48 protein-coding genes and 4 pseudogenes are annotated in these 43019 nt (G+C 69.1%); 29 read left to right on the top strand and 23 right to left on the bottom strand.

Translation table 11 applies throughout. The features are described from left to right. Window positions 1–122: 122 nt before the first annotated feature. Together ACWDLG_RS44025 and ACWDLG_RS44020 are read right to left on the bottom strand one after the other, a co-directional pair. Window positions 123–290: a hypothetical protein gene (locus ACWDLG_RS44025; protein ID WP_449931459.1), complete on the bottom strand. Its 168-nt coding sequence runs from the start codon at window positions 288–290 to the stop codon at window positions 123–125. A gap of 201 nt (window positions 291–491) precedes the next feature. Continuing rightward, window positions 492–1448, bottom strand: coding sequence for a helix-turn-helix transcriptional regulator (locus tag ACWDLG_RS44020; RefSeq protein WP_449931457.1), 957 nt, complete (start codon window positions 1446–1448; stop codon window positions 492–494). A gap of 89 nt (window positions 1449–1537) precedes the next feature. Here ACWDLG_RS44020 and ACWDLG_RS44015 point away from each other — a divergent pair, with 89 nt between their 5' ends. The 5 genes from ACWDLG_RS44015 (at window position 1538) to ACWDLG_RS43995 (ending at window position 5428) form a co-directional block, all read left to right on the top strand. Beyond that, window positions 1538–2398 (top strand): NmrA family NAD(P)-binding protein, encoded by an 861-nt coding sequence (locus tag ACWDLG_RS44015; protein ID WP_449931455.1) that lies wholly within the window; start codon window positions 1538–1540, stop codon window positions 2396–2398. Window positions 2399–2461: 63 nt separating this feature from the next. Beyond that, window positions 2462–3934 carry an MFS transporter gene (locus ACWDLG_RS44010; RefSeq protein ID WP_449931453.1) on the top strand — a complete coding sequence of 491 codons (1473 nt, stop codon included), beginning with the start codon at window positions 2462–2464 and terminating at the stop codon, window positions 3932–3934. Next, window positions 3931–4197, top strand: coding sequence for an ATP-dependent DNA ligase (locus ACWDLG_RS44005; protein WP_449931451.1), 267 nt, complete (start codon window positions 3931–3933; stop codon window positions 4195–4197). The genes ACWDLG_RS44010 and ACWDLG_RS44005 overlap by 4 nt, the downstream gene beginning before the upstream one ends. After that, on the top strand, window positions 4194–4784 hold the full coding sequence (locus ACWDLG_RS44000) for an ATP dependent DNA ligase (RefSeq protein ID WP_449931449.1): 591 nt from the start codon (window positions 4194–4196) through the stop codon (window positions 4782–4784). Before ACWDLG_RS44005 ends, ACWDLG_RS44000 begins: the two co-directional genes overlap by 4 nt. Window positions 4785–4954: 170 nt before the next feature. Further along, a complete protein-coding gene (locus ACWDLG_RS43995; RefSeq protein ID WP_449931465.1) occupies window positions 4955–5428 on the top strand; it encodes a tyrosine-type recombinase/integrase in 474 nt (157 codons plus the stop codon). Window positions 5429–5487: 59 nt separating this feature from the next. Here ACWDLG_RS43995 and ACWDLG_RS43990 read toward each other — a convergent pair whose 3' ends face one another. After that, window positions 5488–5847 carry an ArsR/SmtB family transcription factor gene (locus ACWDLG_RS43990; RefSeq protein WP_449931447.1) on the bottom strand — a complete coding sequence of 120 codons (360 nt, stop codon included), beginning with the start codon at window positions 5845–5847 and terminating at the stop codon, window positions 5488–5490. A 272-nt stretch (window positions 5848–6119) separates the two neighbouring features. Between ACWDLG_RS43990 and ACWDLG_RS43985 the strand changes: the two genes are divergently transcribed. After that, window positions 6120–6263, top strand: a complete 144-nt coding sequence (locus tag ACWDLG_RS43985) for a hypothetical protein (protein WP_449931445.1) — start codon at window positions 6120–6122, stop codon at window positions 6261–6263. 185 nt (window positions 6264–6448) lie between these two features. Continuing rightward, a complete protein-coding gene (locus ACWDLG_RS43980; RefSeq protein WP_449931443.1) occupies window positions 6449–7846 on the top strand; it encodes a hypothetical protein in 1398 nt (465 codons plus the stop codon). A 186-nt stretch (window positions 7847–8032) separates the two neighbouring features. Here ACWDLG_RS43980 and ACWDLG_RS43975 read toward each other — a convergent pair. Further along, window positions 8033–8273 (bottom strand): annotated as a pseudogene (locus ACWDLG_RS43975) (dihydrofolate reductase family protein); the annotation flags it as partial. A gap of 458 nt (window positions 8274–8731) precedes the next feature. On the opposite strand from ACWDLG_RS43975, the gene ACWDLG_RS43970 reads away from it, so the two are divergent. Continuing rightward, the gene (locus ACWDLG_RS43970) at window positions 8732–10084 is read left to right on the top strand and encodes a serine/threonine-protein kinase (RefSeq protein ID WP_449931441.1); all 1353 of its coding nucleotides are present in this window, start codon (window positions 8732–8734) and stop codon (window positions 10082–10084) included. On the opposite strand, the gene ACWDLG_RS43965 is transcribed toward ACWDLG_RS43970, so the two are convergent. The 4 genes from ACWDLG_RS43965 to ACWDLG_RS43950 all read right to left on the bottom strand — a co-directional run bounded on the left by ACWDLG_RS43965 (window position 10068) and on the right by ACWDLG_RS43950 (window position 12210). After that, window positions 10068–10433 carry a recombinase family protein gene (locus tag ACWDLG_RS43965; protein ID WP_449931439.1) on the bottom strand — a complete coding sequence of 122 codons (366 nt, stop codon included), beginning with the start codon at window positions 10431–10433 and terminating at the stop codon, window positions 10068–10070. The genes ACWDLG_RS43970 and ACWDLG_RS43965 overlap by 17 nt on opposite strands. A gap of 405 nt (window positions 10434–10838) precedes the next feature. Next, window positions 10839–11177, bottom strand: a complete 339-nt coding sequence (locus tag ACWDLG_RS43960; protein ID WP_449931437.1) for a hypothetical protein — start codon at window positions 11175–11177, stop codon at window positions 10839–10841. After that, window positions 11174–11599, bottom strand: coding sequence for a hypothetical protein (locus tag ACWDLG_RS43955; RefSeq protein WP_449931435.1), 426 nt, complete (start codon window positions 11597–11599; stop codon window positions 11174–11176). Before ACWDLG_RS43955 ends, ACWDLG_RS43960 begins: the two co-directional genes overlap by 4 nt. 155 nt (window positions 11600–11754) lie before the next feature. Next, a complete protein-coding gene (locus tag ACWDLG_RS43950) occupies window positions 11755–12210 on the bottom strand; it encodes a DUF6283 family protein (RefSeq protein WP_449931463.1) in 456 nt (151 codons plus the stop codon). Between the two features lie 603 nt (window positions 12211–12813). On the opposite strand from ACWDLG_RS43950, the gene ACWDLG_RS43945 reads away from it, so the two are divergent. The 4 genes and pseudogenes from ACWDLG_RS43945 (at window position 12814) to ACWDLG_RS43930 (ending at window position 15990) form a co-directional block, all read left to right on the top strand. Beyond that, on the top strand, window positions 12814–13512 hold the full coding sequence (locus ACWDLG_RS43945) for an arsenate reductase/protein-tyrosine-phosphatase family protein (RefSeq protein WP_449931433.1): 699 nt from the start codon (window positions 12814–12816) through the stop codon (window positions 13510–13512). Further along, window positions 13487–13648 (top strand): annotated as a pseudogene (locus ACWDLG_RS43940) (three-helix bundle dimerization domain-containing protein); the annotation flags it as partial. The gene ACWDLG_RS43945 and the pseudogene ACWDLG_RS43940, both read left to right, overlap by 26 nt. 135 nt (window positions 13649–13783) lie before the next feature. Next, a pseudogene (locus ACWDLG_RS43935) lies at window positions 13784–14130 on the top strand (arsenate reductase/protein-tyrosine-phosphatase family protein). Between the two features lie 96 nt (window positions 14131–14226). Continuing rightward, window positions 14227–15990, top strand: a complete 1764-nt coding sequence (locus ACWDLG_RS43930; RefSeq protein ID WP_449931431.1) for a hypothetical protein — start codon at window positions 14227–14229, stop codon at window positions 15988–15990. Between the two features lie 164 nt (window positions 15991–16154). Here ACWDLG_RS43930 and ACWDLG_RS43925 read toward each other — a convergent pair. From ACWDLG_RS43925 to ACWDLG_RS43910, 4 genes and pseudogenes are all read right to left on the bottom strand, one after another. After that, window positions 16155–16352, bottom strand: a pseudogene (locus ACWDLG_RS43925) (M28 family peptidase); the annotation flags it as partial. After that, window positions 16349–16909 carry a hypothetical protein gene (locus ACWDLG_RS43920; protein WP_449931467.1) on the bottom strand — a complete coding sequence of 187 codons (561 nt, stop codon included), beginning with the start codon at window positions 16907–16909 and terminating at the stop codon, window positions 16349–16351. The pseudogene ACWDLG_RS43925 and the gene ACWDLG_RS43920, both read right to left, overlap by 4 nt. A gap of 63 nt (window positions 16910–16972) precedes the next feature. Then, window positions 16973–17125: a hypothetical protein gene (locus ACWDLG_RS43915; RefSeq protein ID WP_449931429.1), complete on the bottom strand. Its 153-nt coding sequence runs from the start codon at window positions 17123–17125 to the stop codon at window positions 16973–16975. A gap of 418 nt (window positions 17126–17543) precedes the next feature. After that, window positions 17544–18494, bottom strand: coding sequence for a GlxA family transcriptional regulator (locus ACWDLG_RS43910; RefSeq protein WP_449931427.1), 951 nt, complete (start codon window positions 18492–18494; stop codon window positions 17544–17546). 191 nt (window positions 18495–18685) lie between these two features. On the opposite strand from ACWDLG_RS43910, the gene ACWDLG_RS43905 reads away from it, so the two are divergent. The 5 genes from ACWDLG_RS43905 (at window position 18686) to ACWDLG_RS43885 (ending at window position 21526) form a co-directional block, all read left to right on the top strand. Beyond that, on the top strand, window positions 18686–19348 hold the full coding sequence (locus tag ACWDLG_RS43905) for a DJ-1/PfpI family protein (protein WP_449931425.1): 663 nt from the start codon (window positions 18686–18688) through the stop codon (window positions 19346–19348). 135 nt (window positions 19349–19483) lie between these two features. Beyond that, on the top strand, window positions 19484–19945 hold the full coding sequence (locus ACWDLG_RS43900; RefSeq protein ID WP_449931423.1) for a hypothetical protein: 462 nt from the start codon (window positions 19484–19486) through the stop codon (window positions 19943–19945). A gap of 2 nt (window positions 19946–19947) precedes the next feature. Next, the gene (locus ACWDLG_RS43895; RefSeq protein WP_449931421.1) at window positions 19948–20232 is read left to right on the top strand and encodes a hypothetical protein; all 285 of its coding nucleotides are present in this window, start codon (window positions 19948–19950) and stop codon (window positions 20230–20232) included. A gap of 33 nt (window positions 20233–20265) precedes the next feature. After that, on the top strand, window positions 20266–20694 hold the full coding sequence (locus tag ACWDLG_RS43890; protein WP_449931419.1) for a DUF6010 family protein: 429 nt from the start codon (window positions 20266–20268) through the stop codon (window positions 20692–20694). Between the two features lie 574 nt (window positions 20695–21268). Then, window positions 21269–21526: a hypothetical protein gene (locus tag ACWDLG_RS43885; RefSeq protein WP_449931417.1), complete on the top strand. Its 258-nt coding sequence runs from the start codon at window positions 21269–21271 to the stop codon at window positions 21524–21526. Window positions 21527–21541: 15 nt separating this feature from the next. Here ACWDLG_RS43885 and ACWDLG_RS43880 read toward each other — a convergent pair whose 3' ends face one another. Then, complete coding sequence (locus ACWDLG_RS43880) at window positions 21542–22333, bottom strand: DUF5677 domain-containing protein (RefSeq protein WP_449931415.1); 792 nt, start codon at window positions 22331–22333, stop codon at window positions 21542–21544. Window positions 22334–23371: 1038 nt separating this feature from the next. On the opposite strand from ACWDLG_RS43880, the gene ACWDLG_RS43875 reads away from it, so the two are divergent. Both ACWDLG_RS43875 and ACWDLG_RS43870 read left to right on the top strand, forming a co-directional pair. Continuing rightward, window positions 23372–24670: a hypothetical protein gene (locus ACWDLG_RS43875; RefSeq protein ID WP_449931413.1), complete on the top strand. Its 1299-nt coding sequence runs from the start codon at window positions 23372–23374 to the stop codon at window positions 24668–24670. A 13-nt stretch (window positions 24671–24683) separates the two neighbouring features. After that, a complete protein-coding gene (locus ACWDLG_RS43870; RefSeq protein WP_449931411.1) occupies window positions 24684–25094 on the top strand; it encodes a hypothetical protein in 411 nt (136 codons plus the stop codon). Window positions 25095–25183: 89 nt separating this feature from the next. On the opposite strand, the gene ACWDLG_RS43865 is transcribed toward ACWDLG_RS43870, so the two are convergent. From ACWDLG_RS43865 to ACWDLG_RS43845, 5 genes are all read right to left on the bottom strand, one after another. Then, on the bottom strand, window positions 25184–26266 hold the full coding sequence (locus ACWDLG_RS43865) for a hypothetical protein (protein WP_449931409.1): 1083 nt from the start codon (window positions 26264–26266) through the stop codon (window positions 25184–25186). Next, complete coding sequence (locus ACWDLG_RS43860) at window positions 26267–26812, bottom strand: hypothetical protein (protein WP_449931407.1); 546 nt, start codon at window positions 26810–26812, stop codon at window positions 26267–26269. Beyond that, entirely contained in the window at window positions 26809–27027 is a 219-nt protein-coding gene (locus ACWDLG_RS43855) for a hypothetical protein (protein WP_449931405.1), read from the bottom strand. The genes ACWDLG_RS43860 and ACWDLG_RS43855 overlap by 4 nt, the downstream gene beginning before the upstream one ends. A 12-nt stretch (window positions 27028–27039) precedes the next feature. Further along, window positions 27040–28203, bottom strand: a complete 1164-nt coding sequence (locus tag ACWDLG_RS43850; RefSeq protein ID WP_449931403.1) for a dsDNA nuclease domain-containing protein — start codon at window positions 28201–28203, stop codon at window positions 27040–27042. Between the two features lie 618 nt (window positions 28204–28821). Further along, window positions 28822–29139, bottom strand: coding sequence for a hypothetical protein (locus ACWDLG_RS43845; protein ID WP_449931401.1), 318 nt, complete (start codon window positions 29137–29139; stop codon window positions 28822–28824). Between the two features lie 904 nt (window positions 29140–30043). On the opposite strand from ACWDLG_RS43845, the gene ACWDLG_RS43840 reads away from it, so the two are divergent. The 7 genes from ACWDLG_RS43840 to ACWDLG_RS43810 all read left to right on the top strand — a co-directional run bounded on the left by ACWDLG_RS43840 (window position 30044) and on the right by ACWDLG_RS43810 (window position 37009). Next, window positions 30044–30928 (top strand): DUF3800 domain-containing protein, encoded by an 885-nt coding sequence (locus ACWDLG_RS43840; RefSeq protein ID WP_449931400.1) that lies wholly within the window; start codon window positions 30044–30046, stop codon window positions 30926–30928. Between the two features lie 46 nt (window positions 30929–30974). Continuing rightward, on the top strand, window positions 30975–31169 hold the full coding sequence (locus tag ACWDLG_RS43835; RefSeq protein ID WP_449931399.1) for a hypothetical protein: 195 nt from the start codon (window positions 30975–30977) through the stop codon (window positions 31167–31169). Then, window positions 31169–31387, top strand: a complete 219-nt coding sequence (locus ACWDLG_RS43830; protein ID WP_449931397.1) for a hypothetical protein — start codon at window positions 31169–31171, stop codon at window positions 31385–31387. The genes ACWDLG_RS43835 and ACWDLG_RS43830 overlap by 1 nt, the downstream gene beginning before the upstream one ends. 46 nt (window positions 31388–31433) lie before the next feature. Beyond that, window positions 31434–31868: a hypothetical protein gene (locus tag ACWDLG_RS43825; RefSeq protein ID WP_449931395.1), complete on the top strand. Its 435-nt coding sequence runs from the start codon at window positions 31434–31436 to the stop codon at window positions 31866–31868. Window positions 31869–31947: 79 nt separating this feature from the next. Next, complete coding sequence (locus ACWDLG_RS43820) at window positions 31948–32955, top strand: hypothetical protein (protein ID WP_449931393.1); 1008 nt, start codon at window positions 31948–31950, stop codon at window positions 32953–32955. A 76-nt stretch (window positions 32956–33031) separates the two neighbouring features. Continuing rightward, window positions 33032–33433, top strand: a complete 402-nt coding sequence (locus tag ACWDLG_RS43815) for a DUF7674 family protein (protein WP_449931391.1) — start codon at window positions 33032–33034, stop codon at window positions 33431–33433. A 636-nt stretch (window positions 33434–34069) separates the two neighbouring features. Then, window positions 34070–37009 carry a WD40 repeat domain-containing protein gene (locus ACWDLG_RS43810; protein ID WP_449931389.1) on the top strand — a complete coding sequence of 980 codons (2940 nt, stop codon included), beginning with the start codon at window positions 34070–34072 and terminating at the stop codon, window positions 37007–37009. Between the two features lie 369 nt (window positions 37010–37378). On the opposite strand, the gene ACWDLG_RS43805 is transcribed toward ACWDLG_RS43810, so the two are convergent. The 3 genes from ACWDLG_RS43805 to ACWDLG_RS43795 all read right to left on the bottom strand — a co-directional run bounded on the left by ACWDLG_RS43805 (window position 37379) and on the right by ACWDLG_RS43795 (window position 39412). Further along, window positions 37379–37951, bottom strand: coding sequence for a hypothetical protein (locus ACWDLG_RS43805; protein ID WP_449931387.1), 573 nt, complete (start codon window positions 37949–37951; stop codon window positions 37379–37381). Further along, on the bottom strand, window positions 37918–38313 hold the full coding sequence (locus ACWDLG_RS43800; protein ID WP_449931385.1) for a hypothetical protein: 396 nt from the start codon (window positions 38311–38313) through the stop codon (window positions 37918–37920). The genes ACWDLG_RS43805 and ACWDLG_RS43800 overlap by 34 nt, the downstream gene beginning before the upstream one ends. 157 nt (window positions 38314–38470) lie before the next feature. After that, window positions 38471–39412 carry a hypothetical protein gene (locus ACWDLG_RS43795; RefSeq protein ID WP_449931383.1) on the bottom strand — a complete coding sequence of 314 codons (942 nt, stop codon included), beginning with the start codon at window positions 39410–39412 and terminating at the stop codon, window positions 38471–38473. A gap of 72 nt (window positions 39413–39484) precedes the next feature. Here ACWDLG_RS43795 and ACWDLG_RS43790 point away from each other — a divergent pair, with 72 nt between their 5' ends. After that, complete coding sequence (locus ACWDLG_RS43790) at window positions 39485–39793, top strand: helix-turn-helix domain-containing protein (RefSeq protein WP_449931461.1); 309 nt, start codon at window positions 39485–39487, stop codon at window positions 39791–39793. Window positions 39794–40045: 252 nt separating this feature from the next. Here ACWDLG_RS43790 and ACWDLG_RS43785 read toward each other — a convergent pair whose 3' ends face one another. Next, the gene (locus ACWDLG_RS43785) at window positions 40046–40570 is read right to left on the bottom strand and encodes a hypothetical protein (RefSeq protein WP_449931381.1); all 525 of its coding nucleotides are present in this window, start codon (window positions 40568–40570) and stop codon (window positions 40046–40048) included. Between the two features lie 221 nt (window positions 40571–40791). Here ACWDLG_RS43785 and ACWDLG_RS43780 point away from each other — a divergent pair, with 221 nt between their 5' ends. Then, window positions 40792–41469: a DUF6461 domain-containing protein gene (locus ACWDLG_RS43780; RefSeq protein ID WP_449931379.1), complete on the top strand. Its 678-nt coding sequence runs from the start codon at window positions 40792–40794 to the stop codon at window positions 41467–41469. Between the two features lie 159 nt (window positions 41470–41628). Then, complete coding sequence (locus tag ACWDLG_RS43775) at window positions 41629–42249, top strand: DUF6461 domain-containing protein (RefSeq protein WP_449931377.1); 621 nt, start codon at window positions 41629–41631, stop codon at window positions 42247–42249. 72 nt (window positions 42250–42321) lie between these two features. Here the strand turns inward: ACWDLG_RS43775 and ACWDLG_RS43770 are convergent, their stop codons facing one another. Further along, window positions 42322–42552, bottom strand: coding sequence for a hypothetical protein (locus ACWDLG_RS43770; RefSeq protein WP_449931375.1), 231 nt, complete (start codon window positions 42550–42552; stop codon window positions 42322–42324). Window positions 42553–43019: the final 467 nt, after the last annotated feature.

The following is a 43019-nucleotide window of genomic DNA, read 5'->3' as shown; positions in this document are numbered from 1 at the left end:
CCGCCACGACCCGACGGCACGCAAGCCCTTGGATCCGCACACCTCGCCGTATGTCACGGATCAGGGCGTCATCGCGGTCCCGTTGTTTCCCTTCCACGCCCTGCACTACCTCCATCGGGGCTTCAGTCCGCCGAGACGCTGCTGCTGCTCGCCGGCACCGCCGTGACCGAATTCGCCGTGCACGAGTAGCTGAAGACCTTCCAGCGCACGCCCGGCGTGCCCGTCTGGGACCCGCACGCCTCCTCCCATCCCCTCACGGTCACCATCACCTGGACGAAGCCGAAGACCACTACCACAGGCTGGCCAGTTTCTGCCCGTCGACGAGTAGGCGCTCCAGGTCCCGGTTCCTCGGCACACCGCTCACTCATCATCACCGGGTTGAGCAACCTGCGGACAGCCCGTTGGGCCGATAGTGATCTTGACGACAGGTCACCGTTCTCGCGGGATGGGGCGGCCAGAGTCAGCAGCCGTACACGCCCGTGATCCTGCTACTAGGCGGTGCCGCCGCGCAGGAAGAGCCAGCCGACGTGGCGCAGGTAGTGGCGGAATTCGGGCGGATCGATGACGTCGAATTCCGCGCCTACGGCGGCCAGAACGAGCACCGGCCAGTCGAAGGCGTCCACCTGCAGGCGCAGGCGGCAGGAGTCGTCGTCAACGGCCTCGACCCACCCACCGGTGACGGCGACGACCGGCTCCACCGCGCCGGCCGGCGCGTGGAGGAGGACGGTGACCTCGTACCGGGTGGGACGGGAGCCGAGCCGTTCGGCGACGAACGCGGCGGCGTCCTCGGCGGGCAGGTCGCGCGGGCGGAAGCGGGCTCCGGTGGCGGCCGGGCCGGTGAGGCGGTCGAGGCGGAAGATGCGCCAGTCGGCGCGGTCGAGGTCCCAGGCGACCAGGTACCAGCGGCGCTTGAGCGAGACGAGCCGGTGCGGCTCGACCAGCCGGGTGGCCGGCTCCCCGGATGGGGTGGCATAGGTGAAGGTGAGCCGTTCGTCATCCCGGCACGCCTGGGCGATCGCGGTGAGCGTGGTGGCGTCGATGTGAGGACCGCCCGCCGGGGCGGTGACCGTATAGGTGCGCAGCGCGTCCACGCGGCGGCGCAATCGGGGAGGCATGACCTGGACGACCTTGGTCAGGGCGCGCAGCGAGGTCTCCTCGACGCCTTCGACGGTGCCGCCGGCGGCCGTGCGCAGGCCGACGGCGATGGCGACGGCCTCCTCGTCGTCGAGCAGCAGGGGCGGCATCGCGGCGCCGGACCTGAGCTGGTAGCCGCCGGCGGTGCCGCGGCCGGAGTGGACGGGGTAACCGAGCTCGCGCAGCCGGTCGATGTCGCGGCGCAGGGTGCGCTCGCTGACGGCGAGCCGGTCGGCCAGTTCCAGGCCGGGCCAGTGGCGGTGGGTCTGCAGCAGGGACAGCAGTCGCAGCATGCGCGCGCTCGTGTTCGCCATGTTTACAGGTTCTCTCACCTTCCGGTCAGGAAGTGACCGGAAGCCGCTCTAGCGTTGCCTTCGTGAACGACACAGCGGGAGGAACGCAGATGAAAATCCTGGTGACCGGGGCGACGGGGATCGTCGGCCGCCACGTGGTGGACCAGCTCGTGAGGGCGGGCGCGGAGGTGCGGGCGCTGACCCGCAACCCCGCTGCGGCCAAGCTGCCGCCTCAGGTGGAGGTCGCCCAGGGCGACCTCACCGAGCCCGCGAGCGTGGCCGCCGCGCTGGACGGCGTGGAGCGCATGTACCTGTTCCCCGTGGAGGAGCGCGCCCGGGAGGTCGTCGCGCTGGCCCGTCAGGCGGGCGTACGGCGCGTCGTGGTGTTGTCGGCGGCATCGGTGACCGCCGGCCTGCACACCAGCGGGGTGGAGCAGGCGGTGGAGGAGTCCGGGCTGGAATGGACGCATGTGCGGCCGTGCGCCTTCATGACGAACATGCTGCAGATCTGGGCGCCGTCCATCAGGGCCGAGCGGGTGGTGCGCTACCCCTTCGCGGACGAGCCGATGAACCTGATCCACGAGGCCGACATCGCCGCCGTCGCCGTCGCCGCGCTGCTGCAGGACGGCCATCACGGTAAGGCGTACACCTTGACCGGGCCCGGCTTGGTCACCGTGCGCGAGCAGGTCGCGGCGATCGGCGACGCGCTCGGCGAACCCGTCCGCTACGAGGAGGTCACCCGCGAGCGCGCCCGCGAGCTGATGAAGGCACAAGGCGGGTTCGCCGCCGAGTCGGCCGACCTCATGCTGGGCTTCGTCGAGTACGGCGGCGACGACCCCGACGGCGGCGGCTACGCCGACCAGGACTGGTCGGCGCTGATGCGGGTCTGGCCGGACGTGGAACAGGTCACCGGACGCCCCCCGCGCGGCTATGCCGAATGGGCCCGCGACCATGTCGCGGACTTCCGCTGACCGGCACCGGCCTGCCTGGGCGTCCTCTCCCACCTCGAACGGGACGCCCCACCTCCGCGCAGAATGAGGAACCCACCAATGACCGACGCCCTGATACCGCCGACAACACCCGCGGCGACACCATCAGCGCCACCACCCCCGGCCGCATCTACGTCCTACCGGTTGCGGTGGCCGGCTCTGGCGGTGATCCTCACCGGCTCGGTGATGGAAATGCTGGACTCCACCGTCACCAGCATCGCCGGCCCGGCCATCCGCGCCGACCTCGGCGGCGGCACCTCCCTGATTCAATGGCTCGGGGTGGCCTACACCCTGGCCATGAGCGCCGGCCTGCTGGTCGGCGGCAGGCTCGGCGACATCGCCGGCCGCAAGCGCATGTTCCTCATCGGTGCCGGCGGTTTCGTGGCCGGCTCCCTGCTGTGCGCGATCGCGACCGGGCCGGAGATGATGATCATCGCTCGTGCGATACAGGGCCTGTTCGGCGCCTGCATGATCCCCCAAGGGCTCGGCATGCTGAAGGAGATGTTCCCGCCGCGGGAACTGCAGGCGGCCTTCGGCGCGATGGGCCCGGTCATGGGATTGTCGGCGGTGGGCGGCCCCACTCTGGCGGGGTGGCTGGTCGGCACCGACTTCCTCGGCATCGGCTGGCGCATGATCTTCTTGATCAATCTGCCCATCGGGCTGGCTGTCCTGGTCGCCGCGATCACGTTCCTGCCCACGGGCCAGCCGGTTTCAGAAGTTCGGCTCGACCTGCCCGGCGCGGTCCTCGCCTCTTGCGGAGCACTGCTGTTGCTCTTCCCGCTGGTGCAAGGCCGTGAGTATGGCTGGCCGGCCTGGACCTTCGCGATGATGGCGGCCTCCGTCGCGGTGTTCGCCGCCTTCGGATGGCATGAGATCCGCAAGAGTCGCAGCGGCGGCGATCCGCTGATCCTGCCCAGTTTGTTCCGCAAGCGGGCGTTCCTCGGCGGTATGGCCACCGGGACGATCTACTTCGCCGCCTTCTCGGGGTTCGGCCTGATCTTCAACCTGCACCTTCAGCTGGGCCTCGGCTACAGCCCGCTGCGGGCCGCGGTGGCGGGCATTCCCTTGTCCATCGGCATGGTGGTCGGCATGGGCGTGGTCCAGGTGGTCATGCGTCATGGCCGCAAGGTCCTGTACGTCGGGGCCGTGACGATGACGGCCGGTGTCCTGGCCCTGGTGCCGATGCTCGGCTCGGAGGCCGGATTCTGGCGGCTCGCTCCTGCTCTGCTCATCACCGGGATGGGATCCGGGCTGATCATGGGGCCCTACTTCGACATCGTGCTGGCCGGTGTCGAGCCGCACGAGACCGGCTCGGCTTCCGGCACGCTCACCACGCTGCAGCAGGTCGGCGGCGCTCTGGGGACAGCCGTGCTCGGGACGGTGTTCTTCAGCGGGCTGAACCAAGGGCCTGCCGCGGCCGCCCACGCCTTCTGGACGGTGGCCGGGATGATCGTGCTGACCTTCCTGGCCGCCTTCCTGCTGCCCAGAAAGGCCCGCGAGGCAGAACCCGCCCTGTGACTCGAGCCTGGGGCGCGATGGTGCGCCTGCCGTACGCGGAGCGGCGGGGTCTGCTGGAGCAGATCGTGCGGCCGGGCGCCCGCTGGCAGGTGCCCGTCTACTTCACCGGCCACGCGCAGGCGGCGCTGGAATCGAGCCTGCAGCTGGGTCTAGAGGGCATCGTCTGCAAGCGGGTCGACTCGCCGTACCGGCCGGGCCGCCGCTCGGGCGACTGGGTGAAGGTCAAGCACCACCAGACCGCGGAGGTGGTGATCGGCGGATGACAGGCCGGCCTGGCGGGCTCGCTGCTGCTCGGCGTGCCCGACAGGCGCGGGCGCTGGAAGGCAGGGGTTCACCGACCGGGTGCGCGCCGACCTGGCCGCTCGGCTGGTCGCGCTGGCGCGGGAGGCCAGCCCGTTCGTGGGGACCGGTCCCGGTCGAGCACGCACGGATCGCCCACTGGGTGCGGCCGGCCCTGGTGGGCGAGGTGCGTTTCGCCGAACGGACCGGCGACGGCCTGCTACGGCATCCTTCCTGGAGGGGTCTGCGCACGGACATGTCACCGGCCGACGTTCCGCCCATCGGGCGGCGCGCGTCAGCTGAGATGCGGCGCAGCACGGCCCACCTCCACACGCTGTCCGATTTGTACGATTTCGACATGTCGTACTTTCGCGGGCCGGACGGGATTGAAGTCGTCCCGATCGTCCTGGACGGGCATCCGCGGTTCCGCATCGACCGCTGGCGCGGCAGCAAGCGCCGGCTGGTAGCCGACTGCCGAGACAGTGCCGAAGTGGCCCAGCTGGTGGATCTCGCGGGCCTCGCCGAGATCTTCGAGTTTCCCACGAATGCCGCAGGACGGGCCAGGACGTGATGGTCCCGCTCCTTACTCAAGGGAGGAGCAGACCATCCTGTCCGCCGCTGCTGGCTGCCCTCGGGCCGGTCAGCAGCCCGCTCAGCGGGCGGCGTGGTTGTTCAGGAGCGCGGTGAGGGTGTCACCGCCACCGCAGCACGGCGGCCCGATCGCACGCCCATGCCCGTCCGCTGCGCGACCGGGCCATCGTCTACCTGCTGTTCGGCACCGGGCTGCGCCGCGCCGAAGTGGTCGGCCTGAACAGCCGCACCGTCTTCCTTGCCCGCGACGCTCGCCAGGCCCTGGCCGACTACCTCAACCAGGAGCGCCCGGCGACGCTGCCGCCAGTACCACCCCCAGCCGCCCTGTTCCTGTCGGCCGCCTCCATCGCCGCCCGCCGCCCCGACGGCCGACTGTCGCCGCGCTCGATCAACGACATCGTCGGCGAGGTCGGCCGCCTGCACGACGCCCAGATGTCTGACCCCGAGCGCAGGCTCGGTGTGCTGCTGCCGCACGACGCCCGGCATACCTTCGCCTTCCAGCTTTCGCAGGCCTCCGGGCACAACCGGGCCGAGCGCCGCCTGGGCCACGCCAACGACCGCTACCTGCGCCTGTACACCAACCCGCCCGACGACATCGCGGCCGGCTACATCGAGGACCTGTGACCCGGCGCTGATTCCCAGCGGACCACGCCCTGGGGCGAGCCAACCGCGGCCGGTGCAGGCTACCGGGGAGGATCGGGTGCCAGGCTCCCGTCGGGGGCGATGTGATCGAAGATCTGCCGAATCAGCGTGATCACGTGCGGGTCCTCCACCGCGTACAGGGTCCGGCGGCCGTTGCGGCGTGCGCTGATCAGGCCGGCCAGGCGGAGCTTGGCCAGGTGCTGGGAGACCGTGGCGATGCTGATGCCCGCGTGTGTGGCCAGCGTGCTGACGTCGTAGGAGGCGTGGGTGATCAGCCACATCAGGTGCAGCCGTACCGGGCTGGCCAGCAGGGCGAAGGTCTCGGCCGCCGCCCTCAGTTGCACGGGGGTCGGCGGTGGGTGCTCGGCGCCGGGTGAACCCGGAGCTGGAGAGGTCGACATCGTCTGTCCATTGTCTCGCGCCGATGGCCTGCCAATCACCCTATGTTTCGATAGTTGCGCGATTTCCGAAACATGTGGAAGATGGAGGGCACTCCGAAGGGGAGTAGTCCGCAACGCCCGCACGTCGACACGCTGAGAACCTCGCGTTCTCCGGCGGCGGGGACCGGTCACCGGCCGGTGGACGAGACCTTCGGCCACGCAGTCATGCCTGGCCGAGTCCTCCCCGTGGGTGCCCGGCCGGGTTGTCCACCGCCCGGGAAGGACTTCTCCACGTGGTTGCCACCAAGCTGCTACGCCCGCTGCTGACCTGCGCGCTGCTCACCCTGCCCGCGCTCAGTGCCCGCATGGCGGGCGCCCATCTGCCGCCACCGGTGCCAGGTGCCCACCCTCGCCGCGCCGTTCCGCCCGGCCACTGAGCGCAGCGCCGGCTCAACCCGCGCCCGGTAGGCGCCCGGGGCACCGACACCGTGACTCCTGCCGGGCCTTGCCTGCGCCAGGCCACGCCTGCTGGGCCTTGTCTGTCGCGCCACGCCCGGCCCCATGATCACCACCGCCCAGCGGCGCCGCGGCGCCGCCGACCATGAAGGGACACCACAGCACCATGAACACCTCGACGTTGCGGCTGCTGGCCGACGCCCGCTCCGCCAAGGCGGGCGGCGAGCAGGCGATGGCCGCCCGGCAGCGGGCTCGCCTGACCGAGCTCGTGGCCTGGGCGCGCACCCGCTCCCCCTACTACCAGCACCTGTACCGGGACCTGCCGGCCGGAGTGGCCGACCTGGCCATGCTGCCGCCCACCAGCAAGCCCGAGCTGATGGCCGCCTTCGACGACTGGGTCACTGATCCCGCCGTCACCTTCGCCGAGGCCAGGGCGTTCGCCGACGACCCGGCGCGCATCGCGCAGCCGTTCGCCGGCCGCTACACGCTGTCCACCACCTCGGGCACCACCGGCACGCACGGCATCTTCCTACAAGACGCCCGCGCGACGGCGGTGACCTCCGCGATGATGGCGCGGATGCTGGCCGGCTGGCTGAGCGTGCGGGACGTGGCTCGCATCGCGCGCGGCGGCGCCCGGATGGCGCTGGTGATACCCGAGGGCGGGCATTTCGCTTCCACCGTGGCCGCCGCAAGGCTGCGCGGCCGATCCCGCGTCGCCGCCTTCAGCGTGCACCAGCCGCTGCAGGACCTGGTGGCCGAGCTCAACGCCTTCCGCCCGGCGGTGCTGGCCCCCTACGCCAGCATCGGCGCGCTGCTGGCCGGCGAGGCCGAAGCCGGACGGCTGCACATCAACCCCGCCCTGGTGATGCTCACCGCCGAAGGCCTGCCCGTCGGCGAGTACGCGCGCATCGCGGCCGCGCTGGGGGCGAAGGTGCGCACCAGCTACGCCTGCAACGAGTGCCCGTTCCTGTCCTACGGCTGTTCGGAGAGCTGGATGCACCTCAACGCCGACTGGGCCGTCCTCGAACCCGTCGACGAGCAGTACCGGCCGGTGGCACCGGACGAGCCCTCGCACACCGTGTTGCTGACCAACCTGGCCAACCAGGTGCAGCCGATCCTGCGCTACGACCTCGGCGACAGCGTTCTGCTGCGACCCGATCCGTGCCCGTGCGGCAGCCCGGGCCCGGCCGTCCGCGTCCAGGGCCGCGCCGCCGACCTGCTCACCTTCCCCGGCCCGGCGGGGGAACAGGCGCCGGTCACCCTTGCCCCGCTGCCGCTGGCCACGCTGCTGGAAGCGGTGCCCGGCCTGGAGCTGTTCCAGATCGTCCAGACCGCGCCGGCCACGCTCCGCATCCGGCTGCACCCCGCTCCAGGTAGCGACCCCGCAACCCTCTGGCATCGGGTCGAGACCCGGATGCGCGACCTGCTGTCCCGCCACGGCCTCGGCCATGTGCGCCTCGAACGCGGCCGCGAACCGATCCAGCACAGCGCGGGCGGCAAGGTACGCGCCGTCATCCCGCTGCCCGCCACCGGCAGGGACCCGGCCGGTTCCGCACGCCCCTGACCACCTCACACCATCCCACCGGGGCCGTGGCTGTCCACCACTGTCGTTCCCCCATGGCTCGCATCGAAGGGCGGGCCGATCGCCCCCGCCCTTCCCCACCCGCCTCCCCTTCAGCCGAACGGAGACGTCTTCGTGCTGTCCGACCTCCTGGCCTACAGGGTCCGGATCCTGCCTGGCTGCTGCTGGCCGCCAGCGGCGGGCGAACTCGATCTCCGCCGGTGTGGCGCCAGGCTGCTGGTCGGCGGTCGGCCAGTAGGAGCTCATCGTCTCCCCCAATTGCGCCCGTACAGCGCCAGGCCGGTCACCCCACCCGGTCGGACCACCACTGGAACAGCTCGTCGCTCGGTACGCTCCAGCCGAGGTCGTCGCCGGGCGCGGCGACGTAGCCGTCCAGGCTCAGGTTCATACCGAAGGTCAGTTTCCGCATGGCGTCAGCCTCCTGTGAGTCGGTACTCGGCGTACAGACCAGCACGGCGCGGAAAAATCATCGGTCAGGCCATACCGAGGGCCGGTTCACCACCACGCCACTCCGCCGCGAGAACACCAGCCGGTGCCTGCCTGACGGGCCCAGGCCATGAACACCCGGAACCCGGCTCGGGCCGCCGTGGTTATCTTGGGTTGTTGTCCTCTTTCCGCAGGCCAACGTTCGATGTTCTTGTCTGGCACGTCAGGCACGTTCAAGAGGTGACAAGGTCGTGACGTGCGTCATGTCGCGGGCATGCTCGGTCGGGTGAAGCGGATCAGCCGGGGTCACCACCTGTAGATAGCGCGCGATGACCGCCGCGTTCGTATTGCGCGCCAGGTGAGGCGAAAGGGCATGCACGATGATGGTGGCTTGTACCCTGATCAACTGTTCGTGCCAAGCGCGATGGCGGGAGACGGGGCATGACTTCGAGGCTGGCCGGTGACGTGGTCGGCGGGCGCTACCGGCTGGCCGCCGAGCTGGGGTCCGGTGGTTTCGGGCGGGTCTGGCGGGCCCGCGACCAGACCCTCGACGTGGACGTTGCGATCAAGGAACTGCAGCTGCCGCCGTGGATGCCGGAATCCGAACGAGCCGAGCGGCTGGCTCGGGCCACGCGCGAGGCCCGCAATGCCGCCCGGTTACGCAAGCACGACGGCATCGTCGCGATCCACGACGTCGTCGTCGACGACGGCCTTCCCTGGATCGTCATGGAACTGGTCGACGGCTGCTCGCTGGACGAGCACGTCAAGCAGCACGGACCTCTTCCGGCGGGCAGGGCCACCGCAGTCGCCGTGGCACTGCTGACGGCGATCGGCGCAGCACACCGGGAAGGTGTCGTGCACCGCGACATCAAACCGGCCAACGTCATGCTCGCCGAGAACGGGAAGGTCCTGCTCACCGACTTCGGGACCGCGATCCACTCCACCGACACCGCACTGACCGCCACCGGGATGCTCATCGGCTCGGCCGAGTACACGGCGCCCGAGCGGCTGCGCGGCACCGACGGCCTTCCCGCCGGGGATCTGTTCTCCCTCGGCGTGACCCTTTACCAGGCCGTCGAGGGCGTCTCACCGTTCCGCCGCGACACCCAGGAAGCGACGTTGGCCGCAGTGCTGCTGGAGGAGGCCCCGGCGCCGCGACGAACCGGGCCTCTCACGCAGCTCATCACCCGGCTACTGGACAAGGACCCGGGCCGCAGGCCGACGGTCGACGAAGCACTGGCCATGGCAGGCGATATCGCCGGTGAGCAGCCCGCAACCACAGTCCACATGCGGCGCGACACCAAGATCCTGCCGACCCGGCCGAAGAAGCGGCAGCCGCCCGTTGGTGTTGCCGCGCCGATGGTGGCCATGTTGGCGATTGCGGTCCTGACGGCGCTCGGCGTCGCCGGACTCCCCGATGCCGGCGGAACGTGGGAGCACTTCGAGAAGTACGGGGACAATGACGTGCTCGGCGTCGCCGTAATGATCGCCGCCGTTGCCGATGTCGTTCTCGTCGGCTTGGTGTGCGCCAGTTTCGCGCGGTTCCTGCCGGCGAACGTCGGCAAGACCGTCACCGCTGTCGTCGGTGTCGCCGGGCTCGTCTTCGGCTGTGGCGCGACCGCTTTCGCCTTCCACGGCGCCGGCGAGATCCTCCGGAACGCGATGGAGCTCCCCGGGCGGGAGTCCGCGACGGTGTCGCTGGCCTTGATCAGCATCGTCGTCCTCGTCGCTGTCGGGTCGGCCTTGAGCTCGCGACTCCTCGTTCGACGCGAAACGATCAAAGGTCGAACATGATCACGACCGCCCGCACGATCCGATCAGCGTCGGATGCCGGGCTGGTCGGGGCGAGAGACCCCGGCATCTCCTCGACCGGCCCGCGCACCTGAGCCTCGACGAAGACCAGCAGCTCCTTCATCGATCGGGCCACCCGATCCGGTTGGTAGATCACCAACGTGTCGCCGGGCTGCAGCCGGTCCAGGGCGGCGCGCAGCCTCGACTGCTCGCCGCGGGTGCTCGCCGTCTCCACCACCACCTCGCGGCAGTGCGCTCCGGCAAGGGCGTCGAGCTGGGGCTGGTGGTCTTGGCCGCGGGTGGATACCCGGGTGTCACTTTCTGAAGTCGCGTGCACGGACGGCCTCGGCATTCGCGACTCCATGCAGAGGACTGAGAAGCACCGGATTGTCAGCAGTCCTCTGCGCTACGGTGCCCTGCCGTACCAGGGGACCGGTACGGCAGGGCCGCTGTACAGACCGGGGACCGGCCCGGCCTGCGGCGGGGCAGCGCAGGAGCGGCGCGCCGGGTCCCGAGCCCAACGCCGTCGCGTCCATATCGCGCTGCCGACCCGCAGATATCCCAAGGACGACCACGGCCAGGTCGTCGCTGTTAGCCCGGGGCAGGAACTCGGCTTCCTCCACTTGGCACCATCTCTCGACGTGGCCCGCTGCCGGTTGCCGCCCTATTTGATGGGGACCCGTACAGGTTTGAGCACGAACATGAACCCGGTCGCGGCCTGGCTCAGCTCGTCGGCGGCCACGAGGGCCGTGGCTGCTCACAGGGCAGAGCCCTGGACGAGCGCGGTGAGGGCTTGCTCCCGTTCCCGGTCGCGCTGCTGCTGGGCGGCATCGGGGGTGCGTGGCGGCAGGCGGGTGCAGGCCACCCGGATACGGTTGCCCGTGTCGGGCTTGAGCCGCCAGTTGGCGATGGCGGGGGTGTCCAGGATGACCTCCCAGCCGGGTACGGGTTCGGCCAGATAGGCGGCGATGGACGTGGCCACGATGTCGGCGGTCGTCGGGTCGGTCAGGTCGTCGAAGTACGCCGCAAGGATCTGCACCACCTGACGGGCGTAGCTGGCGTGGGCGGTGGCGCGCGGGTCGGATCGGCGGGTCATGGACGGTTCCCCTCTGGCACGTAACCGGACGACAATGCCGGTGCCGCGGCCGGCGGGTAACGATGCGACTCCAGCAGATGGGCGGCGGCCGGCGTCCCCACGCGCGCGGCGGCCGCGCGCACCCGCGACGCGAGCTGCCACCGCTGCCGACCCGTTGAAGGCTGTTCGGCCAGCGGATGGCCCTTGTAGCGCAGGTCGGCGCGGGTCACCGCGGCCAGCAGCAGGCGCGGTGACAGCCCTTCGCAGACCGTCAGCGACAGCAGAGCGCAGCGCGGGTGCATGCCGGCGTCGGTGACGAGCTCGCCGTCGGCGTCGGCCAGCACCAGTACCTGCGGCGGCAGAGCGAGCCCGCATACCTGACACAGCCATTGCTGCTGGCAGCGCAGCAACCGGCCACCGTGGATCTGGGTCCAGTACGCCACGCCGTCCAGTATGGGGGTGATCCACGGCAGCGGTAAGTCGTCCAGCCGCGGCCGCGGCCACCCGGCGGGGCAGACGTTGACGCCGGTGGCCCGTTCGACTGCGTCCTGGCGCCGCCACACCTCGCTGGGCGGCGGCGCCGGCACCGCGGCGGCGGTCATCGCCCGGCCCGGCCGGCGTCGCGGGCGGCCAGTTGCTCCTGGCGGCGGGCCAGCAGCTCGGCCAGCGACGCGTGCAGGGTGGGCCAGTCGCGGGTGTCGGGATCGACGGCCTCGGCGGGCAGGCTGCCGTCGATGATGCTGAGTCGCACGCCGATGTGGTCGGGGCCGACTGCGGCCAGCCAGCCCGCGCACAGCCGCATCGGATGGGCGGTGTCGGGCTGATCCTTGTGGCAGGCCATCCGCGGGGCGCGGGTCAGCCGGGCGACGTCGTCCTCGCTGGTGTCGGTGCGGCGCATCACGCCTTGCTGAGCGCGCTGCAGCCGCAGCATGTCCTCCTCGGAGAACGCGGTCAGGTCCGCATCGGCCCGCCATGGACACACCCGTTCGCCAGCACACGGCCGCGCGCGGTACTCGTCCCCGCTCGGTGGCCGGTCCCCCGGCGGCTCCGCGATGTCGCCGTGGTGGTGCTTCCTGGACGCCGCAGCGCGTCAGTCATGGAGAGTCTCTCCTGAGGCGAGCGTGCTGGTTCTGATCTCATTGTGACTGCTCGCCCTCGCCAATACCGGTTCAACCGCCGGCCGCGACCGCGAGCAGGGCCGCGCCGAGCCGGTCACCTGGGCCGGGTAGTGGCGGGCGTCGCCAAGCGGAATCGGCTAGCCGCGGCGGGACACCTTCACCACTCCGTTCTCCATGGTGACTCAAACGGGCCTGAGCCGGCACGGCATGACCTTCCATGGAGACCACCGCGGCGGCCTGCTGGCAGGCTTGCGTGACTGGTCGCGCAGCCGCTCGAGCTCGTCTTCGCCGTGGCGGCGTTCGGCGGCGAGTTCCTGGCGCGTACCCCGAGCGTCGGCGTGGGCCTCGGCCGCAGCGGCCGGCCGCCAGCTTCGTCTCGGCCTCGCGGAGCCGGGCCTGGGCCTTGGCCAGCGTCACGGCCTCATGCACGCGGACGGCGTGGCAGCTGGCTGTAGGCGTTGAAGAGGCTGCCGCCGGCCAACTTGTGGTGGGCCAGTTGCTCCGCTACAGCCTGCGGATCTTTCCAGCGAGCATGGCCGGTGGCGCGAGCACGGGTACACGCCGCTCTCGGCGACCCGGGCCGGCTTGCCATCGTCGACCGGCTCCTGCTAGGCGACGCCTCCCCGGGCGATCTGGGCCAGCAACTCGGCCTGCCCACCAATCTGCTGGCTCATCACGTGAAACTGCTGCAGGAAGCAGGCGTGGTCGAACGCCAGCGATCCGAAGGCGATCGGCGCCGCACCTATCTGCGCCTGGTTCCGCAGTCGCTGTCCGGGCTGCTGCCAGTCCGAGCCTTGCCTGCCCCGCGCGTGGTGTTCGTCTGCACGCACAACTCCGCCCGCTCTCAGCTGGCCGCCGCCCTGTGGCGCAGGACCAGCGCCGTACCCACCACCTCGGCGGGGACGCACCCGGCCGCCCATGTCCACCCGCGGGCGGTCGCCCTGGCCGACCTTCACGGCCTCGACCTGCGACAAGCCGCAACCCGCCACGTCGAGCAGACCCTGCGGCCCGACGACCTGGTCGTGGCCGTCTGCGATGCCGCCCACGAACAGCTCACCCAGCTCACCCAGCCGACCCGCATCGATCGGCTGCATTGGTCCATCCCTGACCCAGTCCGCGCCGGAAACGACGACGACTTCGAGCGGGCTTACACCGACATCGCCGACCGCGTCCAACGGCTGGCGCGCCGTACACCCCCCGCAGGAGTGAGCCATGTCCCAGACCTACCGCCACCCTGACCTGTCCATCGACCAGCAGCACGCCCTGCTCACCGCCGCGCGCCGCCTGGCGGAAGAATTCACCGGCACCTTCGGCACCGAGACCATCGAACGGTTCCTGCACACCAGCTACGACCAGTTCGCCATCCACGGCAAGATCCCCAACTACCTGCCACTGCTGGCCGAACGCTTCGCCCGCCAGCGCCTGCACGCCCTGGTCCGCGTGGAAGGCCACAGCGACGGACGGCCTGTCGTGCTGTTCCTCTGCGTCCACAACGCCGGACGCTCCCAGATGGCACTGGGCTTCTTCCAGCACCTGGCCGCCGACCGAGCGCTGGCCTGGTCCGGCGGCTCGGAGTTCGCCAGCGAGATCAACCCCGCGGCCGTGGCATCGATGGCCGAGCGCGGCATCGACATCACCGCGAGTTCCCCAAACCCTGGACCGAGGAGATCGTCCGCGCCGCCGACGTCGTCATCACCATGGGCTGCGGCGACGCCTGCCCGATCTTCCCCGGCAAGCGCTACGAGGACTGGAAGCTCGACGACCCGGCCGGGCAGGACATCGAAGCCGTCCGGCCGATCCGCGACGACATCCGCCGCCGTATCGAGAAGCTGCTGGCGGAACTCGTGTCGGCCTGATCCTCCGCCGCAGGCCCCCACCGTGATCAGAGGGCGAAGCCTGCGTCACCTCCGGGCCCGAGATGACTGTCGGTGCTGGGTGGTTTGCTGTGCTGTATGACGCTGGTGAATTGGGAACGTTTACCGGGCGAGACGGTGGAGGAGTTCGTCGCGGCGATGCTGCTGCTCCGATATCCACACGGTAACCGGATCACTCCCTCGCGCGGGGACCGCGGCGTCGACATTCGGGTCGCCAACCCGGATGGCTACGACATTTACCAGGTCAAACGCTTCTGCCGACCGCTGACCTCCCGGCAAGTCACCGACGTGGAGAACTCCTGGCAGCGCTTCGTCGATGAGACGCTGCCGGCGCTGCCGGTCCGCTCATGGACGCTGGTCACGCCGTGGAATCCCACCCATGAGCGGCTGGCGTGGCTGGAGCGGCTGACCGCGGGCAGCGGGCTGCGCATCAGCTGGATGGACCGCGACCATCTCGACGGCATGGCGGCCGACCACCCGGCGCTGATCGCGTACTACTTCGGCGACGGCGGCGAGCGGATCCAGCACCTGATGGCGCAGGCGCTACAGGGCGGGCGAGACATGCCCGACCCCAGCCATGTTCCGGCCGAGAACCTGCTGACAGCCGCGATCGAACGCTATGAGGGCCTGGCCGCGGCCATGACCGACCTCGATCCGTTCTACCGCTACGAGTTCGACGTACGCGAGGGGCCGGTGAGCGAGCAGCCCTGGGACGGGGACGTGCTCCGCGACGACCTGACCGCCTTCGTGCGCTACCTGCAGCTCAACGAGCGGCACTACCTGGTGATGCGCCTGGTGGCGCGAGCGGTGGAGTCGTTCAGCCTGCGTCCGATCACCGGCTCGTTGGAGCTGCAGGTGCCGGTCGACTCGGCCGAGCGGCAGGCGGTGGAGGAGTTCCTCCACTACGGCGCACCCTTCGCCGACATCGACGGCACGATCACCCACAGCTCGGGACCGCCCGGCCTGCCGGATGAGTCGGGCCCCGGTCGGCTGAGCTTCATGGTCGCCGCCGGTGCGGCCGGTGATCGGCCTGATCTGGAGCTCCGACTGATCGCCGCAGACGGCACCGTGCTGCATGCGCTGGATCTGGTGCAGGTGCGCACCTCACGCGGCTTGGACGGCCCCGGCATCTGGCTGGCCGGCCAGGACTCCGGCGGCCTGCTGCACCTGCAATTCCTGGTTAACGCCGGTGACCGCGACACCTTCCGCCTGCAGGTGGATCTGGACGATCTGGTCGGCAAGACCCCGGCCGAGGTGTTGCCGGCGATGCGCCTGCTCGCGGCCCTGGCGCCGGACACCGCCCTCCTGCTGGCCGTGCGCGGCGGCCCCGCGTACTCGCCCCGATGGCAGCCGGAGGCGTCCTCCCTGGCGCTTCATGCCCGCCGGCAGCTCCGCGTCCTGGAGGCGTTGCAGGTGATCCAGTCCCACAGTTACCAGCGCATCGTGATTCCCGCGGCCAGCCGCACCTCCAACGAAGAACTTGCCGAGATCATCCAGCTGGCCCACCTGCTGCAGGGCGCTCAGGTCGAAGCGACGTGGCCGTATGTGGACTTCCCGATTCCCGCCGACGCCGGCCCGCCACCTGAGGGCGAGTTCTCCGTCGCCATCTTGCACGAGTTGAACGCGCAGGTGGGCGGCCGCCAGATCCCTCTGGGCATATACCAGTGCGTCACCTACCTGGCGGCGCGGATCGCTGGTCCGGCAGAGGCGGCAGCGGCCCAGGCTGGCGACAGCATCCGTCTGCTTCCTGGCTCCACCGACCGAGCATTGATCACCGCTGTATCGGCCGCCGAGGCCCTCGCCGCTTTCGCCGCGCGCGACGGCGCGCCGCCGACCGGATAGCGCCTGCGGCACGCTGGCCGTCGTCCGTCATTATCCGGTGCACTGGCCAGCTCTCCGGCCTGCCATCGAACTGGCGTCGGCCAGCTTGATGGCCCAGCGGCGGCCTCGTGCAGCTGGGCGGCACCGTCGAGGTTGATCACGAGCGTGTCCGGTGGCAGGGTGGCGGCGTGGTGGGCCGAGCCCCAGGCGCCCGCCTCCTCCGCGTCCAGGAAGGCCACTGTCAGCTCCAGCGCCCCGGGTGGCGCAGCGGCCGCCAGCACGCGGGCGGCCTCCAGGGCCGCGGCCGCGCCGGAGGCGTTGTCGGCGGCCGCAGGTAGGCGCCGGTCGGGATCGTCGCCGACGCCGTCGTAGTGCGCGGTCAGCAGTACCCGCAGCCCGGCCTGCGCGCCGCCGTGACCGGTGCCGCTTCGGTGGCTGCCGGCCTCAGCGTTGGCCTCGGTGCTGACCTCGGTACTAGGAGGCGCGGGAAGCGGGCGTAGACGTTGCGGGCTCGGGTGGTGATCTGTCGCAACGGCATCGAGCCGGTCACCTGAACCGGGCCACCGTCCAGCGCTTCGGCCAGATGCCAGTGGACCTCGGGGTGCACGGCGATGATGGGCACCGCGCGGGCGGGCGGCCCGGCGATCATCTTGGGCATCCAGCCGTCGGTGTCGGTGCCGCGTACGGTCAGCACTCCGGCTGCGCTCTGTGCCTCGGCCAGCTCGCACGCTCGCCCCCAGGTGGTGGCGTCGGCCAGCACCCATCGGCCGCGCAGGCCGGTCTCGGAGTCTGTCTCGGGGACCTTGGTCAGGAGGGCGGTGCGCGGGTGTGGCAGTTCGGTAGAGGCCAGGTGCTCGACGAAGTCGCGGCGGTGTTCCAGGCACCGCGTCTGCCCGGCGCCGCTCCATTTGAGCATGGGCGTCGCGTACAACTCGCGCACCCCTGCCACCTCGAACTCCGACAGCTGCACCTGGGCGCCCAGCTCGCCGAGTCGCTCGGCGAGCTAGAAGGCGGCGGCGCGGCCGCCGGGCGAGCCCACGCGCCGCCCGGCATACCGGTCACCCGCCAGCTCGCGCACCGTGGCGTGCATGCGGCCTTGGCCGCGAGCGGCGCCGCGCCAGCACGCGGGGCCCCGCTCGGAGCTGGTCCCACTCATCGACGCCACCACTCAGGCCAGCAGCTGACGCGCCAGTTCCAGACCTTTCTGCACGGCCGGGCGTGGACGCACGCCGAAGGGCCGGTGGCGTTGTTCGAGCAGTCGGTGGCGTGGTTGCGGCGGCATCGGTGCCGAGCCCCGAGCACATCTGCCCCCACACCGGCCGGCTCGCCTCGGCTACGACCGCGTCCGCGTCCTCCTGGAGCACTACACCGGCCTGGACCTCACCAACTCCGCCACTCAGCCGCCACCCACTCGGCGAAGCCAAAGTGCCTTGGCCACCTCGTCGCGGACCTCGTCGAGGTCGGTGCTGGCGAAGATCGGTCGGTTGCTGAGAAGCACAGCCGATGGTCCCCGGTCCCCGCGCCGGCGTTCCAGGTAAAACGACGCACACGGGCCGGGCTGGTTGCCGCGACTCTCAGGAGGCGTTCGCCCGGAAGGAGGAACGGTAGGACTGCGGCGTGACGCCGACGACGCGTTTGAACCGCTCCCGGAAGGCGGTGGCCGAGCCGAAACCGGCCTGCGTGGCGATGCGTTCGACGCCGTGGTCGGTGGTCTCCAGCAGGAACTGCGCCCGCCGTACGCGTGCCCGCAGCAGCCACTGCAGCGGGGTGGTGCCGGTCTGCTCGCGGAAGCGCCGGCTGAAGGTCCTCGCGCTCATTCCGCTGCGCACGGCCATCTCCGCCAACGTCACCTCCTGGGCGAGGTTGTCCTCGATCCACGACAGCACCGGCTCCAGCAGCGAGCCCTGGGGGACCGGCGGCTGGGGGTGGAGGATGAACTGTGCCTGCCCGCCCTCCCGTTCGAGGGGCATCACCGACAGCCGGGCCGAGTCCGCGGCGACCGCCGAGCCGAAGTCGCGCCGGACGATGTGCAGGCACAGATCCAGGCCGGCGGCGGCCCCGGCCGAGGTCAGGATCTGGCCGTTGTCCACGTACAGGACGTCAGGCCGTACGTCCACTCGTGGGAACAGCTGGGCCAGCCGGGGAGCCGCCATCCAATGCGTGGTCGCGCTCAGCCCGTTCAGCAGCCCGGCCACGGCAAGGGTGAACGCTCCCACGCAGATGGAGGCGATCCGGGTGCCGGCGGTCGCGGCCGCGCCCAGGGCGTCGAGCACCTCCGGGGTGGGCGCGGTGGCCTGCTCGGAGCATCCCGGCACGACGATCGTGTCCGCCTCCCGCAGCGCCTCCAGACCGTGCGGGGCGATGAGCGTGAAGGCGTCGCTGGTCACCTGCGGCGTCGCGGCGCAGACCAGCACCCGGTACGGCCGGCGCCCGTCGGCCAGCCGGGCACGCCCGAACACCTCGATCGGCGTCGCCATGTCCGCCGCCACCACATGGTCCAGAGCCAGGATCGCCACCGTGTGCACCAGGACACGGTAGACGAGAACCCGCCAGCCACAAATCCACAGGTGAGGCCGCTGACCCGGTCGTCTGCGCAGATGGACTGCGATGGCGAGAATCCGTTGGAAATTGTCGATTCAGCCCATGGGGCGCCCCCGGACGGCCTGTCTAGCCTTGCGCTGCGAGATCCCGAACGAGTGAAGAAGGAGCAACGCTGATGCACGCGCAGGTCGTCCTGTTCGACGGTTTCGACCCCTTGGACGTCATCGCCCCCTACGAGGTGTTGCAAGCTGCGGGGATGTACGCCGGCGGAGCAGTGACCGTCGAACTGGTGACGGCCGAGGGCGCTCGCGAGGTTGTCAGCGGTACGCCGCCCGTGGCGCTGCTTGCCAGCGGTGTGCTCGATCCGGCCGCCGCCGACGTGGTCATCCTGCCCGGCGCGGCCGGTGGGCTGCCCACCGAGAGGGAGGTCAGCGAGGAGGAACGGCAGCGCTCCATCCCCGCGATCCTCGGCCGCGCGCTGGGGACGGGGCTGCCCGCTCTGGCCAAGGAGGCCCTCGAACGGGAGGACACGCTGGTCGCCACCGTCTGCGGCGGCTCCTTGATCCTTGCCATGGCCGGGCTGATCGAGGGCCGCCATGCCACCTCCCACCATCAGGGACTGGATGTCCTCGGCGCCGGCGGCGTCCTGCCGGTGGCGGCCCGGATCGTCGACGACGACCTCGTCACCGGCGGCGGTGTCACGTCCGGCCTCGACCTTGCCCTCTACCTCCTGGAACGCGAGGTCGGCCCGCAGATCGCGCATGCGGTCGAGACTCTCTTCGCCCACGAGCGCCGCGGCGTCGTGTGGTCCAGCCGGGGCCACGCCCCCGCACTCTGACCGCCGCCATCCACCACAGCCAACCGAAGGAAGTACACCGCTCACCATGTCCGCCACCGAACGCGGCCGGAACCGCTCGATCACCGACAACTCCAGGGGCACGGTCGGCGCCCCGATGGAGCGGAAGGCAAGCCGGTGACCAAGTTCCTCCTCTCCGTCCACGTCCTGGCCGCCATCATCGCCGTAGGCCCGGTGACCGTGGCAGCCAGCATGTTCCCCGCCGCGGTGCGCCGCGCCCACGCAGTCGGACCTGACGCTCCCTCACTCGCCACCGTCCGGCTTCTGCATCGCATCTGCCGCGTCTACTCCCTCGTCGGCTTGGTCGTACCGGTCTTCGGCTTCGCCACTGCCAGCAGTCTCCGCGTCCTCGGCGACGCGTGGCTGATTGTCTCGATCGCACTCACCGCTGCCGCGGCCGGCGTCCTGGCGCTGCTCGTCCTGCCGGGGCAGGAGCGCCTGCTCGCCGCGCTCGAGGGGGCCTCGACCGGAGGGGGGTCCACGGCGCGCCTGGGCATGCTGACCGGCGTCTTCAACCTGCTGTGGGCCGTCGTGACGATTCTCATGATCGTCCGGCCCGGCTCCACCACGGGAGTGTGAGCGTGAGCCGTACCAGGAAGCCCTTGCGCATCGCCGCCGCGGTCGAACTCGTCTCGCTCATCGTCCTGCTGGGCAACCTCGCCACCGTGCACCTGCCCGCCATCTCGTCGCTGGCAGGCCCCGTCCACGGCTGCGCGTACCTGTTCAGCGTCGTCGCTGCCGCTCGCGACCGGCAGCGCACCCTCACGGCCGTCGCTCTGGCCTGGCTGCCCGGGATCGGCGGGCTGCTGGCCCTGCGGCTCCTCGACAGGACGGCGGAGCGGGCCGAGCAGGCCCGCCTCGACTGAAGCACCCCTTGCTCAGAACGGACCACCACACCCATGTCCATCGTCATGCCGATCATCATCGGGCTGATCTGCGTCACCCTCATCTCTCTGATCCCCGAGCCGCATCGACGCCAGGTCAACGCCGTGCTGGTCGCCGGTGCGGGCGCCGCCTACCTCAGCGGCGGCGGCCTCGGCTACGGGGAGTTCCTCCTGCCGGTGGTGATGACCTATGTCGCCTACCGGGGGCTCGGCAGCTGGACCTGGATCGGCATCGGCTGGCTGCTCCACACCGCCTGGGACGTCGTGCACCACCTCAAGGGGAGCCCGATCCTGCCCTTCGCCGAGCACTCCTCCTTCGGGTGCGCCGTCTGCGACCCGGTGATCGCGCTGTGGTGCTTCGCGGGCGGGCCGCCGATCTTCGACTGGGTACGTGCCCGCCTGGTCCGCAGGTCCGCGACGCCGATCAGCCCTGCCAGTGAGTGACCCACGTAGTTCCGCACGGTCATGGCAGGCGACTATCCGCCCCGTCCGTCACACGCCAAGGCCGATTACAGTTGCCACACGTGATGATGAAAGGGGCGGCGAGAGGCTGATGCCGGATTTCGTCGTCGGCGTACGCGTGGCTCTACCCCGGGGTGGACACGCCCCGCCCGGACGGCAGCGAGGTGTGGCCGGATGAGGTCGACCAGGCGCTGAAGGAGCTACGCGAGGCGACCCGGCCGCTGCTGGCCCATTGCGCGAAACCTTCGCCGAGGCCGGACGTCTGGGGTAGCCCACTGGTCGCCCACAGGAACAAGGCCGCGGCCGCCTACGACGCCGCGGTAGCGCGGGCCGCGTCACGTTAACGGTCGGTGCTCGAGGATCAGGCGGCCGAGCTGACCGAGCTGTACCGGCGGGCGTGTGTCGGTCCGCTACGTGGCCGCCGCCGCGGCGGCGGTCGACGCCGTGGTGGCCGGCACCGACACGGGCCAGGCTGTGCGAGAGCTGAGCCCCGTCGAGGGGACGGTGTGGCCGTGGGCGCCTGAGCCGCCGCCGGCGATCGGAGTGCAGGAAGTCGATGCGAGCCTGGCCGAAGCCCACCCATGCGGCCAGGCCGCCGGCGGGAAAGGCGAAGAACCGGCGGCGCACCAAGAGCGCCAATCCCAGCGGCCAGACGGAGCCGCCGCTGGAACCCGAGGCGGCACGGTTGATGCGGTACGGCGCGAAACTGGCCGAGCTGGTGGCCGGCGGGCTCGAACCAAGGAAGTGGTGTCCTCGCTCGTTATCCAGCTCGACCCAGCGCGCCGGATCTGGATTCTCGCGGTTCGAGAACTGATCGCCTTGCCTGCCGCTACCGTGCGGCCGGCGGACGGACAGGGTATACCGCCTCGGGCTTGCCGATGCCCAGGTCGTTGGCCGCTTTGTTCAGCAGCTTCCGCAACGGATCGCCCTCGATCATGCGGCTGATCGCGTGGCCTGCCTGGATCAGCATCACGGCCGTCCAGATCTCGTCTGCCGATCCCTTTCCGTTGGCATTCCGCGTGAGGAGGAACTTCCCGCTCTCCTCGTTGAACCTGGTGTAGGAATCAGCCGAGTTGAGGTTGGCGTGCGAGTACCCCGACAGGTACTTGAACACGACGTACATGTCGGGCTGATCAAACGCCTTGGTCCGCTCGAGGAAGTTGTCGAACTCGTGGGCCATACGCCCGATCTTCTGCGCGTCAGGGTCGGTTTCCGGCACTGGAGAGGGCTTCTGATCGGTACCAGGAGGGACCGCCCAGTTGGCGGTCTGGGCGTGCTTGACCAGATTGAGGTGGGACCGGTGCGCGGCCAACTCCAGGGCCCTCAGTCCCTCCTCGCCAGCGTCGGCCAGCCACACCATGGCCAGAGTGTGATCGAAAATGTTTCGAACGGTCGGGGCGAGTTCGACGGTGTAGCCGCGGCTGATCCCGTCCCAGAAGTTGGCGACGCTGCGGTTCACCAGCCGCCACCAGCCGTACATGGTCGGAAACACGGGCCGGTGGTCGTACAAGACGGAGACGTTGCCTGCGTCGATGAGCGCGTCGGACGCCTTCATCAGCTCGGCGGCGAAGTACTCGGCGCGCTTCAGCGTGGCGCGGCTGTTGGAGAACTTGTAGGTCAAGTAGGACCTCTACTTTGGGGCGGCGGCGTACGGCCGGAGGCTCCGGGGGTGGGCGGGCCTCACGATCAACGCTAGAGGCAGCGGCCCTCTCGTTTGTAACGCCGGATCGCCGCCCCCGCCTACAGCCGCGCTCAGGTGCCCGAGCCGGGCAAGAGCTACCGCGCCTCGATCTGACCGATGATCAGCGCGACCCACCCATCGACCACAGGGACCAGCGCCGCGAGAGTACGCCGGGCGATCTCGCCCGTGTTGTCGTACGGCCCGGCTGGCGCCGTGGGCAACCCGTCGACGGGCACCAGGAACCTGGGCGCGTCGGAGCTGCGCGGTGGAGGCCTCGGCAGCCTGCTCCCACTCGGCCTGCGCCAGGCCATGGGTCACCGATGGGAGATGCTGCGCAGTCGAAACAGTTGGAATCCCTGCCGATCACAAGTGTGGTCGCCACGGTGCGCCAGAACTGCCCGCTGATGGAGCCAGTGATGACGCGCGGCCCCTGGCTGGCTGATGGTTGGCTTCGCGCGTGGCGTTCAACAGGCGCAAGCCCTCCCCTCCAGCGGTGGCTTCCCCAGAAGCGCTGTTTTCCGCGCTGCCAGCTGATCCGTCAGCGCCGCAGGACCTGTGGGTGCGACAGGCCGAAGTGCTGCGGGCCGATTACCAGGCGACCCGTTTGATCCCGACATACGTCCCAGTCCGTTCACACACAACAACAGCCGTCTCTGCAGGACCATCGGGTCGATGGACGATGCGCGAGGCCAGAGGGCTCCTGTGAGCTGGCTAAGAAGAAGTGTCGTAGCCCGACGACATGCTGAGGTGTCCCCTTGGCCGTCTGGACGAAGGTAGGGATCAGTGACTCGGCTACGTGATCGGATCATGGCGGCAAGCGCATCGGCGCCCAGCTATTACGACCTAGCGATGGCAACGAGCCGAATTCTCGGTGGGGAAGGGGGCCTTGAGCCCTTCCATGATCTTCTAGGCAGGCCCGGGGGTGAGCGTGCTGCTCGCAGCATCCGGCCAAAAACCGGCAAGGGTCTCCGTACGGACATGGTCGGCAAGGCCAAGGTTATCGCGGCTGAGAACGTCGCCCGCTACCTCACTGAGACCTACTCCTCCCCTCACGACCTCTACACGATGCTGTCGACGGTGAAGGTCGTGCCGCCGCACGAGTTCACGTTCGTGGAGGCGCAGGGCATCGACAACTGGATGGGCTATCACTCCTTCGGCTGGGGGGTGTACCGCCAGCCTCGTGCCGAGGGCGGCTGGGTGATGGATGCGACGCTGTTCATTGAATGGGACAAGGGAAAGCCTTTCGTCCTTGCCCTGATGACGTGGCTTCTGGAAGAAGATGGCCGTTATATCCCAGAGGCTGGACTGCCCGCCCCCGGCCCGTACACCAGGATGTCCTATCCCATGGATCCCGATCACCCGGGAATCGTCGAAAACCTCTGCGAGTCTCTGTTCATGCGTTACGGCATCGCCCCAGCCACCCTGGCCATGACGTTCGGGCTGATGCATAGCAAGAACGTCGACGTCGAACTGCAGGTCCCGGCCGAGAAACAGTCGCGAGCGCATCTCAGGCGTCGAGGTGTCTCCCTGACCCGGTACTCCGTCTTGGACATCCATCCGGTGACCCGGGCGCTGGAGCGCGACGGGAAGGCCAGCACCGACGGATTGGGCACCGCACTTCACATCTGCCGTGGCCACTTCAAGACCTATCGGCACGAGGCGCCCCTGTTCGGCAAGCTGTCAGGCCAGTACTGGTGGAACGAGCACCAGCGCGGCAAGGCAGAGCAGGGCGAAGTTCATTCCAGCTACCGTGTCCACCCCGCCGCTGACGACGCTCGCGTGGGGCGAGTCTACGAACCGGTCGACGAGCACGCCGAACTCGCAGCAACCACCTGGGAAGGAAGCGGGCGCGATCCTGATCTGTCCGGACGGGGACTGCGCGCCCACAACCGCGTCCAGAACCAGCTCGCCGAGGCATTGCTGGCGGCCGGTCTGACCCCACTGCGCCCCGCCCCGCACGAGAATCAGTACGACCTCGGCTGGCTCTTGGGCGCCAACGACCTCTACGTCACCGAAGTCAAGAGCCTTACCGACGCCAACGAGATCCAGCAGGTGCGACTGGCCATCGGCCAGGTGCTTCACTACGCGACGGGACTCGCCACTCCAGGGCGGCGAGTCCATCCCGTCATCGCCTGCGAACGTGAACCAGCCGACGGCAACCTCGTCCGGACATGTCATGACCACGGCATCGCAATCCTGTGGCCTGACCGGTTCGCTGACTGGATCAACGACCAGAAAGAGAAGGAGGAGATGAGCGGTGGAGCGTCTGCGAGGTGACCGAGACCGATACATGCCGAGTCTGCATGAGCACCTTCAGCTCACCGGCGGCGAGGATCGGCCGTTCTCCTTCGAGGAGGTCATCGCCGTCCGTAGCCGCCTGACTGGCGATGCCATGACCGATGTCCTGGAACGGGCGGGCCTTGTGAGGGTGATCGACTGGTCGAAGGTCGCGGTCTACACCGCTGCCCTCGCCCGACAGGGTTTGCGGCACGGCGACCTAGGCCCGGCCTTCAAGGTCGCGCTCACTTCGGTGGGCGGCTCGGTACCCGCCGCCTGCGAGCGCATGATCGCATTGTTCGGTCGGGCACCGTCGCGGTCGTACGCGGCCAAGATCTACAGGACCTGGCAGGAACAGTCCAAGCAACGGCGGGCCGAAGCGATCCGCCAACTCCACGCACGTGGCCTTCTCCATCCCAGCTGAGCAGGTGAATCGCCCCGGGTTCATGACAGCGGGCGACAGCGCCACCCTGGCCTGCCCGCAGTGCGCATTCAATTACCTGCACCTCGACGTCATCCACGTCGCCGGCACGGTGAAGGGCGGTTACACGCCGGGGACAGGCGGCAGTCCGTCTCGGCGACCTCGCGGCCGTCGAGGTCCTGCATGCAGCGCGGACAGGTGACGAATTCGAAGGGCGCGAGCAGCCCGATCGCGGTACTGCGCCGTTCGGCTTTGGCCAGGTCTAGGCGCAGCTGGGCGAGGGCGGCCTCGCGGCCGCGAACGGTGACCGCGAGCAGGTCGGCTTCTTCGTGCCGCTTCTTCGATGTGGTCAGGGCCTCGGATAGTTCGGCGCGGCGGTCTTCTTCCGCGCTGGTCAGCGCGGCGACTTCGTCACGGGTCGCTCGCAGCTTGTCCTCCTCCGCCGCGAGTTGCTGCACCAGATACAGGCGGCGGGCCCGCAGCTCGTCGACATCGGCGATGCCGGCGTCGCGGATGAACCGATCGATTGCGGCGGCGTCCTTGTCCAGTTGTTTGGCGAGGTCGCGGGCGATTCCTCGCTGGCGTTTCAACTCGACAAGTTCCGGGTCGATGAGGCCGAACATCAACTCGAACGCGGCGATGCGTTTCGGGTTGATGCTCGTGGTTTCGAGGTGCCCCACGACCGACCGGTCGATCTCCTTGGCCTGCAAAAAGCAGTACCGGAAGACGTCGTTGAAGGTCAGGGCGACAGTGCGGGAATTGACACCAGCCCGGGACGTCGGCACCCGTTCGACCGGGATCCCCAACGCCTCGAGCAGGAACCGCGAGATGGACGGCCCGTCGGCGGGCTTGGGACTGACGGCCCAGGTGTGTTGCACCAGATGCGAGCCCGGTTCGATGATCTCCACCACGCCGGAGTCGGCGCCAATTCTGCGGCGCAGGACCAGCGACGACTCCCCCGCCTGGATGGCGAGATCGACATAGGTGACGTGCTGGACCACCGCAGGGGTTAGGGCTGCGTTCCCGCCGAACGCATGCTTGATCAGCATCAGCAGCGTCGACTTGCCCATCGTCGTCGTGCCGGTGACGAACGTCAGCGGGGAGGTGAAGTCGAACGTGTGCGACGCACGGTTGGTCGACACGGTCAGGGACCGGATACGCAGGTGGGTGGCCATCTAAATCTCGCTTCTGAGCGGGAGCGCGACGACGTCCGGCAACTGTTCGTAGATGAGGTCTTTCAGATCCCGGCCGGGCAGGTCGAAGTGTGAGCGGAGGAATCGGGCCCGTTCGGCCACGACCGCCCACGGGCTGGTGCTCTCCAAGGCCGTGCCGAGGTCACGTCCGGCATCGGTCAGGGTGATCTCGGTGGAGCCGTCGACCCGGGCGAACGTCGCGAGGCGTTTACCGACCAACGCGCCGAGGATGGGGTAGTAGCGGTCGTCCCACGGCCCGTACTTGTAGCGGATCATGCGGCTCTCCACCGCCTGTCGCTCGTCGTCGGTCGGGGCGATCCCCGGCCCGGCGGCGCCGGCCGGCAGGAGGCGTTCGGCCATGACCGGATACCGGAGCAGGAAATCGATCTTCGCCAATTTGGTCAGGCCGCGGAATGGTTCGCCCGGCTGAGTGAACTGGCAGACGAGGATGAGGACCCGGGCCTCGTGATAGAGACTCTCCTGGCGGATCGCCAGGACAGCGGCAGCAGGCAGCGGAGCGGCCATCATCCGCTCCCCGGTCGCGAGAACCCGAACTTGCACATGTCGCTCAACTCGTAGGCGTACCCGAGGATGTGGAAGTCGTCGAGTGGCACGCTGATCTTCTTGCTGAGCTCCGCCCGGCGCAGTTCAGCATGCAGCAGCGCCTGGAACTGGATGCCGTGGTGACCGCTCTTGCCGATCAGCTGGGCACGGATCCGGCGGACGATGTCGAGGATCTCCATCTCCAACCGGAACTACGTCTCGATGTCCTCCGGAAACCCGGTCCTGGCCTGCGGCCAGATGTGCAGCCACAGGTCTCGCAGGCCTAAGGCGTTGTCCCGTTCGTCATCGCCCATCAGGGCATCGCGCATCTTTTCGATGAGGCGATGACCGCCGGGGGCGCGTGGCGGCGTCTGCCCGGACCGCAGCAGCGACACCGGGTCGCCGACGGCGCGCCGCGTGCCGAGCCGGATCGCGTCCAGGACCGCGTCACGGGAGACGGTCCGCCGCTGGACCGTCTGCGCGATCTCCGACCGCGGGTCGTAGGCGACGGGGCTGGTCAGATATTGGGCCAGGTCGACGGGCCGGCCGCTGTCGTCCCGGCTCGCTTCCGCGACGAGATCGACAACCGCTTTGTAGACGTCAGCGGCTGCCGATGGCGCGAAGCCAAGCGTGCCGGCCGCTGGTTCCACAATCTGCCGGATGTTGACGTCCCGGATGTCACGCTTGGCTGGCCGCTCGCAGTCGAACTGGCAGCTGCGCACGAACCGCAGGAGCATCTCGAACAGCCCTGCCGGCAGACCGGCCGGGTCGTGCCGTTTCGGTTTGGGCGGCACTGGTGCGGCGGGTTTGGGGATGTTGTCCAGGGCGGTGGACTTCGCCGCCATTTCCATCATGGCCCATGCCAGGTGCGCGATCAGCGCGGTTCCCCGCGGCGTGTCCAGCTCACCGGACCGGCACACGTCCAGCAGTGCACGCGGCGTGTAGTCACCCGGTCTGCCGCCCAATTGCGTGTTGCTGGCCAGCCGTACGACCGGCCGGCTGGTGTAGCCGAGCCACCGGTCGAACAGGTGCGCGATCCCGCCGTGGTCACACAGCGACTTCATCGTGGTGTACAGCGTCCGGTCGTGGTGCTTGACCGACACCAGCTCCAGCAGGGGCGGCCTGTCCCGCACGATAATGAAGTCTTCCTGCCACTCACAGATGATCTTCACGATCGACGTGTCGGTGTGCAGGCTCAGACAGTACGAGGCGATGATCTCGGTCTGGTAGTGGTAGTTGCCCTGGGTCGGCGCGCCCGCGTCCTCGGCCGGCCGCCGAAAGAGGTCCAGCTCGAGCTGACCGCTCAGGTCGACGACCCTGTGCTTCCGCCCGGCTCTTGAAACAGCGTCACCCGCCACGACGAGCGTCCATTCCACCTTCCTTGCAACAGGTAAGCGCAAACTCACGATCAGCGAACCCGATCACGGAGCGGTGCGCAATAGCCCGGGCGAAGGCTTCCTGCAGCGTGCGTAGCGCCAGTGGCCGCGCTTCAGCCCAGCCCTGGCGCAGGAAGTCCGGCACTGGGGCACCCGCAGCCAGACCGTCACCGGCTACCGCCGCAGCACGGGCTCGATGCACGGCGGCCCCGGAAGTAGGCGTAGGCCTCGCAATCGGTCTCGCATAGGGGGGCTGCCTGCCGGGATGGCCCGCGTGGTCACCGCACCTGTCCGGGCTGATCCATCTCCACACGGTGCGTTCGGCGACGCCCAGCCCATGGGGGCCAGCCGGACATGCTCACTCGTCACATTCCCGGTCGAGCGCAGTTGCTCCAACCAGGCTACGGTGGCCCGTCGCTTGTCAGGATCGACTCGCGCTGACATGGCGGCCTCCCCGCATCGGGCTCAACGACCTGCCCTGGCAGACGGTGATGCCAACACGCCCGCCATATCGGAAGGTGACAGGAAGGTCACATATTGTAGGAGTGTTTGTCGGATTGCGCCTCGATGGGCCTCACCAAGGGCATGCGCGTGAGGTCTCCGCTCGCCCCATGCCTTTCACGATGCGCTACCCGCCGCTGCCTGGCCTTCAACGAGCGCTTGCTGAAGGTCCCGTTCCACTTCCTGGAGTGACCTCGCCGCCAAGCTCACCGTTTCCGTGTATCCGGCATATGGCATGTCCTCGGGGCGCACGCCGTAGGGCAGCGCAAGTGACGACCACAGCTTCAAGACCTGCCCTTCGACGAACCTGGCCCGGGCACCTTTCATCGAGACCGAAGTGCCCAACGTCCACCCCGTGCTTCGGTGAAGTTCGATCCGCCGGCTGCCGACCTTGGCTATCCCGATCTTCGCGGCATCGAGCTGCTGGTGCAGCATGAGGTACACCAGGGCATCATCGTCGGCCTTGATGCCGTAATCGCCGCAATAGACACAGGCCCCGGTTCCGGCGTGCTTGATGCTGTCGAAGTGGGCTTGATCTCTCTGCGGCAGTCCGGATTAAGGCACCGCGACAGCCATCGCGTCTTCACGCCAGGGAACGGGACAAGTGGTTCTCCGCCGGCCAGCCGGAGCATGTCTTCCGCCTGCTCGGGCCTGATGGGCCCGTTTCGCCGGCACAGGTCGCAGCACTTCGGCTGGCCCTGTTTGATCGCTTTCTTCACGCTGGACAACGTGGGAGACGTCGTCCCCTTACAGTTCCCGCACACCGACTCCCAGGGCGTCCGGTTGTCCACGTAGGGGACGGTCGGCGCGAGGCCTCGAAGCGCCATCACCGCACGCGCCTCCGCCTCCGTCTTCTTCTCCGAACCACTGCAGGAACGGCACGGCCCCTGCGTTGAGCTTGGTGAGCACACGTTGCTGTATCGCGGAGATCTCGGCTGCCCGCACGTTGCGCAGTAGCCCGGCCAGGGCTTGTCCGCGCCGGGAAAGGGAACGGTCGGAATCCACCCTTTGGCTAGCATGAGGGCCTCGGCGACGTGGGGGTCGAGGGGGGCTGGCACAGGTGCCTCCAGGAGCACGGGATTGCCGATGCCTGGCAGGTTCGCAGACGCCGCCGACAATTTGGTCCGCTGCTGCCAGGTCGGGGATGGCGCAGTGGCCGCCTAGGGACGAAGGACAGGCGTCTTGCCGCAGTAAATGTCGGATTTACTGGGGCACCCCCGATACGATCATCAACACGCGCCTCATTCAGCCTGGAGCGTCCCCCAACACGTGACCCTCCGTCCGCGAGTCGAGGTGTACGCATTTACTGCGTCAACGATCGTGGAGCGTCATCGTGTACATGATCTACATCGACGACAGCGGGCAGAAAGAGGTCCGCCGCCGGCACATGGGCGAGCTTGTCTCGGTCGGCGGCGTGATCGTCCCCGAACCCGCAGTCGCCGGATTCGCGACCGCGCTCGACGGCATCCGCGTGGAGTTCGAGATCCCCGAGGGGGAGGAACTCAAATGGAAGCCACCCAAGAACACCTTCCAGGCGAAGGCGACCGGCCCGCTGATCACCGAACTGCGCCAGCGGATGCTTCAGGCCGCCATCGATAACGGCATCAAGTCGGCCGTCGTGGTGTGGGACCGCGGTCATGTGCCGTGGGAGAAGGCCCGCGTAGAACCCGAGATCCTCAAGTACCTCTATGAGCGGATCACGTCGTACCTGCGCGAGCGGGACGAAGTCGGCATCATCATCGCCGACCAGCCGGGCGGCGGCCGCAAGGACGAAGTGAAATGGCTGGCCGACACCCTCGGCCTGACCCGGGAAGGCACTCGCTTCGCCACACCCGATCGTGTCGTCTCGCCGATCCTGACCGCACCGTCCCATCACGTCCCGCACCTGCAGCTGGCAGACCTCGTCACCGCGGCCACCACCGCGGCGGTCGCCGGGCAGCCGGCCGGGACGAAGCTGGCGAAGTGGCTGAAGGAACTTGCCCGCACCAACGCGCATGGTCTCGTCGGCGGCGCGGGCGTGGCGCTGTGGCCGCCCGACTTGGTGGATCTGCACTACTGGATCTTTCAAGAGACCCACTACGCCAAGGGCTCCACCGGACATCCGATCGGTCCATCCGGCAACCCTTTCAGCGATCCTGGGCGGACCTACCAGCGCGACGACGGGCTCTCTGGCCCTGACGGCCCCACCAATGGGTCCCCTCTCACGACGGGGAGCAACTCGTGACCGTTCACGCCTTCGATCGCGGCATCCCCGCGACTACAGCACCGCCGTGGAGACATACATACCTTCGCTCGGCTGGAATCGCCGCCGGTACCTGGCGCTCGACGAGGCCCGCAACTTCTACGGACCCACGCTGGACCACACCGGCGTGCACGTGCTGAGTACCCACGTGGTGTCGGACCCGGACGCGGAGAGGCACGGCTCCTATCGGGCGACGATCGTCTTCCGGCAGGTGACCGACTGATGGGCGGCAACACGGCCGAGCGTTTCGCCGCCCTCATGCAGTGCCCGTGCCTCACCTGGTGCGCCCGCCGGGAGCTGGTGCGCCTAGCGGTCGATCGGAACGTCCGCACCATCATGGCCGCGTTCGACGAGCTGGGCGTCGCCTACGACCGGCAAGACCGGTGGCGGATCGCACTCTCGCCGACCTGGATGCAGGTTGTGCATTGGTCACCGACGTGATGCGTAAAGCGTGCGAGGTGGGACGAGCCGCGGCGGGTGAGGGCCGGTGAACGGAGCGCCCCCGCCGAACCTCGCCGAGTGCGCCAGCAAGCTCGCTGGCTTCTTCACCGGCCCTGCAGGCGACTTCCATATCGTGCTCGCCCAGCTCGTCCACCGAGGCGAGGTCCCCGGCCAGCTCGGCGGCCTGGGCCGCGACGCACTCGGCCTGCTCGGCGAGCTGGCGGCGCAGGCTGCGCAGCTCGTCGGCCTGGCGGTCGCGGACCAGCCCGGCGGCGTCCTTGGCAGCTTCCGCAGCCCCGCGGGCCCGCTCGGCGCGGGCGATGCGGTCTTCGACCTTCCGGCTGATCCGCTCGAGGTCGATGCGCGCGGTCAGCTCCCGTTCCTCGGCCAGCTTCGGGCCGCGCAGGCGCAGGCTGTCCGGGGCAAGGGCGGTGACCAGGATGGCGGGGCCGACGAGCGGGGTCACCACGGCCTGCCATGACATGACCTTGGGAGTTCGGCTCATTGTCGGCGCCGACGGATAACCTCGCCCCATGCGGCCCCCCGTCAAAGCTGACAGCGTGCGCAGAGCGATCGCCAGCTCGCTCGCCGAAATCAGCGCTTACCACTTGCCAGCAGCCTGCGAAGCTCTCGGCCTTGCACCTGGAACGGAGGAGGAGTCCTTTCGCAGCAAGTTCAATTACGTCATGACTCGCCTGCGCCCGTTGGGGATGCCTGAGTTGATCAGCATCGCGCGCGAGCATATCGATGAGCACGACGACCCTGCCCTGGAGTCGATCTTGGCCACGCTCGGCGCCAGTGGGGTCGACGGCGAATTTAAGAACCTGATCTTCGCGTCCATCGGTCCTAAGCCTGAATTCGTGCTGCGCAACGCCATCATCAACGACCTGGAGATCACCAAGAACGCAGAGCACTGCCTCATCTACTCACGTCCCCTCGGGACCGCGGGCCTCACCTGGCGTGATCTCACCGATTGGTGGAAGGCGACCGTCCCTGAACTGCGGGACGCTGACGAGATTCAGGTCTCGCGTCGCCTTTATGCACGGCTGAAAGCTTCTCTTGAATCGCCCCCCGAGCAGCTTCTCTTCAGCATCTATGCCGAGTTCCATACACGACCTGGCGGCGCTGACCTGCCTACCTTGATTCCTCAGGTTTATCTCCACTACGACCCTTACCTGCGGCGCGCGGCCTCAACTCCGGGCCCTCTCCCTCGTCAGCGCATGGACTTCCTTCTGTTGCTGCCCAACCGCAACTGGGTGGTCATCGAGATCGACGGAGTTCAGCACTACTCCAGGCTGGCCTCAGATGCGCCGCCTCCAGACTCGCCTGGCTATTTCGAGATGGACCCTGAGATTCGACGTCCCGACACACGCAAATACTCCGAGATGGTCACCGAAGACCGACGCCGTCGCTTGGAAGGCTACGAGGTCTATCGCTTCGGCGGCCAGGAGTTGACGGGTTCCAAGGGAACGCACATCACCAGAGAATTCTTCGCACGTCTACTCGCGCGCCATGAGATCGCCCTGCCTGAACCCGCGCAGCCGAGGAGCGAGCCCAGGCAGGGCTGAGGGTTCCGGGCGACGAGGGCCTGCGGGCCACAGATGATCAGATTAAGGCCACGCGTTAAGGGAAGGGAGGTATTCAATGGCAGAGAGCGAGTATGCTAAGGGTGAGCGAAAATTTCAAGATCTCCCTCTGAAGACGAGGGGTATCCTGTGGGAGCAGATTCCTGATTGTCGCCCCGCACTGCTGGCCCTAGAGGAAGACGCTCGGGCCGATGACGCCACGGTAGGGCCGTACCAGTACATACTCGAGGTGTCGTCTACTATCCTGGAGAGAGCACTAATCTCACATAACGAAGAGGAACTCAAGCGCTTCTTTGATGCTTGTGAGGCGCTTCTCGCTCACGGCAATGATTATCTTGCAGAGATAGTAGAAGACCTTGTCGCTAAAGATGTGATCAGGCGCTGGCGACAAGAGATTAAATATGTAGGGCCGCTGCTGCGTCAGATCATCCTGGATCGCCAGCAGCCGTCTGGAGAGTAAGCTCTTCACGGATGCCAGTCTCTCGCTAGCAGCCGTAAAGTAGGTGCCTCCGGCACATGCTTATCCGCCGACGCCGCCTTGCTCACCATGGCTATGCGCCACATGCGGCGGCAGGTATCGAGGATGGGGGAAACCCGTCACGATCACGGCCCCGCCCAAGCACCTCATCACCGACGACTGGTGATCAACGACCTGCAGAACACCACGCTCAACGTCAACACCAAAGTTCTGCACGGTTGCCGCGGAAATCAACGAATCCGCCGCGCGTCCGATCTCGTCTCGCAGCTTCGCTCTCACTACCGCTCGTACAACACCTCTCGCAGCAGGTCGTGCGCTAGGCATCGTCCCCCGTACTCTCGACTGGCCGCCGGGCCAGCTCCTGTCTGACGGCCGCGACTTCGGCCCGGGCGGCTTCTGCCTCGCGTCGGGCGGCGTCACGTTCGGCCTCGGTGCGCGCGGTCGTGGGCTGCGATCTGCCTCTTCCGGCGCAAGTGGCGGCAGGGTCCCCGTTTCGGCGCCCTCATCGTGGCCATCGTGATGCTGCTAACGATAGGCGCGGGCTGGTGAAGACGCGCCCGTGACGGAACCCGATCTCCGTCCGGCGCGTTGGGCTCGGTGATGGACGAGATTCCTGGTTTGACGGAGTTGGTCGCGCGGCTCACCTCCGATGAGCACGGCTTCGTCGCCGTCCTCCCCGGACTAGACGGCGTCGAGGGGTTCGGCACCACCGCGCTGGCCGCCGCCGCCTGCCATATCCCGGAGGTGGCCGAGCATTTCGGCGACGGCATCGACTGGCTCACCGTCGGCGTGGCCCCGCCCCACGTCGTCGAGTCCCTCGTACGCGACCGGCTGGAGTCCTTCGGCGTCCCGTGGATAACGGCGGACGCCGAGCCCGAGTTCGAGGAGCCCGGCAGCGGCCTGCTCGTGCTCGACGGGGTGCGGACCGCCGAGCAGTTGCGCGCCTGCTTGAGCCTGACCTCGGATGTCACCGTGCTGGTGACCGCCAGGACCGCGGACATCCTGCCCGGACTGCCGTCGATCATCCGGCTCAAGGTCCCTGAGGGGGGCTGGCCCCTGCTCGCCAGGCTGTCCGGGTCGCTGGGGACATCGGTGGACGACGCGTTCGACCTCGCCGATCCGGCCGCCAGGGCCTACGCCGTACGGAAGGTCCTGGACGCCGGGCTGCCGTCGCTCTCGCCGGGGGCGCTGCCGCGTCTGCTGGAGCTCGGCGCCTTCGCCGCGGACAGCGACATCCCCGCGAGCGTCGTTCCCGCCGTGTGGCAGCGGACGGCGGGCCTGTCGAAGGGGGCGTCCGAGCGGCTGCTGGCCGAGCTGTGCGAGGCCGGGCTGGCGGATCTCCGCCCCGACCGCGACCTGCTGCTCGTACCCGACGTGGTCCGTGACTACCTGCGCCAGGCATCGAGCGGGGAGGCCGTCTCCCGCACCGCCAAGGCGCTGATCGGCACCTTCACGGACGTCGAGGAGACGGTCACGGACGAGGCCGTCATGTACTGCCTCGCCCACCTGCCCGACCACTACGTGGCGGCCGGGGAGGACCTGGCCGAGCTGGTGACCCAGACGGGCTGGATCGCGTCCAAGCTCGCCTCCCTAGGCATCGCCGCCGTCGACCGTGACCTGGCCAGGGCAGGCGCTCCCGAGGCGGAACGGCTGCGCCGTACGCTGGCCAGGAACGCGCATCTGTTCACCCACGGCGACCGCGGCGCGCTCCTGCCCACCCTCGCGGCCCGCCTGTACGGCGACGCCGGCGAGCTGCGCGAGATGCTCCACGCGGTCGGCGAGCCGTGGCTGGACTGCCTGTGGGCGCCGCCTGACCTGCCCCATCCGGCGCTCGTCCGGACGATGCGGCTCAACGACGAGCGGGTGACCCAGGTGGCCATCAGCCCGGACTCCACCTGGATAGCCGGCGCGAGCTGGGAGGGCAAGGCCAGGATCTGGAACCTCGACGGCAGCCTGCGCGCGACCCTCAGCGGTCACGAGGACGCCGTCTCCTCGGTCGCGATCTCCGCCGACGGGACGTGGCTGGCCACCGCGAGCTGGGACCGGACGGTACGCACCTGGCTGGCCGACGGCACGCCGATCGCGGTCATGGAGGCGGCCCACGGCGAGGTGCAGCAGGTCGCGATCGCCCCCGACGGCACCTGGATCGCCGCGGTGACCGACGACGGCAGCCTGATGGCGTGGAGCGACACGGGCAATCCGCTGTGGCGCGTGCAGGCGCAGGCCGACGAGCACTCGAAGATCGCCATCGGTGCCGGCAGCGCGTGGGTGGCGCATCCCTGCGAGGATGGCATCCGCGTCTGGAACAGGGACGGCACGCAGCGGTGCGCCATCCCGCTGTCAGAGGATCTGCAGGTCGCAGAGGTCGTGGCCCATCCGCTTCGGGACGCGATCGTGGCACTCCACATGGACTCCCGCGCGCGCTGCTGGAGTCCGGAGGGGGCGATGGAGGGCGTGGTGGAACCCGCTCTCGACGACTGTTCCGACATGGCGATGTCGTCCGACGGCCGGTGGCTTGCCGCGTCCGCCGACCGCCCCGAGGGATTCGTCACGGCCAGGCTCGACCGGCCGCGAGAGGAGATGGGGTTCGTCGCCCGCCACGCCCTTGTGAACGACCTGGCCGTCAGCCGGGACGGCACGCTGCTGGTGACCGCGATCGAGCCCAGCACGATCCAGGTCTGGGACCCCGCCGGATTCCCTGCCAGGGGCGAGGACCACCGTCGCACGATCGCCAACGCCGTGGCGGTGGCCAGGGACGGCACCTGGCTGGCCGCCGCGGGCATCGGGTTGTCCTTCTGGGATCCGGCGGGCGGCCGTCCCGCGACCGTGGCGGAGGACACCTTCTTCACCTCGGTGGCGATCTCGCCCGCCGGCCGCTGGCTCGCGACCGCCGACTCCGACGGCCTGGTCCGGCTCTTCGAGCGGGACGGCACGCCCATCAGGACGCTCAAGGTGTGCGACGACTGGGCCGACACGGTGGCCATCGCCCCCGACGGCTCGTGGCTGGCGGCCGGCGGCCGCGACGGCCGCGCCAGGCTGTGGTACGCCGACGGCACCCCACTGACCACCATCAAGACGTCGGTGGAGGCCGTGAAGCACCTGGCCATCGCCCCCGACGGCACCTGGATGGCCACGGCAGGCTCCGACCGGATGGACCTGTGGGACGCGCAGGGCAGGCGGCTGGCTCCCACGCTGGAGACGCCCTCGTTCGTCGGTGGCCTGGCCATGGCGCCCGACGGTGGGTGGGTGGCTGCCGTGCACTGGGACGGCGGCATCGCGCTCTGGGACAGGACAGGCGACGCGGTCGCGACATTGCCCGGCGACGAGGTGCTCTACACGGGCCTCGCGGTGAGCGCGTCGGGCGAGCACCTGGCCGCCACGGCCGACGACGGCACGCTGCGCGTGTGGGACGTGGCTACCCGACGATGCGTCTCCATGATCAGGATGGACGGCGAGCTCCACGGCTGCGCCTGGTCACCACGCGGCGCGCTGTACGCGGCGGGCGATGCGGGCCTCTACGGCTTCGCCCTGCGTTCGCTTCTCACCGCACCGACCTGACCCGACCGCTCCCACGACCACCAGCACCGATCACCGCCTGCCTACACGCTGAGGTCATTGGTCCGGCGGATCCTGCACCTCACCGCAGAGATCGATGACCTGAACACCCAGATCACCACCGTCGGGCTGTTCTTGAGATGGCCTGATCATGTGTCACGAGTGCTCGTCTGATCGTGTGGATCGGGCGGGCTCTCTTCGTTTCCGGGCTCGTAACCGTGCTCGCCGGGCGGTTCGAGGCCGGTGCGGCGGTTGTGGCGAAGGGCTCGGGTGGTGTCCGGTCGCGTCGAGGGCAGGGCGAACCGGCCGGTGGGCATGCTCGCGCCGACTTGTGGGGATGTGCTGTCGGGACGGGCCGGGGTAACGATCTGTTCAGGGCCGGGCGGGCGGGGGTCTTCCGCTGTTGCTGGTGGTGTCGTCGATGTCCGGCTCGGTCGGGAGGTCGTCCCCGGTGGTGGACGACGGCCGGGGTTCGTGGTCGTGGATCTGGCGCCAGGACAGCAGGATCTTCTGGTTGGCGATGCAGACCATGAGGGCGACCAGGATGGTTTGGGCGACGCGGCCGTGGGCGAGCCGGTTGGTCGGGTCGGCCAGGTCGATGACCTGGCCCTTCAACCTGCCGTTAATCCCTTCGGTATTGGCCCGGATGGCCTTGAATGCGCATTTCCAGGCCGGGCTCAGGTAGGGCAGGTCCTGGCGGAGCTTGTCCTTGTGGCCGAGGTCGCCCGGGTGCAGGGTGATGGTCTGCTGGGTGCAGATCGTCGGCAGACACCCGTCGTCGCTGCTGGTCTTCGGCAGCAGGACGGTGGGCTTGGCGGCGGCGTGCGCGGCCCGCTGCCGTGCGTCGGTGAGGTCGACCCGGGTCCGCGGGCCACGTGCTGCTGCTCTGGCCTGGTTGAAACGAGGGCAGTTCACCGACGGGGCGGTCCCGGCGGCACCGGGCACTGCAGGCGGAGCTTCCCCTCGGCGTCGGGGGTCTGCTTGACCTTGAGGAAGTACGGCTGGCGCGCGTGGATCAACGCGGTGAGCTCGTCGTCGGGAGCGCGGATGGCGGCGTCGTCGAGGCCGGTCGTGGCGTGCAGGAGCGGGGCGGGCATCAGGGGACAGGCCAAGGTGCCGTCGACCAGGAGTGCGCCGTGCACGGAGCCTTGCAGGCGGCGCTGCTCGGCTTTGTAATCCAGGGCGAGTCGGTAGCCGCGACCTCGGGCGGGCCGCGCGAAGTGGTCGGCGGTCTGGTCGGTGTAGGCGCGGTCGACAGCGAGTGTGCCGGTGGGCAGCCATTTCGTCCCGCCTCTGGATACCCGCACCGCCACCGAGCTGCTGCGCGGCCGCTGATGCCGGACGGGGCGCGTCCCCGCACGGCGCGGGTGGCCGCCTGCCGTCCCCGGCCGGTCAGCGAAGCGCCCCTGCTGATCCCGGACGCGATGGCGGCCCACCTCGATGACCTGCTCACCGACACCGGGCTCATCGAGGTGATCGAAGCCGAGCTCGCGCATCGGCCCGGGCCGCCCGGGATGCCGGTCCACACCGTGCTGCTCGGCAGCGGGCCAGCGCGCTCGGGGCGAGCCCGGCCGCCGCGGCGACCACGGTCAGGTCGATCCGCGCACTCAGCAACTCGACGATCCAGCCGGCGCGCAGCCGCCGCGCCGACAGCGGGGGAAGGGTCCCGGTCGGGCGGTGCGTCCAGGTCCACGAGGCCACGAGGTTCTTGGCGTAGGCGGCCGTCCGGCCGGGCCGGAACAGATACCGGTCCCCGCCGGTGAGCGCGGTGTCCGCGGCGACGGCCAGGTCGTGTTCGAAGGCCGCGCGGGCGACGATCAGCCGGGTCGTGCCCGGCGCGGCGACGATGACCGTTCCGTCATCGAGGACGCGCACGTGGCTGCCGCGGACGGCGGCGAGTTCGGCCGAGGTCAGTCCGCACCCGGCGGCCAGGGCGATCAGCGCGAGGGCATCGCTGCGGGCCTGGCTGCGAAGGTGGGCGGCCCACCCGCGCAGCCGGGCCAGTTCGGTCGGTGTGTAGGGGGCGGTGCGCTCATTGGGGGCGCTGAGTGCGACCGGGGTGCTTTCCCCACGCTGTGCCCAGGCGAGCGCGGCGCGTACCTGCCGCAGCCAGGACCGGTAGGTCTGTGCGGTGCGCGGGGCCAGGTCGGCGCATCCGGCCAGCACGAACGCGTCGATCGTCTCGTGCCGCAGCCACACCTCCGGGTCAGCGGGCAGCCCGCGCCCGTGGCACCAGATCGCCAATCGGCCGACCACGTGCAGCAGCCGCTCGATGCGGTAGCCGACCCACGGCGCGGACGCGGCGACGGTGGCGCGGACCTGGTCGGCCACCGCCTCCCAGCCGGGCGGGGCATGGCGTGGGCGATAGCTCGTGATCTTCGCCGAGGTGTCGGGGTCGAAGGTCACACTCCATCCATAGTGGCTGGACAAGCAGCCGTTACAGTCGCGGGTGACATTCACCGATAGGAGAACTTCGTGATGGTCGGAGGACATGCGCGCTCGGCGGCTCCGCGGGAGTTGGCCGAGGACCCGCAGGCCTGGCCCCATGCGGACCTGACCCCTCATCCCGCCGCCGCCGTTGTTCAGGCCATCGCCGCCACCCTGGCCGGCATTCTGGCCGAACGCCGACTGAGCCTGCGCGGCCTGGCCGCCGCCTCCGGTGTCAATCGCCAGGCCATCGCCGACCTGCTGGCCGGGCGGTCCTGGCCGGACGTGGCCACCATCGCCCTGCTGGAGACCGCGCTCGCGGTCCGGCTGTGGCCGGAGGGCATCTCGGCGCCCCGATGACGGCGTCGAACGCCGTGATGACCTCGACGGCATGGTCGAGCCTTCCCTCCGCCGCCCCGGAAACCCGGACATCCGGGCATAAGCGGCCGTCGTTTGGCTCGACAGCCTCCAAGCGATCGCCTAGCGCGTTACGCTCGGAAGGCGCGAGCCTTCAAAGAGTTAGGTCTTCTGGGCGCTCATGCAACCCGGTGCCGTCGAGCTGCTACTCGGCGGCACCACTTTTCGATCCGGTCACCAGACCGGCACGTCGGTTCAGTCCGTGGCGGTGTTCCCCTCGCCGGCGAACCCGTTCACTCCGGATGCGATCGTGAACAGGCCCTGCTCACGCTCGACCAGCCAGCCATCGCTCACCAGCCGCTTGAGCCGCGCGCGCATCCCCTCAACTCGACCGCGGACGTCCTGCTGGCCCAGCGCCCGCACCACATCGCGCGCCCGCAGCGGCTTGTCGGAACTGGCCAGCAACACCACCGTTTCCTTGCGCAACCCCCGCAGGGCTGGACGAGTCGGTCCGGGAGCCTCTCCGTGCCCGGCACTGTGCGCGGCGACGTCGTTGTGGCGGCCGCCGGAGCCGACGGAATCGCCGGGCTTTGCATCGTCCGGCTCGTCGTCGGCCGCCAACGCGGCCAGTTCCTCACGCGCGATGGACAGCCGCTCCATGCGCCGCTGTGCGGCGGTCAGCCGCTCCTGCAGCTCCTCCAGCTGCCTGGACAGCTCGGCGCATTGCTGCCGTGCGGCCTCCTCGGCTCCCTCCAGCCTTGCCAGCAGCGCCGCCACCATCTCCTCCTTCGTAGCAGCCATGGAACCGGCGTCATCACTAACCGCGTATATGCAAATCCATACTGTAGCCAGCAATGGCATTGCTGACCCCAAGACTGCAAGATCCTTTACTGGGCCCCGCAGAGTCAGTGGAAAGCCATGGGTGCGCATGGCCTGGCCGGTTCCGCCGCATCTCTGGGATGATCTCGACGATCTGTTCCCGCCGAGCGAAAGGGTCCAGCTTGAACACCGGACAGCCGCCGACCGCCGACCTGCGCGAGTACTACCGGCGACTGATGAACAGCACGCAGTGGCTCGACGTGGGCATGTGCTGGACGGCGGTGGTCCCCGACGATGGACGAGCGCTCACCCTGGACCAGGTCGCCGCCCGGCTCGCCGGGAACACGCCGTACCGGCTGCACGAACCGGCGCCGTTCGAGGCCATCGGGCCGCTCGAACAAGACGCCTACCCCGTGCTCGTCGATTGGTACGGCTCGACCACCGTTCTCTTCGAGTGGGACTACCTCGGGACGAGCCCCACCGTGCTCCAACGGCTCAGTCAGGGAGCACGCGTCTACAGCGCCTGGTGGAACGTCAACGTCAGCAATCTGCTGAGCTTCGCGGCCGGAGGCGAGCACGTCCTGGCGATCAACGGGCTCTTCCCCGGGCAGCAGGAAGACCATGCCGGCCTGGCCCGCTGGCCTGAGCTGCAGGCGATGACGGACTTCTTCGCCGAACCCGCGCCCGAGGATCTCGATGAGGACGAGGACGAGGACGACCTGGACAGCCGCGCCGACTACGACTGGCAAGCCGCCATGCTCGCGGTCATCGACCAGACCACGGGGGCGCGGCTGACCGGCGAGTGGCTGAAGCAGCCGCATCCCTACGTGACGGTCCGCATGCCGGACGCGGTCCGCTGATCCCTGAACGGCCAGCGCCCGGGTTGTGCAGGCGGGAAGTGATCATCCTCTTCTCGGGAAGCGATCTCCTCAATCCCTCTTGCACCCCAGGCAAGCCCTATTTGCGAAGACCCCAAAGGGGGCCTCTTGCGGGATGCCCCCTCTCTCCGAGAGGCGGCCATGCAGTCACGGACCTACCTGTACGACCTTCTGGTCTCGACGATCTTCACCGAGGGACTCGATGAGGACGACCTGTGGGCGCTGGGATTCAACGCCCTGTGGATCAAGGGTACGAACCTCGACACCCTCGCCCCGGCCTTCCACCTGGACCTCGCCACCCGCACCCCCTGCTACCTGAGCGAGATCCTCGACCACCACCTCGACGACGGCTCCCGCTGGGTGGCCGAGGTCAACGGCTGGATCGGCATCGTGCCGGCGCTCTTCGACGATGACGCGTCCCTGATGTCCGTCACCCAGGGCGGCCGTCAGGCCCTCAGCTTCAGCATGGACATCCACGGCAGGGAGTACTTCAAGTACGCCCGTGACGGGCGCATGATCGTCTCTTTCGTGTCCAAGCCTGATCGGAGGTTCGGTGACGATCCGCACGCGCTCGATCACCTGATGGAGGGACTGCGCTTCCAGGTCACCGATGACGACGTTGACCCTGTGGAAGCGGACGAGGGCGTTAGCTCAGCCTTGGCGCTGATCGGACGGATCACCGAAACCGACATCGCCGCCGATTGGTTCCAGGCGCGGCACTCGCGCATCGGCGACCCCTCCTGGCACCCACCCAGACCTTGAATGCAGGATTGGCCGGGAAACGATCATTCCCATCCTGGGAAGCGATCAACGATTCCCTGACTCGTCCGCAGGTCAGGACCACTCGTGAACACCCCCCACCTGCTCGTTCTGGGCCGACAAGGCCACCAGCGTCTCGCGGGTAATGGACAGGCGCCGGAGCTGGTCCTCCGACGCGGCCAGTTGCTCACGCAGTTCGGCCGCTTTCTCGGTGGCAGCCGCCTCGGCCTGGGCCAAACGTTCCAGCAGTGACGTCACGTCGCCCTTCACGAAAGAGCGCGGACGCGCCCATCCGATCCGCTTCACGCCATGTGGTCCAACAACTCCACACTGTAAGCGGGGAAGTGCTGGCAGTCACTACCACAATCAAGATCAACACATGCGTGTAGGCGCTTGCCAGGCCGGCTCGCTAACGCGCAGAGCCGGACGCGCTCTGCCGGGGCTGGCCGGTCACACGCAGCCCTCGAGTCCCCACCAGACGGGGCGCCGGTCTACCGCCTCCCGCCGGTAGAAGGTCATCCGCTGATCGTTCACCTTGTCGGCTGACGCCGATGCCGCGCGACAACTGCCCGGCCAGCAGGCATCTCCAGTTGCATCGGGCTGGCAGCGCGACAGCGCTTACGGACCGGCCGCCCGGAGAAGCGGTCACTGCGACCGGCTGACCGGCTGACCGGCACGGGTTGCGTCCATGGGAGTGGTGTACGAGTTTGACCTGGTCACAGGCGTGGCGGCGTGAAATGGCGACGGCCATCGCGTGATCCTTCGATTAGCGA

Source organism: Nonomuraea sp. NPDC003727 (assembly GCF_053586935.1).
This window is presented reverse-complemented; position numbering and strand designations above follow the sequence as displayed.

Bases quoted from the DNA above. Each gene is read 5' to 3' on its own strand.
- ACWDLG_RS43785 (WP_449931381.1), bottom strand. From the start codon at position 40,570: ATGGTGGCGGCGCTGCTGGCAAGGCTGGAGGGAGCCGAGGAGGCCGCA.
- ACWDLG_RS43875 (WP_449931413.1), top strand. From the start codon at position 23,372: ATGGTCGGCAAGGCCAAGGTTATCGCGGCTGAGAACGTCGCCCGCTAC.
- ACWDLG_RS43860 (WP_449931407.1), bottom strand. From the start codon at position 26,812: ATGATGGCCGCTCCGCTGCCTGCTGCCGCTGTCCTGGCGATCCGCCAG.
- ACWDLG_RS43990 (WP_449931447.1), bottom strand. From the start codon at position 5,847: ATGTCGACCTCTCCAGCTCCGGGTTCACCCGGCGCCGAGCACCCACCG.
- ACWDLG_RS43885 (WP_449931417.1), top strand. From the start codon at position 21,269: ATGCGAGCCTGGCCGAAGCCCACCCATGCGGCCAGGCCGCCGGCGGGA.
- ACWDLG_RS43890 (WP_449931419.1), top strand. From the start codon at position 20,266: ATGTCCATCGTCATGCCGATCATCATCGGGCTGATCTGCGTCACCCTC.
- ACWDLG_RS44020 (WP_449931457.1), bottom strand. From the start codon at position 1,448: ATGGCGAACACGAGCGCGCGCATGCTGCGACTGCTGTCCCTGCTGCAG.
- ACWDLG_RS43915 (WP_449931429.1), bottom strand. From the start codon at position 17,125: ATGAGTGGGACCAGCTCCGAGCGGGGCCCCGCGTGCTGGCGCGGCGCC.
- ACWDLG_RS43790 (WP_449931461.1), top strand. From the start codon at position 39,485: ATGGTCGGAGGACATGCGCGCTCGGCGGCTCCGCGGGAGTTGGCCGAG.
- ACWDLG_RS43855 (WP_449931405.1), bottom strand. From the start codon at position 27,027: ATGGAGATCCTCGACATCGTCCGCCGGATCCGTGCCCAGCTGATCGGC.
- ACWDLG_RS43845 (WP_449931401.1), bottom strand. From the start codon at position 29,139: ATGCTGCACCAGCAGCTCGATGCCGCGAAGATCGGGATAGCCAAGGTC.
- ACWDLG_RS43775 (WP_449931377.1), top strand. From the start codon at position 41,629: ATGCAGTCACGGACCTACCTGTACGACCTTCTGGTCTCGACGATCTTC.
- ACWDLG_RS43965 (WP_449931439.1), bottom strand. From the start codon at position 10,433: ATGCCGAGGCCGTCCGTGCACGCGACTTCAGAAAGTGACACCCGGGTA.
- ACWDLG_RS43930 (WP_449931431.1), top strand. From the start codon at position 14,227: ATGACGCTGGTGAATTGGGAACGTTTACCGGGCGAGACGGTGGAGGAG.
- ACWDLG_RS44015 (WP_449931455.1), top strand. From the start codon at position 1,538: ATGAAAATCCTGGTGACCGGGGCGACGGGGATCGTCGGCCGCCACGTG.
- ACWDLG_RS43970 (WP_449931441.1), top strand. From the start codon at position 8,732: ATGACTTCGAGGCTGGCCGGTGACGTGGTCGGCGGGCGCTACCGGCTG.
- ACWDLG_RS43980 (WP_449931443.1), top strand. From the start codon at position 6,449: ATGAACACCTCGACGTTGCGGCTGCTGGCCGACGCCCGCTCCGCCAAG.
- ACWDLG_RS43865 (WP_449931409.1), bottom strand. From the start codon at position 26,266: ATGGCCACCCACCTGCGTATCCGGTCCCTGACCGTGTCGACCAACCGT.
- ACWDLG_RS44010 (WP_449931453.1), top strand. From the start codon at position 2,462: ATGAGGAACCCACCAATGACCGACGCCCTGATACCGCCGACAACACCC.
- ACWDLG_RS43870 (WP_449931411.1), top strand. From the start codon at position 24,684: ATGCCGAGTCTGCATGAGCACCTTCAGCTCACCGGCGGCGAGGATCGG.
- ACWDLG_RS43815 (WP_449931391.1), top strand. From the start codon at position 33,032: ATGGCAGAGAGCGAGTATGCTAAGGGTGAGCGAAAATTTCAAGATCTC.
- ACWDLG_RS43840 (WP_449931400.1), top strand. From the start codon at position 30,044: ATGATCTACATCGACGACAGCGGGCAGAAAGAGGTCCGCCGCCGGCAC.
- ACWDLG_RS43830 (WP_449931397.1), top strand. From the start codon at position 31,169: ATGGGCGGCAACACGGCCGAGCGTTTCGCCGCCCTCATGCAGTGCCCG.
- ACWDLG_RS43960 (WP_449931437.1), bottom strand. From the start codon at position 11,177: ATGACCCGCCGATCCGACCCGCGCGCCACCGCCCACGCCAGCTACGCC.
- ACWDLG_RS44000 (WP_449931449.1), top strand. From the start codon at position 4,194: ATGACAGGCCGGCCTGGCGGGCTCGCTGCTGCTCGGCGTGCCCGACAG.
- ACWDLG_RS43905 (WP_449931425.1), top strand. From the start codon at position 18,686: ATGCACGCGCAGGTCGTCCTGTTCGACGGTTTCGACCCCTTGGACGTC.